This is a genomic window from Adhaeribacter swui, assembly GCF_014217805.1.
GTDB lineage: Bacteria > Bacteroidota > Bacteroidia > Cytophagales > Hymenobacteraceae > Adhaeribacter > Adhaeribacter swui.
This window is the reverse complement of the sequence record NZ_CP055156.1, coordinates 1,499,458-1,557,128: the sequence shown is the minus strand read 5'-3', so window position 1 is coordinate 1,557,128 and position 57,671 is coordinate 1,499,458. Positions and strand designations below refer to the sequence as shown.

The window sequence follows — 57,671 nt, the reverse complement described above, 5'->3', positions numbered from 1 at the left end:
AAGCCTGGCAAAAACTGCTGCGCGTGATGACGCATGAACTCATGAACTCGGTAGCGCCTATTTCGTCGCTGGCCGATACCATGCGCCGCCACTTGCAGCTAAACCGCGAACAATACGAGCAAGAGCATCAACTACAACCCAATGCCGATTTGCTGCAGGATTTAGAAGAAGGCATTGGCATTATCCAGAACCGGGGCGAAGGCTTGCTGCGTTTCGCTAAAACCTATCGCAACTTAAGCAAAGTAAACGATTTGCTGCTTACAACGGTGTACGTAGAAGAATTGCTCAACAGCATTTACACCCTCATGAACCCGCAACTGGAGGAAAAAGGCATTTTGCTGGTAACCGAAATAAACGCCATTGATTTAACCTTGCAAGCCGATCCGCGCTTACTGGAGCAGGTACTAATAAATCTGATATTGAATGCGCAACGGGCGGTTATCGATCGGCCTAATCCCACCATTAAACTGGTAGCTGGCAAGCAGGAAAACGAAAAAATTTACATCGAGGTAACGGATAACGGCAGCGGCATTCCCGAAGAAATTATTGAAAGCATTTTTATTCCTTTCTTTACCGCCCACAAAGACGGCTCCGGCATCGGCCTGAGTTTAGCCAAACAAATCATGCACCTGCACAAAGGCAATATCCAGGTAAAATCCAAGGAAGATCAAGGCACTACTTTTACCTTGCAATTTTAAATTTTTAAATTTTGCTGTTTTGGCAAACTTCTGTTGTTACGCCAATCGGGAGATTGGCTTTCCGGTAACTGCGTAGAGCGCTTTGCTAACTCTACGCAGAGCGGAAAAATAGAAAAATTTAAAAAATTGTAGTGCCTTGTAATTTGGGTGACAAAAAAGAGAGCTTTATAGCTAAAATCTACCTATTCTCTATTCTATAAGCAGCTTGGTACTAAGCACGCCCGAAGGAGCCGTGGCTTTGATGAGGTACATGCCCCGGCTAATCGGATGTTCGGGTACAAACTGCGTCGTAATATTCCCCTGACTATCGGCCGTTATATTTTTTGAAAAAATTGATTTCCCAGATAAATCATAAATGGTAACCGTTATTTGTTCTTTAGCGGCGAAGTTCTTTAGTGCTACATTTATTCTATCGCCGGGGTTCGGGTTCGGGTATAACTGCAAAGCTAGTTTAGAATCCGTATCGGTTGAGTCTGGCTCATCTGGTTCTTCCCCGAGCACATCCGGTACTTTTACGTAGGGTTTTACATGCCGTACAATAAATACCAGATCCTGGTAATCCTGATCTTCGCCGACAGCTTCCACGGCAATTAAATAAGCATCTGGTACCACTGTATTATCCGGATTTTTTAAAGGATAGGCCCGGAAATGGTGCGGAATAGCATTCGCGAAGGTATTAAGCGAATCTTTGCTGTATACCAGCCGATCCGCGAGCGAAGGCCAGCGGGTATAAAAACCAAATGGGGCGTTGTCGGTTTCAAAAGTGTGTTTCCCGGTGGCCTGCACCTGAATGGATTGACTTTGATCGTTGGCTACCGTAAATAATTCTTCGGTGGTGTTGGGGTTACTTAGGGCATACCAACCTAAAGCCGTAGCATTTCCTCCGGGGGCTTTATCGCTGAAAACAGCTAGGGGTTCCACTGTAATTGGGTCTGCTGAAGCACTTACAAACTGCTGCACCGCTACTTCATCGCCCAGCAATGCCGCCTTGGCATTAGCGCTGTGAATGATAGCCGTATTCGCATCATCGTCGCCTACATTTATATTTAAGCCATGCGCACTAACAATGGCTTGCAAGGCGGGCTCGTTACTGCCACCAGTGCCGGTAGTGCCCAATCCGTTTAATACTACTTCCTGCACCGGGTAATTGTCTAAGTAAATTTTAATGGAAGCCGTTTTAATGCCGGTAGTGATTGGGTTAAAGAGCACGTTAAAAGTAAAAGCCGTATTGGCTGCGATAATTAAAGGCGAAGCCGCGTTTATTTCGGGAATACCACTTAAGGCAAACTGACTGCTATCTACTCCTTCCAGCACGATACGGGTTACTTGTAAATTACCATTGCCGCTGTTGCCAACGGTAATGGTGTTCTTTTTCCCCGGTAATCCATCTGCTACATCATTTTGGGTGATTTTGGCTGGTGTTATGGTGGCAATGGGAGCAATGGTGGTAACTGCTTTCGGGCGAAGTAAAGTAATCTGCGATGTTTTATCCGGGATGTTATTCCAGTTAAATTCAATCACGTACAAGTTTCCGGTTTGGGGGTCTTCGGTAATATCCAAGGGGTTGGTAAAGCCCGATAAACCCTCGATGCCGAAAAGGCCCGATCCTGTTTGGGAGCTTACAATGTCATATTTCTGATCTTTGTCGGGCGTAATAGACGGATCGTTTACTTTAGTACCAGGTTCCAGAATGATAATATCGCTGCCACCACTAAACCGGCATACCAGCAATTTGCCTTTTAAAGCTCCCTCAAAAGCATCACTTTTATATTCAATGGCACCGTTCGGCGATTTGTTCAGGCCAAAATCAAAGGACGCCCCGCGGTAATTCGGGTCCGATGTGGTTCCTGCCGGGTACAAGTTATTGTCGGCATAACCCCGGTGCGCCAGAAATTCCCCTCGTAATGGGTTTGGATGACCAAAATAACCCATGGACCGTTGCGGATTAACCCGGAAAAGCCAGTCGTTTTGTACTTGTACACTGCGGGTTGCTGCTATAACGGGACCATTGTAAAAAGTGCCATCTGGACGCCGCGTGCCCACTACGGCGCGCGGCGTATTGCCACCCGCTGCCGAGCCATTAGTCGGAATATATAATTGCCCGTTGCTGTGCCATACCAAGTCGTAGGCATTCCGGATGCCGGAAGCGTAAATGGTAAGCGGCGCATTGGTAGCATAGGGGTTATATGTGCCATCAATCAACCACACCGATTCGGCCGGAGCCGTATTAATCAGGCTTTGGTCGGCGGTAGTGCGGGCGTTAATAGGCAAAATGAAATTTTTTAATTTATTTAAATCCAGGCGCAGAATAGCGCCCGCTAATAGGCTTTCTTCTTGTTGCCAGCTCCGGTCATAAGCGCCCATCGAGCTGTTACTACCCTGGCTAATATACAAAGCGCCATCGGGACCAAAAGCTACGCTGTTTACCAAGTGGTCTTTGGTAGAACGGGGGAGGCGGGTAATTATTAACTGTTCATCCGCTAATGCGGGGCCGGAAAGCCGGGATAAATTGCCGTCGAAGGTGCCGGCATTGGACAGGCCGCCGGAAGAATGAGTAACCCAGGCAATCAGGTTAGTAGCGGTAGCCGCCGGATCAAAGGTTAAGCCAATAGCGGAACGTTCGCCGTACTTTTGTTCCAGGGTTGGTATCAGTTCCATGTTGCTTAAGGTGCCATCCTGGGGGTTAATCGTAAACCGCTCAATGGTACCGCTCAAGCGCAAGGCGTAAAATTTACCATCCGGACCAATAACTACGCTGCTGTATTGTTTGCCCATGGTGGCGGGCACCGGCTCTTTGGTAAACGCAATTTTAGAAGTACCTGTTGTGCTGGAATAAGAGCCGGTGGTAAAAAGCGCTTCGTAAGGCAAAAAAGGCAAGCCGCTGTTCGACTTTACCGCTCCCGTAATTACTAGTTTATAATTAGTATTGGGCTCTAAGGCGTATGTAGGCGAAAAGCTGATGGCATCGCCGCCACCGGTGCCTTGTACTACCCCCACAACCGCCGTAGTATCGGTTTCGGTAATTTTAAACAATTTAACGGTAGAAGTATTTAAAGTAGAATTGTCAACCCCGCCGCGCAGCCCGGTAACTTCCGGTACAAAAAGGTTATTGGCCGCAATGCTAACCGTGTTGATATCTACATTGGTTGCCCCGTTTTCGGGCGTAGAGGATACCACATATGGCAGAAGGCTTTCGGCTTCCAGTACGGTAATTTTTACAATTAATAAAGCAGGCGTAAAGTCGGAGGCAGTAGCTGATACGGTGGCCGTGTACGTGCCCGGCGGCAGATTTCGGGCGGCAGAATAGTCGAAGTTAATATTGGGTTCAGTGCCGTAATGGCTCGCATTAAACTTTAGCCAACCTTTCACGCCGGAGTCGTAGGTTGCCGTTAATTTATAAGTTACTTCCGGCAAAGCCGAGGAATTATTTAACTCCAGCGAGAAAGTTTTTTCCGGGGCATAATCCTGCCGGATGGTAATCTGTTGCAAGTCCGTGGACCAATATGCGTAGGGGCCGGTGCTTACCGGTAAAATGCGGGCAGAGTTGATTTTGGTATTAACGCCGCCATCGGCGGTAATGGTTAACAGCGAATCTTTTACCGTTACCCGGGCCGTAGCCGTTTTAAAGCGGGTAAGCGCACCTGCTTTGCCGCTTGGTTCAAATTTGCTGATAGCTTTTACTCCTTCTACCGTAATGCTATGGCTTTCGGGGGTTGTAGTGTTTACTGCGGCGTCACCGGCAGTAACAGTAACATCATAAAAGCCATTGGGCACCTTAATTTCCCAGTAGCCTTCTTCTTGTACCCCGTTAAACGACCCCGGAATATCATCGGCTTGCATGTGCATGAGCGTGGCCAGGCGTACATCCGCGGGAGTGTTGCGGTTGCGGCCGTTGCCCGGAATCGTTCCGCCCACCGATAAATCCAGTGCCGTGCTATCGCTGCGTTTTTTCCAGCCATAAATAAAGTTACTGCCTTGGTTCGTGCCGGTACGCGGGCCAAAGGCTTGCCCGAAATCAACCAACCAACCGATTGGAGGCGTAGTAACCGGGTCCTGAAAGTTTACTAAAATTTCTGGAGTTGGCGGATTAACGGTTACCTGAATCAAAAGCGTATCGGGTTGGTACCCTTCGGCCTGAGCGGCTACCCAGGTTTGGTAAATTCCGGGAGTTAAGTTAGAACTGATTTGATCCGGGCCAAAGGTAAGGGTTCCGGTTTGGGTAGCTGGTAAGTTCAGCCAGGTAGCAGTAGAGTCTTTGGTAAGGCTTAGGGTAGGTACCCCAATATTAGCCGTAAGCACGGTGGTTTGTTTTTCGATAGTACCTCCCGGAACGAGCGTGTAATTTAGCTGCTTGGGTAAAAAGGTTAATGCCGGCTGCACCGGAGCGCTAATGGCCTGCACGTTAAAGTCGCCGAAAGCGTATGTAACCGGCGTAGTCCCATTTCGGTGCGATGCCAGAATACCCGTATAAACCCGGCTCGCGTTCAGGCCCATATTGGCAATACTTAAATTTTTGGTAGGGTAAGCTTCACCCACGTTAAAATAAGTAAGACTATCGGTCGAGTAAAAAGCTTCGGCGGTATTGGTAGCTGGGTCAATTACTAACCGCAAACGTACTTTCTGGGTGTCTAAACCCGGAATTACCGCAGTAGTACGGAGGTCTTCCTGGGTAGACACATCGTTTACTTCGCGGCGCAGCTCTACGCGATTACCTGAAACTACCAGTTGCACGTACATTTTATCGGATAAGCCAATCCAGACGCCGGCTTGCTGCGAGTCTAAACCGTTGTAGGGGTTAATCAGGGTAGTTTCTATTTGTAATTTATTGCGGCCGTTTACCCCAACTCCCATGGTGTTTACCTGGTTGTTTTGGGTAGTTACAGCAGAGCCTTTATAAGTAGTAACTTGTAAAGCGCTGTTGGTTAAAAGTAATTTGCTGGGTTCGTAGCCTGGCGCTTCCGGATTGCTGGCGGTGCTATCTTCTGACCAGCGGGCACCGGAATACGGCAACGCCATCGTAAAGCCCGAACCCACCCCGCTTTGCTCTAATAAAGTATTCGCCTTAGGATTATCAAATTTTAAAGAAAAAGGCAAAGCCATCGCTAACCGGGAACAAGGCAGCAGGCTAAAAGGTGGACAGGGGATGGGTGGAACCGTAACTTTAAAAGTAGCCGTTGTAAAAAGGTTGGACGGATCGATGGCGGTAATTTTAATGGTTAAGTCGGCGCCGGTGCCGGGTGTTTTGCCGCTGAGCGTTTGGGTGGTGCTGGCAAAAGAAAGCCACCCCGGTAAGGGGCTGCCATCTAGTAAGGTAGCCGTGTAGGTTAAAGGTTGCCCATCGGGATCAGTGTACTGGCCCGCCGAAAAACTGACGGTACTATCGCCCGGAAATACTTGATCTACCGGGGCTTGTACGATTAACGGGGTGCCGGGTAATTTAATTGTAAAATCATCGAAAGCGTAAGTAACCGGTGTAGCCCCATTTCGGTGTGAAGCCAGAATACCTGTGTAAACCCGGCTCGCGTTCAGGCCCATGTTGGCAATGCTTAAAGTTTTGGTAGGGTAAGTTTCGCCTACGTTAAAATAAGTAAGACTATCGGTCGAGTAAAAAGCTTCAGCGGTATTGGTAGCTGGGTCAATTACTAGCCGCAAACGTACTTTCTGGGTATCTAAACCCGGGATTACCTCCGTCATTCGGCGGTCTTCCTGGGTAGACACATCGTTTACTTCGCGGCGCAGCTCTACGCGATTACCCGAAACTACCAGTTGCACGTACATTTTATCGGATAAGCCAATCCAGACGCCGGCTTGCTGCGAGTCTAAACCGTTGTAGGGGTTAATCAGGGTAGTTTCTATTTGCAGTTTATTGCGGCTATCTACCTGCACACCTAAGGCATTAATTTGATTGTTTTGGGTAGTAACAGCCGCTCCTTTGTTGGTTGTGATTTGCAACGCGCCATTAACCAGTACTAGTTTCGTAGGCTCGTAGCCCGGTACTTTAGCCATGCTAACTGCACTATCTTCGGGTAAGCGCAGGCCAGAGTAAGGTAAGGCTAAAGTAAAGCCCGTGCCGGCTTTGTTCGGGTCGGGAAGCGTTTTAGCTACCGGCGCGTTAAAATTTAAGCTAAACGGCAAACCCACCTGCAACTTAGAGCAAGGCAAAGTACTTAGTAGCGCACAAGAATCAGCAAAGGCAACAGAATAATTGGTAGTCGCGGCTTTTTTTAAATTATTTTCATTTAAAGATACTCGTGCCTGGGCAGACTGGTACAAAAGCAGAAATCCTAGTAACCAAATAGTAAAACACTTTTGCTTCTGGAGCGATAAGGGAAGAATATAACAGGTAAAGTTTGTTTTCATTGAATTTAATGTAGGGTTGGTGGCCAAATGAAATAAGTAAAAATTTATTCCATTTAGTGGAAGTAGCAGAAAGGATTTGGTTTATTGGCTTTTACCATTAAAAAAGAGGCAAAATTAAAAAAGGCAAATTAAGCTAATAATATGGTTTATAACCTGAATTATTTAACCCAGAGGGGAGCAGGCAGCAGAATAATCCGGCTAATAGTTTTCTCATAAGTTATGGATTTAAATTAACGGAAAGATTAGATTGTTACCTGTATTCTTACTTGCTAAAGGAATTAAATGTTGCCTGTAGCGTAGTTAATTTAAGGAGTATTTGGCAGGGTCTTATTGTTGTAAAAAGCTTGTAAATAAAGAGTTAAGCTATCTGTTTTGGGGTGGTTGTGGCGGGTGCAATTTTAGATTGTAAACAAAGTTTTAGCTGTTCTAATTCTCTTAAATTTAAAAATAACTTATCTGTAAGTACAGTGCGTTTGCCTCAGGTGCGTTTTGCCCGGATAGCTGGTTCTTTAACCAGACTCATTATAAATTTGCCCCGGCAGAGTAGGTGGTGTTTTAACCCTTTAATTGGAGAAAAAACTAAAACAACGTAATTTTAAAGTAGCGGGCAAACTTGCAAGGGCCTGTTTTTCTTATCTATGAATTTTAAAAAATCTTATTTAATGCTAAAAGCCGGCTTTATTTTTCTCTGCTTGTTTCTTTTTATTTTTTCAGGTTGCCAGAACAAAACGGCGCAGGAAACCAAAACGCCGGAAAAAGTAATTGTGCCAAAAGTACCCGTTAATGTAAACCAGATGGCCGATACCACTAAAACTAAAATGGTTTGGATAGCAGGCGGTACTTTTCAAATGGGTTCGGATGAGTTGGAGTTTCCGGATGCGCAACCCGTGCATGCCGTAACGGTAGATGGGTTTTGGATGGATGAGCACGAAGTTACTTACGGGCAATACGCTGCGTTTGTAAAAGCAAGCGGCTACAAAACGGTAGCCGAAAGAGCTCTAGATCCGGCCGATTATCCGGGGGTACCTGTTGATAAGCTGGTGCCTGGTTCGGCGGTTTTTTCTGCTCCCGCGCAGGCCGTTTCTCTGGATAATCCTTTGCAGTGGTGGCAATATGTGCCGGGCGCTAACTGGTTTCAGCCCCAGGGACAGGCTACGCAACTAAAAAATTTAAAAAATTCGCCGGTGGTGCAGGTGTCTTATGAAGATGCGTTGGCTTATGCCCGCTGGGCCGGTAAACGTTTGCCCACCGAAGCCGAATGGGAATACGCGGCCCGGGGCGGCAAAGAAAAACAAAAATACTACTGGGGCAGCGAATTAAAGCCGGGTAATAGATGGGTGGCCAATATTTACCAGGGTAGTTTCCCGGATAAAAACACCGGAGAAGATGGTTTTCTGGGTGTGGCCCCGGTAAAATCGTTTCCGCCTAACGCTTATGGTTTGTACGATATGGAATGCAACGTGTGGGAATGGTGCAGCGACTTTTACCGGCCAGATTATTACAGCCAAAGTCCCGCTAAAAACCCACAAGGGCCAGCCGATAGTTACGACCCAGATGAACCTAATGTAGAGAAACGGGTGCAGCGCGGCGGTTCTTTTTTGTGCAGCGACCAGTATTGCATCCGGTACAAAGCTGGTAGCCGCGGCAAAGGCGAAGTAACCAGCAGCTCCGATAATTTAGGTTTCCGTTGTGTAAAGGATAAGGTAAATTAGGAAGCTGTTTAGTATTTATAAAATTAGAGGCGACCTTCGCTTTTGGGGTAGCTCCACCACCACCAAAACGGGATAATACCCTTCTGCCTATGGCACTTCCCTAAAAACAGGGAAGGAGATGCGGTTATTCTGGATGCTATATTCTAACACTAAAAAATCGCTGAACAACAGAACAGTTGAGTGTTAAATCCTGCACCTGGCTTGCGCTACTTGTTACCTAGTAAACCAGCAAAATTTTAAAATTCTATCCACGGTGTTATTCAGTAAAGAAGTATTTCATTACACAGCAGAATGGCTTTATTATAGTAGTATTCTACTGTGTCAGGTGCTTGATCAGTGCTATAGCAGGTTAAAAGTTGGAGTGGTTGATGGTAAAGAATGCTATGATTTAAAAGAATACCGGCTTAATAAATGACTTGGTAAAAGTAGAACCGGTTCTTGTGGTAATTAGGAACGTCTGTAGCGCTCTAATAGCATCTACTTTTTCTGCTATAAAAAAAGCACGGAAGTAACTTCCGTGCCATAGGTATAAAGCGCCTATCAGTTTTTAAAATTTTTAAAATGTAGTAAGCGTAAAATTTTAAAAAATCAGTCTTCCAGTTCGCGGCAAATAAATCCGGCTCTGTTTAAACTTTGGATAATGACAGGGGCTTGAATCCGAATAGCTTCGACCCGAAGGATGTGGTCGCAATCCTCCAAGTCAAAATTCCATTTTTCGCCGGAGTGCATCAGGTTATCCAATATTGGTTTTACCTGAATAACCCGCCACTGGTTAGTTATTGATGTTTGAAATACCAGTACCTCTCTCATACAAGTTCTTCCGGTTATCTTTGCCAAAAATAAGGCGGTTCGATGCCCAACGAACGCAAAAAAACAAAGCCCTGCGCTCGGTGGTGAATTTCATTATCGATGAAATATAAAATGGTAGACCACACTGTACCTTCGTATTGCCCGAAAGCCAGAATGGTCTCCGTAAATTTTTCTTCCGGAATCTGGGCCCACAACTGATTAATTTCTGCGGTGGCTTGATCCCAGGATTCTAGTAAATAAGCTTTGCTGTTTTGGTGTTCCAGGTGTTCGTTTAAATCTTCGGTATTTCCCCCCACAATTTCCCGGAGTCCGGGAGCAGCAATAGCCAATAATTCCTGCACCATCGCGGCAAACGGACGCATGCCACCTATCGAATATTCAAAGAATTCTTTTTCCGGAAAAGCTTCTATTACCCGGCGGGTTAAGCCCCGGTGTCCTTGCCAGTGTTCCAATAAGTTGGCGGAAGTAATAAAGGTAGCGGTCTGGTTTTTTTCTAATGTTTGCTCCATAGCTTATGTTTTTGGGGTGAAACAGATGATATAGAGCAAAGCTACACTACCTCACTGACAACCGTATGGCAGTCCTATTTTGGAGATTTTAAAAATTTTAATTTTTTTTCAGGGTACTCGCAGTACCTGGTTTTATCAAATAAGGAGGGCTTTTATTAGATAAAAAGCGCGCTGCATAAAGGCGCTACGTTTAATTTAATAAGCTGGTAAATTTAAAAATTTAAAAAATGGACAAACTAATTTAATTCTCAGCTAAATAGGATCATTCCGGGTAAGTAAACCAAACAATCAGAACAACAAACAGGAGTACTACGTAACTAGTGCAGGTTATTTGTTTAGCCCATAATTAATAACATAACGGCCTGATTTTTTTGAAAATGTTTACATGGATACCGGAGACTTAACGCATGCCATTGCGCCGGCGCATGCGCCTAAATTAAAAGAACTGCCCGCCACCGCTATTTGCGGCAACGATATTACTTCTTCTTGTTTATACGTATCGGCTTTGGCTATTATTTATGCCGGGCAATATGCCTGGATTGCTTTGTTAATGGTGGGCGCCGTGTTGTTTTTATTCCGGAAAATTTACGGCGAAGTAGTGGGCGCTTTACCCCTGAACGGCGGGGCTTACAACGCGCTGCTAAATACCACCAGTAAACGAACCGCTTCGCTGGCTGCTTGTCTTACTTTACTTTCTTATATGGCTACGGCCGTTATCTCGGCGAGCGAGGCCATGCATTACGTGCACCATCTCTGGGAACACTTTCCGGTTATGTACGCCACTATTGGGTTACTGGCTATTTTTATGGGTTTAACCATCATGGGTATCGGCGAATCTTCTATGGTGGCCATTATTATTTTTATTACCCATATCAGTACCCTTACCTTATTAATTATCGTGGGTGTGGTATTTTTATTTAACCACGGGTTCGATACGTTTCAAATTAACTTTACGCAGCCGTTGCCGGGCGGTAGTATTTGGCGGGCTTTGTTTTTTGGCTTTGCAGCGGCTATGCTGGGTATTTCGGGGTTCGAGAGTTCGGCCAATTTCGTGGAAGAACAGGAACGGGGCGTTTTTCCGAAAACCTTGCGCAATATGTGGCTGGCCGTTACCATTTTTAATCCCCTCACGGCTTTTCTGGTTTTGGCCATAATTCCCATGAGCGAAGTGCCCGAACACCGCGATGCCTTATTGGCTTACGTAGGCGATGTAGCCGGTGGTAAATGGCTGGCGATATTAATTTCAATAAATGCTGCCATGGTACTGAGTGGTGCTGTTTTAACCTCGTACGTGGGGGTAACCGGCTTGGTGCACCGCATGACCCTGGATCGTTGCTTGCCTCAGTTTCTGTTAATTACGAATAAGCGCGGTACGGCTTACTTAATTATGGTGGCTTTTTTCCTGCTCTGTGTTTCTATTTTAATAATTACCGAAGGCGATTTAGGGGCTTTGGCTGGGGTATATACCATTTCTTTTTTGTCGGTGATGACTTTGTTTGGCGTGGGGAATATCTTGCTCAAGCTGCGGCGGGGTCAGTTGCCCCGGCCAGTACGCGCCTCGGGGTGGGCTTTGTTTGTGGCTATTGGGGCGGTGCTTACAGCCTTGGTGGGCAATGCCATTTTAAACCCTTCTTACTTGTTTGTATTTTTAAAATATTTTATACCTACTGTGGCTCTTGTGTTTTTTATGTTGTACCGCACCACCTTGCTGCGCTTGTTTACTTATCTGGTAAAACAATTCGAAGGCACTTTTGCTAAATTTTTACCTTTTACCTCGTTTCGGCTAAAACGTTTAATTACCGAAATAAACTCGCAGCAATTCGTGTTTTTTACTCGTGGCGATAACATTGCCAACATTAACCAGGTAATGCGCTACATCGAAGATAACGAACACACCAACCGCATTAAAATAGTAAACGTACTCGGCGATAACGAACATCCGCCTAAAAAACTCATGCACGAAGTAGACGTGCTCGATCGGGCTTATCCGGATTTAGACGTGGATTTTATTGTGATTAAAGGCCATTTCGGGCCGCAACTCATCGATGAGCTTTCGCGGAAGTGGAATATACCCAAAAACTTTATGTTTATTGGTTCGCCTGGTCAGCGTTTTCATTATGGCCTGCAGGAACTGGGCGGGGTGCGGTTGGTCATTTAAATTTTTAAAATTTTAGCATTTCGGGCAGGCATAATTTTTAAATTCGGGAGCCGGAGCGTGCTAATTAATTAAATTAGTAATTACCTTTGTGCAAAACATGATGACCGATTTTATTTAGATACTTACTGCAAAAATAACCTGAACTTAACTTGTATCTTTCTCCTTTCTCATCATTCTAACTTGTTACAGCCAGCTCTATATTCTAACATTGCCTTTCAGAAAATTGGTTCTGAAAAAACAGCGCTTGTTAGCCAGAAAACAAAGGAGCTAAATAAGTAATGGAATTTTCTTATTTAAAATGAAACACCTTTCTCGCGCAGGCCTTAACCAAGTTGTAAACCGAGAAAGGTAGTATTATATGTTGATCGCTATTAAACATGTCAAAAGAACATAACCATTCGCATAACCGGCTTTCTACGGGCGGTTTATTGATTGCCCTGGGTATTATTTACGGCGATATTGGTACCTCGCCGTTGTACGTAATGAAAGCCATTATTTTAACTGGCGGCAGTGTAGTTAACCCGGAATTAGTATATGGGGGTGTTTCCTGCGTTTTCTGGACGATAACTTTACAAACCACCCTTAAATACGTGGTGCTTACTTTACGGGCCGATAACAACGGGGAAGGTGGTATTTTTTCGTTGTATACCCTGGTCCGACGCCGGGCCAAATGGCTCATGATTCCGGCCATTATTGGGGGGAGCGCTTTACTCGCTGATGGTATTATTACGCCACCTATATCGGTTTCGTCTGCGATAGAAGGTTTACGCATTATTAACCCCGATTTGCCCACCGTGCCTATTGTTCTGGCTATTTTAACGGTGCTGTTTATCGCGCAAAGTTTTGGTACTCAAATAGTGGGTAAAGCTTTCGGCCCGATTATGTTTATTTGGTTTACCATGCTGGCCGTATTGGGTATCACGAACATTTTGGGTCACCCGGAGGTATTAAAAGCCATTAACCCGTATTATGCGTACCGCTTGCTGGTACTGTATCCCGGCGGTTTCTGGTTGCTGGGAGCGGTATTTTTGTGTACTACCGGAGCCGAAGCCTTGTACTCCGATTTAGGCCATTGCGGCCGCGAAAACATCCGGATTAGCTGGATTTTTGTAAAAACCTGTTTACTGTTAAACTATTTTGGCCAGGCGGCCTGGTTAACGCAGCACTTTAACCAAAAACTCGACGAAAACCAGAACCCGTTCTATGGCGTGATGCCCGAATGGTTTTTGCTCATCGGGATTGTAATTGCTACTATCGCGGCCATTATTGCCAGCCAGGCTTTAATTACCGGGTCCTTTACTTTAATCGGCGAAGCTATTCGACTGAACTTGTGGCCCAAAGTACGTCTGATTTACCCCACCAACGTGAAAGGCCAGTTGTTTGTACCCAGCGTAAATAAATTGCTTTGGGCAGGCTGCGTGGCCGTGGTGTTATACTTCCAGGAGTCGACGAATATGGAAGCTGCTTACGGTTTATCCATTACGGTAACCATGCTGGCCACTACTATTTTAATGAGTTATTACCTGTACCTCCGGAAATTCTCCCGGATTGTTATTTGGTTGTTTCTGGGCGTTTACTTAACCATCGAGTTGTCTTTTCTGGTGGCTAATTTGGTTAAATTCCCGCACGGCGGTTGGGTATCAGTGGCCATTGGGTTAATGCTGATTACCGTAATGTACACCTGGATTAGGTCGTACTACATTAAACGGCGCTTAACCGAAGAAGTACGCCTGGATAAATACATCGGGCCGCTGAAAGATTTGAGCGAAGACGAAACCATTCCGAAGTACTCCACGCATTTAATTTACATGACCAGCGCCGAGCGCAAGTCCGAAATTGAATCTAAGATAATTTACTCAATTTTTCAAAAACGGCCGAAGCGGGCGGATATTTACTGGTTCCTGCACGTGAATACCACCGACGATCCGTACACCATGGAGTACCAGGTGCACCACATTGCCGAAAACGATATTATCCGGGTCGATTTTAACCTGGGGTTCCGCGTGGAACAGCGCATTAACCTCTACTTCCGGAAAGTGGTAGAAAATTTGGTAGCTAATAAAGAAGTAGATATTACCAGTCGCTACGAATCCTTAAGCCGTCAGAACGTAATCGGCGATTTCCGGTTTGTGGTACTCGAAAAATATTTATCTCTGGAAAACGATCTGCCTTGGGACGAAAAACTGATTATGCAGGCGTATTACCACATAAAAGAATTTACCGCTTCCGAAGATAAGTGGTTTGGCCTGGATACCAGTTCCGTGAAAATAGAAAAAGTGCCGTTGGTGATTAATCCCATCCATAACGTGGAACTAACCCGGGTAAAGTAAACTAGGCCATAAGAAAAAAGCTGGATTTCCAGCAAAGATTAACTGTCTTTAAGCGCTTCGATTTGTTCGTCGTTGAGCAGGATGTAACGGTTGTTGTACGGGTTAGCAAAGAATTTTTCGGCAATAATGTATTCTCCGGTTTTTAATTTATGAATGTTGTAGGAGAACAGACTATTTGATTTTTCGATAACTTTCTCGGTACTGTCGAGGTCAAATTGTTTACCGCAAGTGGTATTGATGTACTGCATTGAAGTCATAAAAAATTAAAGATAAAAAAGGTTGGTGCTGAAGTTTGTGTACGCAAAAACCGGTGGTAGGTAAAGCCAGAAAGTAAAAATTTTAAAAAAGTCTTTTCTTGATCTTATGTACAACAAAAAGACCGCTCTTTAATTGAGCGGTCTTTTTGTTTAAATCATTTCCTCAAAATACTTGCTATAGCAAGCTTTGACTTATTGCTTCGGTCTTAACCAAAATTTTTATTTTTTTGCGCTTAAATAAAGCCTAACGCCACCATTTGTGTCTTCACAAACAAGTTTTTAAAACGTATTACCTAAAACTTAAAACGCACTACTTCACCTTAAATAAAGCTGCAGATTTTTTCGCCTACTTCGCGGGTACCCAGGTTATTGGTTGGGTTAATATCTACGGTAACAAAACCGTTGTTTAACGTTTCTTCTACGGCGTTACGCAAAGCCCGGCCTTCTTCCATTAAATCAAAGGAAGTTTCCAGGAGCGTAGCCGCTGATAAAACTGCGGCCATGGGGTTCGCAATATTTTTACCGGCCGCCTGCGGATAAGAGCCATGAATAGGTTCGTACAAAGCTACTTTGCTGCCCACAGAAGCCGAAGGCAACATACCCAGCGAACCGGTAATTACCGAAGCTTCGTCGGTAAGAATATCGCCGAACATGTTTTCGGTTAAAATTACATCAAAACGGCGCGGGTTCTGAATTAAAGCCATGGCCGCATTGTCCACAAACATTAATTCCAGCTCAATATCCGGGAAATTACTGGCGTATTGCTGTACTACTTCGCGCCATAACCGGGAGGTTTCCATTACGTTGGCTTTATCTACTAGCGTTACTTTTTTGCGGCGTTTGGCAGCTGCCGTAAAAGCCAGTTCAGTTATCCGGGAAATTTCGTCGCGGGTGTAGGTGCAAGTATCGTAGGCACTATTTCTGTCTTCGGAGCGGCCTTTGGCGCCAAAATAAGAACCACCGGTTAACTCCCGGAACACCACAAAGTCTACGCCTTCTACTATTTCGCGCTTTAAAGGAGAGGCATCAGCCAACACTTTAAAAGTATTTACCGGCCGGATATTAGCAAATAAGCCTAAGGCTTTGCGCATGGCCAACAGGCCTTGTTCCGGACGAACCGGGGCAGTAGGGTCGTTGTCGTATTTCGGGTGGCCAATGGCACCAAATAAAATAGCATCCGCGGATTGGCACAGTTGCAATGTCTCATCCGGGAACGGATTACCGGTAGCATCAATGGCGCAAGCCCCTACCAGCCCTTCTTCAAACGTAAAAGTATGATTAAATTTTTCGGCAACTTTTTGCAGAGCGTTAACCGCTACGGCAGTTACTTCGGGACCAATCCCATCGCCGGGCAAAACGGCTATTTTCTTATTCATGTAACAGGCAAATTTTGTGGAGGCCAAAAGTAAAAAGTTTCTGGAAGGATGTTATAGTTTTTTAAAAATTTATGCTTGTTACCCTGCTGTAACTTAACTCTTACAACCTGATTACGAATGACCCAAATCATTTCTCCGGTTTTTAATGAGAAATAACCTTACCTGATGCGGAAAGTAATTTGTATTAAGTAAAAGGCTGTTAGCCAGATTAAATCAAAATAATGTATTTTACATCTATTAAATAAGATTATATAGGGTCGTATTTAAAAAATTATATTTTAAAATTTGGTTTTTTTACCTGAATAAAGTAACCTTTTTTGAATTTAAGTAAAAGTTGCTACTAAATACGGTAAATACGGCCAAAAATACGTGTTTATATTTTTAGTATAACTTGCCCTTCTCCTTTTTTAGCCCGTAAATGGAACTATTGTTTTTGAGTACGGAATAAAAAAAGTATTATTTATGAAAAAGAATTGGTTAACTGTTACAGTTGCAGCTACGTTGCTTTCAGGGATGACTATTGTGGCATGTAATGATGATGATGATGGAAAGTTTGACGGTGTGCCAGCAGATACCACATCCGGAACTACAACTACTGGTGGTACAACTACAGGTGGAACGACCACCGGCGGTACAACTACAGGTACCACTACTGCCGGTACAACCACAACTGGCACAACTACAGGAACAACCGGTACTACTGCAGGAACCACAACTGGCACTACAACCGGCGGCACTACTGCAGGAACTACGACTAGCGGAACTACTGCGGGAACAACCACCGGCACTACTGCTGGTACAACAACGGGAGGTACAACTGGAACAACAGCCGGAACTACTGGCGGTACCACAGGCACTACAGGTGGAACCACTGGTACTACCACAGGCGGAACAACTACAGGTGGCACAACAGGTACAACGGGTGGTAGTACCACAGGAACCACTGGTGGTACAACTACTGGCGGAACGACCGGTACAACAACGGGCGGCTCAACGACAGGCGGAACTACTGGTGGTACTACAACAGGAGGGTCAACAACAGGTGGAACTACTGGAACTACCGGAGGCACAACTACGGGCGGTACTACCGGAACCACAACTGGTGGATCCACTACCGGAGGTACGACTGGAACTACTGGGGGAACAACTACTGGAGGAACAACCGCGGGAACTACTACGGGAGGATCTACTGGTGGCGGAACGACTGGCGGTGGAGGTGGCTCCACAGGTGGGGGAGCTTAAATATAAAAATTTTAAAAAAGGCAGCTTATCACCAGGCTGCCTTTTTATTTCAAATAACATCAGTTGATTATAGCGCAGAAGTTATTACCAGAACCCAATGACTTGGCAGCGGAGAGTGAAATTTTTGCACACCATTATTAGCGAACTTCCTTGGGGATACAAGTCAGAAATTTAATTTTTTTAAAATTTCTAAACTTAATAAAGTAAGAGACACTCGTATCAAGGTTTTAGATTTCTGGGTAATTCTATAATTGTACATCAACAATAGATTACAATAAAATCAACCTGTGGTGTAGTAAGTTGATTTTGTTCTGATACTTTTAAGGGTACTGCACCAATCTATTGCGGCTAGCAGATACGGAGATTAAATTCTACTGCTTCGGCGTAAACTTATATATTTTACCGCTTGAGTAACCTAAAACGTAAAGTCGCTGCTGACTATCTTGGCCAAACGAAGAAATATTATCGTTGGATAACTTCGTTATTAATTCGTTTTTTACCGCCTGGGTGCCGTTAAAAGTTAAAGCCCAAACGTTGCCCGAAATGTAATCGCCGAAAATATACTTACCTTCCAGCCCCGGCAGATTTTTATCGTGGCAAACATAACCACCCGTTACTGACCGGCCGTTCTCGGCATTCAGCGGATACGTCCAGATGGGTTCTTCCAGGCCAGTTACATCGCAATTAGCTGCCCCGTAACACGTGTTTCCTTCCCGGATTTTCCAGCCGTAATTACCGCCTTTTTTAATAATAGAAATTTCTTCTACGTTGCCCTGACCCACGTCGCCGGCCCACAAGGTGCCCGTTGGCCGATCGAAGCTAAAGCGCCAGGGATTTCGCAAGCCATAGGCATAAATTTCTTCCCGGAAACCCTCGGTGTTGTTTTTGTAAGGATTATCTGCCGGGATTGTATAAGGCAAATTACCCGATGGAGCATTTACGTCGATGCGCAGGATTTTACCCAATAGTTTTTGTCGGTTCTGGGCGTTGTTTTGCGGGTCGCCGCCGCTGCCACCGTCGCCGGAGGAGATGTACAAATATCCATCGTTGCCAAAATCCAGCTTGCCGCCATTATGGTTGCTATACGGTTGGGCGTAGGTTAGCAATACCTGCTCGCTGTTGGGGTCGGCTACATTTGCATCGGCAGCGCTTACTTTAAACCGCGAAATAACCGTTGTTAACGGATTACCTCGGGTGTAGTTCACGTAAAAATAACCGTTGGTTTTATAATTCGGATGAAAAGCTAAACCCAATAAGCCCAGTTCACCACCCGTAGCCACTTTGGAACTTAAGTCCAGAAATACCGGCGCCTCTGATGCCGCAGTTAAGTTCGGAAATACGTGAATTTTACCGTTCTGCGATACCACAAAAATCCGGTTAGTACCATCGTTCGGGCTGGTTAGCTCTACTGGTTTATCAAATTTTAAAGCAGGAAAAGCTTCGGTAAGCGTATAATCGGTAACAGCCGGAGGGTTTACGTTCGGGTCAGGAGTGGGAGTAGTGTTATCATCTAATTTTTGTTTGTCGCAACCAGTTATAAATATAAATAAAACCAAGCTGAAAAGTAGACGCAACTGCTTCATGGCATTTGGGTGAAAATTTAAAAATTTTGTTCAAGCACAGTCATTTTGAAACGCAGGTAACGCTAGGTTATTTGGCCCAAGGTAGCCGCCGTTCCTGTGGCGGCACGTTTAAAATAAAGGCGTATTCTTTGATTTTAAATCTAGTCGCACAGATAAATGCTAGTAATAGAATAAACGAATTAGCTAAAGAGATGGTTTGCCGGTGTTAGCATGTACCAAGGCCATATAATTATCTGGTCACAGTGGCGGGTCCGCGTTAGCCGATTACGTGCGGTTTGATGACCAAAAACTTACTTTTATTGTGCTCACCAACTAACGTGGTTTCCATCCTTATCTGGCAAAAACTTTAGCTACTTTTTACATGCCTGACCTGAACAATCCGGAACTGCCACCTAATTACCCGATATCTTTGTGTAAGAAGTAAACCCAAGAGCCCGGTTATCTAAACCGGGCTTTTGGGTTTACTTCCGGCTTCTGAATCTAAAGTTTTAAGATGTTCAATTTGTGATTGGCCAGAGTTATAGCCAACATCTAATTATTTATAAATAATGACATGATGATGTAGTTAGGGTTGACTCTGGTAAATTAACTTACTACCTCTTAATTTTTCTTTAACTCTGGAGTGCTGAATATCATGAATTTCTAAATGATGTACTCGTGATTTAAGGTATTCAAAAACTTCTACACGTGGGTAGCCTAAATACTGAGAATAGTTTGAAAAATTCCTTTTAACATTTCGACTTCTTTCATGTAGTAATTCTATATACCTATCCCGATTTTTCTCTTTTGCCTCTAAGTTTACAATCAACTTTATGGAGTGTAATGTTGCTAAAGAATTATTTAGATAATTGCCGAACACATGCACATCTAAAACTTTGTATAAATAATATGGGTCGGAATTTACTTTGATAACCCGCTCTAGAAGTGCTTCAATTATTTTGTTAACCTTGCCTCGTGAGATAGGGCGTGAAAGGGTAGTACTAGCTAATACTTCACCTCTTATTGAATTACGCCATACATTTAACTCTTCTACTTTTTCCAAGTAACCTTCCTGTACCAGCCGTTTAAGAATATTTGTAGCTTCAGTATTTTGTATTTTCAAAATACTTCTAACTGTAGATTTACTGACAAAACGTTTTTGACCAACTTTGAATATCTTTCGGATTTCCTGAATTGGGTAACCTACTATCTGATTATTTATGTCGTACATAACTTTATTACTATATAAATAATGCTCGCAATTTGCTATATTTACTTTAGTACTAAACCATTATATCATGCAAGAATTACTTAACCTTTTGTCCTCTGTTGCAGAAGATTTAATTGAAACAGCTATTTGTGCAGGAAGTATTTGGCTTCTCAAAAAAATTAAGGATAAGTTAACAATTTTAAAAAATACAATAGAGGTTCGAATACATTTAAAAATTGTTTATTAATTTTATTAATTTGACTTACAGCTACTTGAAATGATTTATAATTTTAAGCTTACTAAATTGCTGCCGTTAAAAGTATTGTAGAGTTTATGCGTCTTTTATAAGTTGCTAATTATAAACGTATTATATAATAAAAAACATGTAGAAAGGTGGGCGCAGCTAATACAGAGGTTATAGATTATTTTCATCTTAGAATTCGAGGGCTAATTAGGTATAAACACCTAATTAGAGATATAAAAATATTTATAGAAAGAGTCGAGTATTATGGATACGATAGTTTTAGGATTCATTTTAATGTAATTCTTAATGAAGAAAATTTTGATTTGATGCCCGTAGATGATTTAGTACAAATTGATAAATACTTTGTAGATAAGTATGTTTCTTTTCTTATAAAGGAAGGTGGATATAAGTCTTATAGAGACCATCTAAAGCGATTAAAAGAATTTTATGATTTGTACAATACTTTAACTACTTTCTTAATTAAATTCTTAGATGCTACCTTTTCGGATACGATTTCTATCCAAATTGAAAGTCCTGATAATTTCCCGGAATTAAATTATGTACACAGATTTTGGAATGATAATGATTTCTCGCCAAGTGCTTATGAGCAGCTGTACAAAACAGATTTAAATGTTGATTCTTATCAATTCCTTTCACTTCATAAACTTGCTCAAGATTCAAAAGAGTTTATTAAGACTTTAAGCAAAAGCTGTTGGTTAACAGATAAACAAATACATCGTTACTTTAAAGGAAGTAGAGCTGATGTAAGAAGTTTTGTAATCCAACACCAAGTTCCTATAAAGATAAAAGGTTATAGAACCATTAATAAAGTTTTGATAGAAGGAAATACCTTAAAAAGTATCATCGGCAAATTACCTGAACTAGTAGAGAGCAATATCTGAAAACATAATTCAGTACTTAATAGATGTGAAGATTGGGTACTTTGAGGAAGTAAGCAGTAAACAAAAGCAGCTTTTAGAAAGTTATCCAATACAAATAGGAGATATCGTTCTTACTCCTGATAAGAAAATAGTTAAGATAAATGTTGTGCAAATTAGAAATAAGGCTATTGTTTTCCTCTATTCAGTAATGAATTCAAACTTAGATTTTGGTAAAAGACGAGGAGAACTTAAAGTTGAAGAAGAGCTTGTGTTAAAGAAATTAAGTTCTCAACAATATCAAGAGTATAGAGAGAAATTTAATTGGAGAAGTCGGCAACAGGTAATAAACATGTTTATTAAAACAGAAAAAAAATTAAAGATTTCTAAGATAGTCAGGTAAATGATAAAACCGGGATAAACTCCTAACTCTGTAGCTTACTAATTAGCCTATGCCTTATGTAAAAGTTTGAATTCATTTTGTATGATCTACTAAAAACCGGGAGCCCTACTTAACAAAAGAAATCAGGACCCAGGTATTTCGGCATATCAGAGAAAACGCCCAAGAAAAAGGTATTTACGTTTACATGATCAATGGGCATATTGATCATGTCCATTGTTTGGTTTCCTTGGGGTTGAATCAAAATGTAGCTAAAGTGATGCAGCTCATCAAAGGCGAATCTGCTTTTTGGATTAATCAGAATAATCTTTGCCCCGGTAAATTCGAATGGCAGGATGAATATTTTGCAGTATCCGTCAGTGAATCAATGGTAAACAAGGTGCGGGAGTATATCAAAAGTCAGGAGGCTCATCATCAGTTAAAATCTTACCAAGAAGAGCAAGAAGATTTTAAACGCTTGTATGGTTTTTAAAGCCGCTATCTAAAGATAGCGGCAATGCATATAAATCCTCCATCTGAAGATGGAGGCAATTCAGAGAGCATTGGATGCAGGATTAAATTATTTTTAAAATAGATTTTTTTGAATTGCCACTAGCTTCAGCTAGTGAACAAAAAAGCCAGTTCATTTGAACTGGCTTTTCACTATTGAATAATTTAAATTACGCTTCTACTTCTTGCTTTAAATCTACCAGGCTCAAGTATTTGCTGGTTTTCTCGTAAGCTTCGATTTTGTCTTTCAGGCTGAGTAAGTAATCAATATCGTCGTAGCCGTTGATTAAGCAGGTTTTTTTGTATTGGTTAATATCAAACTTTTCTACTAAGTCGGTGCCGGTAATGCGTACGGTTTGTTCTTCCAGGTTAACTTCCAACTCAGTGTTTCTATCAGCAAAAATATGCGCAAAAACGGTAGCTAAAAATTCTTCCGAAACCTGCACCGGTAACAAGCCATTATTTAGGGCGTTTCCTTTAAATATATCGGCAAAGAAGCTCGAAATAACTACTTTAAAGCCATAGTCGTTAATCGCCCAAGCGGCATGTTCGCGACTGGAACCGCAACCAAAGTTTTTACCGGCTACCAAAACCTGACCGCTGTATTGCGGATTGTTCAGTACAAACTCCGGTTTTGGGTTATTCTGGTTATTGTAACGCCAATCGCGGAATAAGTTGTCGCCAAAACCTTCGCGGGTAGTTGCTTTCAGGAAACGGGCCGGAATAATCTGATCGGTATCAATGTCTTCAATCGGTAAAGGAACCGCAGTAGATGTTATTTTTTTAAATTTTTCCATTTTGGTACACTTAGATTAACTCCCGAACATCCGTTATTTTACCCGCAATAGCGGTAGCTGCCGCAGTTAACGGACTAGCCAACAAAGTACGGGCACCAGGTCCCTGGCGGCCTTCAAAATTCCGGTTAGACGTAGAGATGCAGTATTCGCCTTTCGGTACTTTATCTTCGTTCATGCCCAGGCAAGCGGAGCAACCGGGTTCCCGTAATTCAAATCCGGCTTCGCGGAAAATCTGGTCGATGCCTTCTTCACGGGCTTGTTGTTCTACTTGTTTAGAACCCGGTACAATTAAAGCGTTAATGTTTGGTGCTTTGTGTTTGCCTTTTACAAATTGAGCTACCAAGCGTAAGTCCTCGATGCGGGAGTTAGTGCAGGAACCAATAAACACGTAATTGATTTCTTTCCCTAATAATTGTTCACCCGGATGCAGACCCATATAGGCCAATGATTTATCGAAAGAAGCTTTGTTGCTTTCTTCTTTGATATCGGCTAAGCTTGGTACCGTTTCATCGATTTTAATGCCCATGCCTGGATTGGTGCCATAAGTAATCATGGGAGCAATATCAGCGGCATCAAAAGTATATTCTACATCAAAAGCAGCGCCTTCGTCGGTGAAGAGTGTACGCCAGTAGGCAACTGCTTCCTCAAATTTTTCGCCTTGTGGCGCAAACCGACGGCCTTGGATGTATTCAAACGTAATATCATCGGGAGCAATTAAGCCACCGCGGGCACCCATCTCAATACTCATATTGCAGATAGTCATGCGGGCTTCCATACTTAAGCTGCGAATAGCCGAACCAGCATATTCTACAAAATAACCAGTAGCGCCACCCATCGTGAGTTTAGAGATGATGTACAGAATAATGTCTTTCGACAATACGCCGTTCGCCAGTTCTCCTTCGATGTTAATGCGCATGGTTTTAGGCTTGTTCTGCATGAGGCATTGCGTTGCCAGTACTTGTTCTACCTCGCTGGTACCAATACCAAAAGCAATAGTACCAAATGCACCGTGCGTAGAAGTATGGCTGTCGCCGCATACCATGGTCATGCCGGGTAAGGTAATGCCTAACTCGGGCCCGATTACGTGCACAATGCCCTGGAAAGGATGGCCTAAACCGTACAGATTCACGCCAAATTTTCGGCAATTTTCGGTGAGTTTATCTACTTGGAACCGGCTCAGCGGCTCCGAAATAGGTAAATGCTGATTAATAGTAGGTACGTTATGGTCAGCAGTAGCCACGGTATTCTGTGTCCGGAATACCCCAATACCTCTTTTTTCGAGACCGGCAAAAGCTTGTGGGCTAGTTACTTCGTGCACCAGGTGCCGATCTATATATAACACATCCGGGCCGTCCGGAATGCTGGTTACCACGTGGGCATCCCAGATTTTTTGAAATAATGTTTTTTTATCGGAACTACTCATTTGTAAAATTAGCTGTTGGTTTTAACAGCGGCTTGCTCCCGTTTAGTTTCTAATTTTTGAAAAAGCACCGTTAAATGCTCGTCTTGAATAACTTTTAGCTCATCGGCCATTACCAGATATTCCGGGTAAATTTCGTCGATATCTTCTTTGGTAACAAAGTAGCCTAAGCTTTCCAGGCGGTGTTTCAAAGCCGCCCGGCCGCTACGGGCCGTTAACACAATCGAAGAATCAGCCACCCCTACATCGTGCGGATCAATTACTTCGTACGTTTCGCGGTGTTTCAGGAAGCCGTCCTGGTGAATACCAGAAGAGTGCGCAAAAGCATTATCGCCCACAATGGCTTTGTTGGGCTGCACGCGCATGCGCATTAACCGCGATACCAAACGGCTGGTAGGATAAATCCGTGGCGTGTTAATCCGGTTTAATAATTCTAATTCTTTGTGGCTTTTCATAATCATCACCACTTCCTCTAAGGAGGTATTACCAGCGCGTTCGCCAATACCGTTAATGGTACACTCAATTTGGCGGGCACCGTTAATAACGCCGGCAATGGAGTTAGCGGTAGCCAAGCCTAAATCGTTGTGGCAATGCACCGAGATAATGGCCTTATCTATATTCTTAACGTTTTCTTTTAAATATTTAATTTTGGCGCCGTACTCCCAAGGCAAGCAGTAGCCGGTAGTATCGGGGATGTTTACGACGGTGGCACCAGCCGCAATTACTTCTTCAATCATTTTAGCCAGGAAAGGCAAATCGGCCCGGCCGGCATCTTCGGCGTAAAACTCAATATCTTCTACAAATTGCTTCGCATATTTTACGGCATAAACGCCTCGTGCCAGTACATCTTCGCGGGTAGAATTAAATTTGTACTGAATGTGCATATCCGAAGCGCCAATACCCGTATGGATGCGTTTGCGTTTGGCGTGCTTCAACGATTCTACGGCGCAATCAATATCTTCTTTTTTAGCCCGGGTTAGCGCGCAGATTACCGGCTCCGAAACTGCCTTTGATATTTCAATGATAGAAGTAAAATCGCCGGGACTGGAGATTGGAAAACCCGCTTCGATGATATCTACGCCTAGTTCTTCCAGGGCTTTGGCTACTTCAATTTTTTCTTTGGTGTTTAATTGGCAGCCGGGCACCTGCTCGCCGTCGCGTAACGTCGTGTCAAAAATATGGACCTTGTCGCTCATGGTAGAAAATGATTAAATATATTCAAATAACAGAAACCGGCACGTTGCCAGTTTCTACCCTTCGATCCGGAAAACCCGGCTACGTCAGGAATTTACTTCACAGAAAACAAAATAAAATCTACTTTAAGTTTTCCGCCAAATTTAATTACGCTACTTTATTCTTCTAAAATCGCAGAAATTTAAAAAATAAAGCCGTTCAATAAAGATGCAGAAATTATTTAAAAATATCCAAGCCTAAGTATTAAAAATAATTTTGAGCCCGTTTACCGTTGAAAATTTTAAATCTAAGGTCTTGTTTATTGCGATATTTTCAAAAGGTAAACAAGTCCTATAACACAACAACTATAATCAAAATGGGCAAACGTTTTAATACTTAGGTGCTATAACAAGCAATTTTATAATAAGGTGCAAAGGTTTTAAGATCTGTGCAGCTAAGTTTTGGCAAGTTGGTTTAGAAAAAAGCCAGTGTCAGGTTAAGACACTGGCCAGGTTATTTGTAACGCCAAATCAAATAAAGACTTAGCAATAAGTTTAAAAAAAACTAAGCGCGGGCTAATAGCCAGGCCTTTAAATCATCGTAGTTATGGCTCATGCGAATGGATTGCTTGGTTTTTTGCATTACCATTTGCAGGTTTTCCGGAATATTTACTTTTTGGCCGATAACGTCTTCTACCACATCCATAAATTTGGCCGGATGAGCCGTTTCCAGAAATATACCAATGGCTTCCGGATCGGTAGCCAAATAATCGCGGATAGCCCCGTAGCCAATCGCGCCGTGCGGGTCCAGAATATAGCCGTGGTTTTCGTAAACTTCGCGCATCAACATTTTAGTTTGCTCATCGGTAAACCGGTAGCCAATTACATCTTCGCGTAAAGCATCGCCCGATTGTTTATATAAATCCATGAGCCGCACAAAATTGCTGGGGTTACCCACATCCATGGCGTTGGAAATGGTTTGTGTAGATGCCCGGGGGTTAAAAATGCCGCTCGTTAAAAACTCCGGTACAATGTCGTTAATATTAGTAGCAGCAATAAACTTAGCTACCGGTAAACCCATACGTTTGGCCAATAAACCACCGGTTAAGTTGCCAAAATTGCCGCTGGGCGTAGCAAATACTACCCGCTCACTTAAATGTTTTACCTGGGCATACGCATGAAAATAATAGAACGATTGCGGAATAAGCCGGGCAATGTTTATGGAGTTAGCCGAAGTTAATTGCATGCGCTGGTTCAGTTCCTGATCCAGGAAAGCTTGTTTTACCAGCCATTGGCAATCGTCGAAAGTACCATCAATTTCTAAAGCCGTGATGTTCTCGCCCAGCGTAGTTAATTGCTTTTCCTGGATGTCGCTTACTTTGCCATGTGGGTATAAAATAACAACGTTAATGCCGGGCACGCCTAAAAATCCATTAGCTACCGCGCTACCAGTATCGCCGGAAGTGGCTACCAGAATGGTTAATTCTTTATCGTTACCTTTTACAAAATGCGCCAGCAAACGGGCCATGAAGCGGGCACCTACATCTTTAAATGCCGAGGTTGGCCCGTGAAATAATTCCAGGGTATGGATACGGCCATGTACCGGCACTACCGGAATAGGAAAGTTTAAGCTTTCCTCCACAATCTCCTGCAAAACGCCTCTTTCAATCTGACCCCGTAACAGGGTAGAAGCTACATCAAGGGCAATTTCGGGTAAAGATTTTTCCTGAATAATCTCGAAATAACTGTGCGGTAACTCCGGAATTTCTAAAGGCATAAACAAGCCGTTATCATCGGCTAAGCCTTTGGTTACGGCCTCGCGCAAACTTACGTGCGGGGTTTGCTGATTGGTACTGTAAAACGACATTTATGTAAATTGTTAAATTACTAATTATTAAAAGGCTACCAGAATAATGGATGCTTTAAAGGTTATCACTTACATGCCACTTAACCTGAATTTTTTAAAAATTTAAAAATTACAAACACGAAATAACAAGCTCCTGATTATCCTGATGGGAGTTTAGCTTAGTTGTGTAGTAATGTTTAAATCACTTTTGGCCCTTGATTATTTACCCGGGATACGTAATCAATATTATCAATTTCGTAGTGGGTAAAAGCTTTTTTCATGGCGGCGGCAATTTGGGTAGCTTCTTCCTGCGAGCGGCTTAAGGCAAACATGCTGGGGCCGGAGCCAGAAATACAGCAACCCAGGGCACCGGCTTCTAAGGCGGCTTCTTTTACGGCATCGTACCCCGGAATCAGAATAGAGCGGATAGGTTCGATAATGGCATCTTCCAGCGACCGGCCAATAAGTCCATAATCGCCTTTCATTAAACCAGCAATTAAACCGCCTACGTTGCCCCATTGTTTCACGGCGTCTTTCAGCGAAATGCCTTGGCGTAAAATTTTGCGGGCATCTTCGGTTTTTACCTCAATCTGCGGGTGAATAATGGTACAGTATAATTCTTCGGGGTAGGGAATAGAGATAATATCCAGTGGATCGTAAGACCGAACCAAAACAAAACCACCTAAGAGGGCAGGCGCTACATTGTCGGCATGGGCTACGCCACAAGCGGCTTTTTCGCCCTGCATGGCAAATTGTACCAGATTCTCTTTGCTGATGGGATTACCTAATAATTCGTTAGCGGCAAAAACACTGGCAGCCGCACTTGCCGAACTGGACCCAATACCGCTGCCGGGTTTAATTTTTTTAGTAAAAGTTATTTCAAACCCTTGGTCGGAACCCAGGTGCGATAAATATGCCTGCAACGAAACCACAGCGGTATTTTTGTTTACATCCGCTGGAAAAACGGTGTCTTGGGTTTGATTCAGGACCGAAATACCCGGGCTGTCTTTTAAACTTACTTGGATTTCATCGCCCGGATTGTCTAGCGCAAACCCTAATATATCGAACCCGCAGGCCACGTTTGCAACGGTAGCCGGCGAGAATATTTTTATACTGTTACTATCTTTCATTTTTTTAGTCGATAGCCCATAGACGATAGTCCATGGTAATATCTTTTCTTTAAATCCTTGATGATGTCCAGCGACTATGGACCATGGACTATTTTTTAATTCGCAATCCGGATAATATCGGCGAATACGCCAGCCGCGGTTACTTCTGCTCCGGCACCGGACCCTTTCACAATAAGCGGTTGCACCTTGTAACGCTCCGTAGTGAACAAAATAATATTATCGGAACCGGAAACCGAATAAAACGGATGGCTTTTCTCTACTTCGCGTAATTCAATGCGTGCTTTGCCATCTTCCCAGGATGCTACTAAACGGTAGCCTTTGCCTTGTTTTTCTACTTCGGCGCGCTGGGCTTCAAACGTATCTTCGTAAGTCCGCAGGTTTTGCCAGAACTCATCCATCGGGGAATCCTGTAAGCAGTTGGCCGGTAAAAACGGCTTAATATGCACATCTTCTAGTTCCAGATTGTCACCGGTTTCGCGGGCCAGAATCATAATTTTTCGGGCTACGTCTTTGCCGCTCAAGTCAATGCGGGGATCTGGTTCGGCGTAACCTAAATCCATGGCTTCCTGCACTACGGTACTTAGTTTTTTATCGGCGCTTACGGTGTTAAACAAGTAATTCATAGTGCCCGAGAAAATACCTTCAATCTTCAATACGGTATCGCCGCTCCGGATTAAATCAGTTAAGGTACTAATTATAGGTAAGCCGGCACCTACGTTGGTTTCGTATAAGTATTTTACGCCCCGCTTGGCAGCCAGGCTTTTTAATTCTTTGTACGTGTGGTAGTTGCTGGAAGCCGCAATTTTGTTAGGTGTTACAATGGAAATGCTTCTTTCCAGCAAAAACTTATAAGTAGCAGCTACTTCGGAGTTAGCGGTACAATCTACGAAAATGGCATTCGCTAAATTTAACTCGGCTATCCGGTCTACAAATACCTCAATGTTCGATTCCTGTCCATCATTCTCCAAAGCTTCTTCCCAACTTTGCCACGGAATACCAGTTTCGTTAAATACCGCTTTTTTGCTGTTAGTTATGCCAATCAGCTTTATATCAATCGCTAAAGTTTTGTACAGATTAGGCGCCTGGTTTTTAATCTGCTTTAATAAAGTAGCGCCTACCGTACCGGTACCTACCACAAATAAATGCAGGGTTTTTACATCCGAAAGGAAGAACGCTTCGTGAATGGTATTTAAAGCTTTTTCTTCGTCTTTCTTCTGGATAACGCAGGAAATATTGAGCTCCGAAGTACCCTGGGCTATGGCTATTATGTTTATACCGTTGCGGCCTAACGAACTGAACAGTTTCCCGGCAATACCCGGTGTATTACGCATATTCGAACCAACCAAGGCCACAATGGCCAAATCGTTTTGAATATTTACTTTATCTACAATGCCTGCCTGAATTTCCAGTTGAAACTCTTGCTCAATAGCGCGTTGTGCCCGGATAGAATCGCGTTGATTAATACCTACGCTAATGGAGTGCTCCGAAGAGGCTTGGGTAATTAAAATAACGTTTACTTTTTGAGTAGCTAAAGCGCCAAAAAAGCGCATGGCAATACCGCTGGCACCTACCATGCCGCTGCCCGAAATAGTAAGTAAAGCTATGTTTTCGATGGACGCAATACCTTTCACCGGCGCTTCGCTTTGGCGCGGATTATGGGTTATTTGGGTGCCAGGTGCATCTGGCTCGAAAGTGTTTTTTAACCTAATCGGAATTTTCTTACTCAGTGCTGGCTGAATGGTAGGCGGATAAATAATCTTGGCTCCGAAATAAGAAAGCTCCAGGGCCTCTTCGTACGATAATTCTTCAATTGGAATAGCATTTTTTACCCGGCGCGGGTCGGCGGTCATCATACCACTTACATCCGTCCAGATTTCCAAACTAGCCGAATCTAAAGCAGCAGCCACAATAGCCGCCGTATAATCGGAGCCACCCCGGCCCAAAGTGGTAGTTTCGCCGTGTTCGGTGGTGGCCACAAAGCCCGGAACTACCGGTAACTCCTCGGTTCCGCTTAAGTATTGTTTAATACGGGTATTAGTTAACTCAAAATTTACTTTCGCATTGCCGTAGGTCCGGTCGCTTACAATAAGCTGGCGGTAATCGGCGGCAAAAGCAGGCAAACCGTTTTCTTTAAAAGCTTCGGCTACCAGGTACGACGATAAACGCTCCCCAAAGCTTTGAATGAAATCCAGGGTTTTCAGGCTAAGTTCTTTCACCAGAAAAACGCCCTGTAATATATCTTCGAGTTCGTTGAGTAAGAATTTTACGTTGGCAATAATAGCACTTTGGCGCGTAGCATGAATGAGTTCTTTAACCGTGGCCAGGTGGCGCTCTTCAATCTTTTTAAGCTCTTGCTTATAAGTCAGGTCGCCTTTTTCGGCTAACCGGCTAATATTAATTAAGCTGTCCGTAACTCCACCAAACGCCGAAACTACTACTGCTAACTCATGCACCGAGGAGTGTGATTTTACCACTCCCAGCACTTTTAAGATATTCTCCGGGGTACTCACCGAAGAACCGCCAAATTTTAAAACTATCATGCGAACGTTTATAAAAACTAAAAAAAACTTTAGCGATGCTCTCTACATCGTTAAAGTACAATAGAATAATGTTGATTTTACCAGATTTAAAAACCTGAATTTTTTTGCGAGGCGAAAGAAACTCGATAATTTTCAAAATCTCAAAACAAAGTAAACAAAACTTTCAGTCAGTTACTTAATTTATTACGTTGTGTCTAACAACAAAAAGTGATTTGTTATAAAATGCCCCTGGCTAAAAGCAAAAAAGGGAATATGCCGGACTAATTTACTGCAGTAGTTTAATTGTTTCCGTTAATAAATAATTGGAATAAATGGGGCAGCTAAAATCCGGGAAATACAAATTTTTAAAAATTTGCTGAAGTAAAGCAGCGTGCTACAATAGAGATAATAAATTGATTAGGCCAAACTAAGAAATTCTTTTATGAGGCAGGACTTTAAATAAATTAGATAAAGCTGACTTTCTTATGGATGGAGAAATGTAGGGGCATTGAAGAAAAATAAATAGTGAAAACTTAATGTTTTTGCTTGATTATCAGGGAGTAGTTGTTTGGTTTAAAAGATGATTTTTGTAATTTTCATCATTTTATAAAAATGAGAGCATAAAATTTTAAAATTTCATAACGTACTCCTTTAAATGATTTTTCTGTTGTAAAATTTTAAATAAAACTAAATTTAGAGTTGATGAATATCGGACTGAAATCAAAAAAATAGAATAAAAATTAAAATCTTAATTTTTGGTTTTTAAAAATTGTTTTTACATTAGCGACGCTTTAACAAACAAAATAAGCAAAACAAGATTTCATGCTGTTTACTTCATCTGTCCTGAACCGAATTATTCTTAGCGTCATTATCGACGCTAAACGATGGATGGTGTAATCTATTTTGATAAAATATAATCGGCGCCATTCCTTCAACAGAGTGGCGCTTTTTTTTACCATAATAGTTTTAATTAAAGGCATGACAAGCTAATAAGTTTTAGTTATAGCAGAGTCTAAGATTTAAAAATAAGGCAATTAAATAACCTTAAAAGCTTTAAAATAAAGGAACAAAAATGAGTACTACATTAAACCGTTACAGTTACCTCGTTACCCAGGAAGAAACCAATCCGGCCGCCCAGGCTATGTTGCACGCTATTGGCTTAAGCAACGACGACCTGAAAAAAGCACAGGTAGGAGTGGTGAGTACCGGGTTCGATGGCAACCCCTGCAACATGCACCTGAATGATTTAGCTAAACTGGTTAAAAATGGGGTGAATACCACAGAGGATGTACTTGGTTTAGTGTTCCATACCATTGGAGTAAGTGATGGTATTTCGATGGGAACGCCGGGTATGCGTTATTCCTTGCCCTCGCGCGATCTAATTGCAGATTCAATTGAAACAGTGGTAAATGCCCAAAGCTACGATGGCGTAGTAGCGGTGGTAGGTTGCGACAAGAATATGCCAGGAGCTCTTATCAGCTTTGCCCGTTTAAACCGGCCTGCAATTATGGTATACGGGGGGACTATTGAGCCCGGTAACTACTGCGATGCGGCCGGAAAATTTACTGGTAAAAAATTAGATATTGTTTCGGCGTTTGAAGCGTTGGGTGAAAAATACGCCGGTACTATTTCACCGGAAGATTTTAAAGGGGTAATAGAACATGCTTGCCCCGGGGCTGGTGCCTGCGGTGGGATGTATACTGCCAATACTATGGCGTCTGCCGCCGAAGCCATGGGAATGACCTTACCTTATAATTCTTCTAACCCGGCTATTAGCCCGGAAAAAGCCGAAGAATCGGTACAGGCTGGTATTGCCATCCGGGAGCTTCTGGCTAAAGATATTAAGCCTTTGGATATCATGACCAAAAAGGCTTTTGAAAATGCCATGGTGGTGCTGACCGTTTTAGGTGGTTCTACCAATGCAGTATTACACTTATTAGCGATTGCCAAAACTGCCGGAGTAGATTTAACCATCGATGATTTCCAACGCATTAGCGATAAAACCCCGCTTCTAGCCGATATGAAGCCTAGTGGCAAATACCACATGGAAGCCGTTCATAAAATTGGTGGTATTCCGGCTGTTATGAAAATGTTACTGAAAGCTGGTTTGTTACACGGTGATTGTTTAACCGTTACCGGTAAAACCGTTGCCGAAAATTTAGAGAATGTACCCGACTTGGCCGAAGGGCAAGATGTAATTATGCCACTGGATCAGCCGATAAAAGAAACGGGCCACATCCGCATTCTGTATGGTAATTTAGCCGAGCAAGGTGGGGTTGCTAAAATAACCGGTAAAGAAGGTGAGTTATTCACCGGTACTGCGGTGGTATTCGACGGCGAGTTTGAAGCCAACGAGGGTATTTTGTCGGGTAAGGTAAAAGAAGGCGATGTGTTGGTAATCCGGTACGAAGGTCCGCAAGGAGGACCGGGTATGCCTGAAATGCTGAAACCTACTTCTTTAATTATGGGAGCGGGCTTAGGTAAATCGGTAGCTTTAATTACCGATGGCCGTTTCTCGGGTGGTACGCACGGTTTTGTGGTAGGCCACATTACCCCGGAAGCGCATATAGGCGGAATGATTGGTCTACTCCAGAATGGCGATAAAATTACCATTGATGCCGTGAACAACCGCTTAGAAGTAGACCTGAGCGAAGAAGAAATTGCGAAACGCCGTGCTGCCTGGCAGCCCCGGCCATTGCGCAAAAATTCGGGTATTTTATATAAGTACGCTAAATCGGTTTCCTCAGCCTCCGAAGGCTGTGTAACAGATAGATAACTTTAAATAAACAGACCTAAGTTGCTTTTATTAAGGAACCTAAGTTGTAAAGAAAACAGGTAAATAGCCGGTTTTACTCCTTATAAATAATAAGAGCAGTTCAGAAAAATAAAATTTTAAAAAATAAGCAAAGAGCCAGTACAAATGACCGAAGAAATAAACCAACCTTTGCCGACCTATTACGCGGCAATAAACGAAGCTACGCAGGCTTCGGGTTTTACCATGGCTTCGGATGTACTCACTTGTTCTTTGCTGCGCACCTTGGCGGCTACTAAACCGGCGGCTAAGTTTCTGGAACTCGGAACCGGAACCGGTCTTTCTACTGCCTGGATTCTGGACGGGATGGACAAAGATTCTACCTTGGTTTCGGTGGATAACAGTGCCGATTTTTTAAAAATTACGCAAGATTTTCTGGGCCACGACGAACGCCTACAGCTTATTTGCTCCGACGGCGGCGATTGGGTAGCACAGAATAAGAATCAAAAGTTCGATTATATTTTTGCCGATACCTGGCACGGGAAATACTTGTTGTTAGATGAAGTGCTGGAAATGCTGAATACCAGCGGGTTGTATATTATTGATGATATGCTGCCCCAGCCTAATTGGCCGGATGGTCATGCCCAAAAAGCAACCAAGCTTCTTCAGGTTTTAGACCAGCGAAACGATTTAGTACTGACAAAGCAAGTCTGGGCAACCGGCATTGTAATAGCAGTAAAAAAATAAAAATACTTAAATAGATGAATTCTACTGAGATATAATTAGTTAATATCTAAGGAGTGTTTCTAATTAATTTAAAAAATAATTAAATATCTCTACTCCGCAAACGGGCCAGGAGTGGAACAAATACAAAATGTTATGAACGCAGCAGTAGCAGAAATCACCGAAAAGGAAGAGCAAGCAATAACAGAAACAAGAATGGTAACAGGCGCTCAGGGGCTCTTGCTAGCATTACTGGAAGAAGGCGTCGACACTATTTTTGGCTATCCGGGAGGAGCTATTATGCCCATTTACGATGCCTTGTATGATTTCAAAGATCAGCTAAACCACTATCTGGTACGCCACGAGCAAGGCGGGGCGCATGCGGCTCAGGGTTATGCCCGTATCACCGGTAAACCAGGGGTTTGTTTTGCTACTTCCGGACCAGGCGCTACTAATTTAATTACGGGTATTGCCGATGCCCAGATTGATTCTACTCCTTTAGTATGCATTACAGGGCAGGTGTTTTCGCATTTGCTGGGTACCGACGCTTTTCAGGAAACAGATGTATTAGGCGTTACCATGCCGGTAACCAAATGGAACATACAGGTAACCCGCGCCGAAGATATTCCGGATGCGGTTGCTAAAGCCTTTTACATTGCTACTTCTGGCCGTCCGGGTCCGGTTTTGGTGGATATAACCAAGGATGCCCAAAACGCTACCTTTGAGTATAGTTATAAAAAATGCAAACGCATTTCTAGCTATTACCCGGTGCCCAAGTTAAACGAAAAGGCTATTGCGGAAGCCGCTGAATTAATTAATAATGCCCAGAAACCTTATGTATTATGGGGGCAAGGCGTTATATTATCTCACGCCCAGGAAGATTTAAAAGCTTTTATCGAAAAAGCAGGTATACCGGCAGCCTGGACCATTATGGGCTTAGCGGGTTTGCCCACCGATCATCCCTTAAATGTGGGTATGCTGGGCATGCACGGTAATTATGGGCCTAACTTATTAACTAACGAGTGCGATGTAATGATTGCCATTGGGATGCGCTTCGATGACCGGGTAACCGGCGATTTAAAACGATATGCCCGGCAAGCTAAAATTATTCATATTGAAATAGACCCGGCCGAAATTAATAAGAACGTACGGGTAGATGTAGCCGTTAACGCCGATGCGAAAGCTGCTTTGCAAGCCTTATTGCCTTTAATTAACGAGAACAAGCACGAAGCCTGGTTACAAAAATTTAATGAGTGTGCCCAAATTGAGTACACCAAAGTAATGGCACCTGAGATTGCGCCAACAACCGGAAAAGTAAAAATGGCGGAAGTTATTCATCAGGTTTCGGAGTTATCAGAAGGTAAAGCGGTAATTGTTACTGACGTAGGGCAGCACCAGATGACAGCAATGCGGTACTATAGATTTAAAGATATGCGCCGCAGTAACATTACTTCTGGAGGTTTAGGCACCATGGGTTTTTGCTTACCCGCAGCCATGGGCGCGAAGGTGGGTGCCCCAGATCGTCAGGTAATTGCCGTAATTGGGGATGGTGGCTTCCAGATGACGTTGCAGGAACTAGGCTGTATTTTTCAATATCAGATTGGTGTGAAAGTGTTGATCCTGAACAACAACTTCCTGGGAATGGTACGGCAGTGGCAGCAATTATTTCATCAGAAACGCTACTCATTTACCGAGATGGTAAACCCGGATTTCGTTGGCATTGCCAAAGCTTATGGTATTTCTGGCAATAAAGTAACCGAGCGGGACAACCTGCAAGAAGCTATCCAAACTATGCTCGATCACCAAGGACCTTACGTGTTAGAAGTAGTAGTAGAGAAAGAAGACAACGTGTTCCCGATGGTACCAGCCGGGGATTCTGTAGCTAACATTCGGTTATCTTAAAATACTATAAATAAGGTTCCTTCTTCTTAGGAGAGGAAGGAACCCTAACAAAATTTTAAAATTTTCCTTTTAAGAAGGAAATTTGGGTCGGCGTTTATACCACCAGTTAATAATAAATTTAAAAAAAGCACATCGTATTTATAAAAAGCCATGGCGATTGATGATTATCAGATAGATTCGGGCGAGGAAAAAACTTACACCATATTTGCGTTTACCGAAAACAAAGTTGGTCTGCTTAACCGCATTACCATCGTATTTACCCGGCGGCACATTAACATCGAAAGTATTACGGTCTCCGAGTCGGAAGTACAAAATGTATATCGCTATACTATTATTGTTAAAACTACCTATGCCCAGGTAGAAAAACTGGTAAAACAAATTGCCAAGCAAGTGGATGTCCTGCGGGCTTCTTTTTATCCCGAAGAAGAAACTATCTTTCAGGAAATTGCGATGTATAAAATTCCGATGAGCTCTATGATTAATGGCAGCCAGGTAGAACAAATTGTACGCGACAGCTACGCCCGTATTTTAACGGTAGATCCGCAATACATCATTATCGAGAAAACGGGGCACATCGAAGAAACCCGCGAATTATTCGAGAAGTTATCACCGTTTGGTATTCTACAATTTGTGCGCAGCGGCCGGGTGGCTATTACCAAGCACATGAAAGATTTAAGCACGTACCTGCGCGAACAGGAAGAAGCTTATTTGTAATTTAGATGTTCGATTGTTTGATTTTCTATTTTTTAAAATTATTCGGTTAAAATTCGAACATCCAATATCCAAAAAGAAACCTATTATAATAATCTATAAACTATTTAAAAACAATGGCAAAAATCAACTTTGGCGGAACTGAAGAAAGTGTTGTAACCCGGGAAGAATTCCCTTTGGAGCAAGCAAGAGAAGTTTTAAAAAATGAAACAATTGCGGTACTCGGTTACGGCGTGCAAGGTCCCGGCCAGGCATTAAACCTGCGCGACAATGGCTTTAATGTAATTGTTGGGCAGCGGAAAGATTCAAAAACCTGGGAGAAAGCCGTAAACGATGGCTGGGTACCCGGTGAAACTTTATTTGAATTAGAAGAAGCCTGCGAGCGCGGTACTATTTTGCAATTCTTACTATCAGACGCTGGCCAGATTGCAGCTTGGCCGATGGTAAAAAGCCATTTAAAACCAGGCAAAACCTTGTATTTCTCGCATGGTTTCGGCGTTACCTTTAAAGAGCGTACCGGTATTGTTCCTCCGGCCGATGTAGATGTAATTCTGGTAGCTCCTAAAGGTTCTGGTACCAGCTTGCGCCGCATGTTCCTGGAAGGTAAAGGTTTGAACTCTAGCTTTGCTATTTTCCAGGATGCTTCTGGTAAAGCTCGTGAAAAAGTAATTGCCTTGGGTATTGGCGTAGGTTCTGGTTACTTATTCGAAACTGATTTCAAAAAAGAAGTATATTCTGACTTAACCGGTGAGCGCGGTACTTTAATGGGCGCTTTAGCGGGTATTTTGGAAGCACAGTACAATCTGTTACGCAAAAAAGGCCATTCTCCTTCGGAGTCGTTCAACGAGACCGTAGAAGAATTAACTGAAAGCTTAATTTTGTTAGTAGCCGAAAATGGCATGGATTGGATGTACGCTAACTGCTCTACCACTGCGCAACGTGGTGCTTTAGACTGGAAAAACAAATTCCGGGATGCAGTTGCTCCGGTGTTTGAAGACTTATACGAAAGCGTAGCAACCGGTAACGAAGCACAACGCTCTATTGATACCAACAGCCAACCCGATTACCGCGAAAAACTAGATGCAGAATTAGCAGAACTGCGCAATTCAGAAATGTGGCAAGCCGGCGCTCAGGTGCGCAAGCTACGCCCTCAAAATAATTAATATTAGTTGTTAGTTACTCGTTGTTCGTTATTCGAGCGAGCAAAGAAAAACTTTAATTCAGATTATACTTTGAGTTTTAGTTCAATCAGTTTCGCATCCGGATTTTTAGCGAACAACGAGCAACTAACAACGAATAACGAAATAATATCATGTCGGAAGAAGAAGTTGCGGTGGAAAAGGCCACGCTGGTGCGAGCCGAAGATGTAAAACTTGCCGCTACCCGTTTGCAACAGGTAGTAAACCATACCCCCTTACTGCGCAGTGTTAACCTCTCAGAAAAGTACCAGGCCAATATTTACCTGAAACGGGAAGATTTACAGGTAGTGCGGTCGTATAAATTGCGTGGAGCTTACAATAAAATTAGCAGTTTAGCTCCTGAACAATTAAAAAACGGGATCGTTTGCGCCAGTGCGGGAAATCACGCTCAAGGCGTGGCTTACTCTTGCCATAAGCTCGGGATTAAAGGCCACATTTTTATGCCTGTAACTACCCCGCAGCAAAAACTAAAGCAAGTACAATTATTCGGCAAAGAGCACGTAGAAATAGTACTTACCGGCGATACCTTCGACGATTCGTACTTCCAGGCTTTAACCTTCTCGAATCAAAATAATAAAGTTTTTATTCACCCCTTTGATGATCCGCAGGTAATTGCGGGCCAGGGTACGGTTGGCTTAGAGATATTAGATTCTATTCCGGAGCCAGTAGATTTACTGTTATTACCCGTTGGGGGAGGTGGTTTAGCGGCTGGAGTTTCTAGTTATTTCCGGGAAGAAAGCCCGCAAACTGCCATTATTGGTGTGGAGCCGGAAGGTGCCCCGGCCATGAAAAACTCCATTGAAGCCGGCGAAAAAATAACACTGGACCACATTGATAAGTTTGTGGATGGGGCCGCGGTAAAATCTGTGGGCGAATTAACCTTACAGATCTGCCGGGAAAACCTGGATGAAGTAATTACTGTGCCCGAAGGTAAAGTGTGCTCTACTATTCTGCAGCTTTACAACGAAGAAGCTATGGTGGTAGAACCCGCCGGCGCCCTTAGTATTGCGGCTTTAGATTTTGTACAAGACCAAATTGTTGGTAAAACCGTAGTGTGCGTAGTTAGCGGCGGCAACAACGATATTACCCGCACCGAAGAAATAAAAGAGCGTTCGCTACTTTACGAGGGCTTGAAGCACTATTTTATCGTTAATTTCCCGCAACGGGCCGGCGCTTTAAAAGAATTTGTAAATGATATTTTAGGGCCCACTGACGATATCACGCATTTTGAGTATACCAAAAAGAATAGCCGCGAAAAAGGTCCGGCCTTGGTAGGTATAGAATTAAAAAACCGCGCCGATTTTGACGGATTAGTACAACGGATGGCCGAACGTAATTTTAATTGCCAATACATTAACAACCGGCCAGAGTTTTACCACTTTATTATTTGATAGTACTGCGTAAAAACTACAGCGTAAGAAATTAAAAAATTTAAAAAAGCTTTAGTGCCGGCAGCGCTAAAGCTTTTTTATTGAAGCTGTTTCGTGTTTGGCTTAAAAACAAAGTCAGTTGCTGGGGTACTAGGTTTACCATTCACGGAGAAGCAAGCTTGCTAACCGAAAGCTTGCTGGTGAAAATACTGAAGTTGTCCGAAGCAGGAATAATGTATAAAACTTACCGGACTTGCATATCCACCAGCTTAAGCTGGCGGATACTCGTAATAATTTAAAATTTTAAAAATTTAGATTAAGCGCATAACGCCCCGGGTATAACCTACTGATTCGGCTAAACCAGGTACCGGATCGGTGGCATTTTTCTCGTATTCCATGGAAACACTGCCGGTATATTTAATTTTTAACAAAGCCTTCAAAAAACCAGGAATATCAATTACGCCGCGACCAATTTCGGTGGGAGTATCTTTTTCGGTATTACCGGTTACATCTTTAATATGCACATCATAAAGGCGATCGGCAAAGCGCAAGGTATCTTTTACCGGGTCTAAACCAATCCGTTGCGTGTGACCAATATCAATGCACAGGCCAATGCGTTTATCTAAATTTTTAATTTTTTCATAAACTGTTTCGGGGCTGGGGTATACTTTATCGCCGGGGCCATGGTTATGGATGGCTAAGCGCATATTATATTCTTTTACCTTTTTTTCGGTGTAGGGCAACAGTTCATGATTGGGTACGCCCACAATCATACTTACGCCGGCGTTTTTGGCGTAAGCAAAAGCCCGGTCTACCTCCTGCTCTGATTTCATGTAAATTACCCCAACACCATATAAATTAATGCCCGCTTTCCGTACTTTATCGGTCATGGCCTGTAACTCGGCGGGGCTTGCCATCATGGGCAAATGCATATCCTTCAGCGATACTTGCTTTAACTCCAGGCGTTGTAAAATGCTAATGGTTTCGTCTAAGTTAAACTTATGTAAAGTGTAAGATGCCAGGCCTAGTTTCAGGCGTTCAGGTTTAGACGTAGCCGGCGTTTGAGCCGCCAAATTTGTTATATTAAAAGGAGTTAAACTAGCGGCAAAACCAATGCCGGCCGTTTTCAGGAAATCATTACGGGTATACTTCATGGTATAAAATTACTGGATTAAAGGCTTTTTAAACGCTTGTAAGTTACCTAAAGTAAGAGGTTGTTTAATTAGTTGCAAGGTATTCTAAATCAAATATTGCCGGTAACGTTGCCAAAGTAAAAAGGCACTAGAAACCAGTGGGCGTTCGTAGAAGGGCTTATTTTTGAATTTTTTGGATATTTACTAGATAATAATTGGATGCAATTTTTAAGAGTCTTTATATTTATTTAATTCAAAATCAGCGATTAATTAATTATTTATCTTTACAATCAATTACAATATAAGATAGAAAAAATTAGTACTGATGGGAGAATTACAAATTCTTTTAGCTGAAGATAATAAGCTTAACCAATTGATGATCAAGAAGGTGTTAGAGGATTTTGGCTTTGCTTTAGATATAGTGGAGACTGGCAAAGCAGCAGTAGAGAAACTCGCTAACCAACATTATGATCTTATTTTAATGGATGTGCACATGCCCGAAATGGATGGATATACTGCCACCAAATACATCCGGGAAAATATGGGCGCAAAAAGTAATATTCCAATAATTGTGGTTACAAGCCCCAGCGACCGGCTCGAGCATATTAATTCGTTGTTATTGGGAGCAAATACTTTTATTTCTAAACCTATTGATCCGGAAGAATTATTTACCGAGATAACGACGTTGGTTATAAAAAATCCGGTCTGGAATTAATTTAAAAATTAAGCTATTTCGCTCCGTAAAACCTCTAAAGGGGGACGATTTAGTATGCTCCGGCTGTTAAATAAACCAATTACCACGGTTAATAAGGTAACCAGTAAAAATAACACAACAATAGGCGTCCAGTTGGGGGTAAAAGCAATTTCGAACGAAAAATGAGCAAGAGCCCAACTGCCTCCTAAAGCCAGAATTAAACCGGTTGCTGCTGCTAAAGCACCTAAAAAAAAGTACTCCAGAGCAGTAATAATAAGTATTTGCCGGCGGCTGGCCCCTAAGGTTCGGAGGAGTACGCTTTCTTGCACCCGTTGAAATTTGCTGATTAACACGGAGCCAATAAGCACTAAAATACCAGTGGCAATGCTAAACCCAGCCATAAACCGGATAACAAACGCAATTTTACTTAAAATCTCGTCCAGGGTTGTTAAAATAAGCGCTAAATCAATAACCGAAACGTTCGGGAACCGGGTAACTAAAGCTCGCTGAAAATCAGCAGAATTTTTATTAGAACTTACTTGGGTGGCAATTACGTGAAACTGGGGTGCTTCTTCCAGAATACCTTTTGGGAAAAGTACCAGAAAATTGCTTTGAATGCGGTTCCAATCTACCTTCCGGAAGCTTCCCACTATAGTTTGAACCGGAGCTCCCTGCACATTAAATAATAACGTATCGCCTAATTTTACTTTCATTCTTTCGGCAAAACTCTCATCTAGCGATACGTAAATTGTATCATCTAAACCGGTGGCGGTACCGTGCCATTTCCCTTGGGTAATTTTTTCTGAGCTAATCAGGCTATCGCGGTAAGTAACCCGGTATTCGCGGGTAAAGGCCCAGTCCGGTACTCCGAGTGTGCTGTCTTTTCGGTATTCGGCATCAGTTAAGTTATTTATTTTTTCGAGGCGCATGGTAACAATGGGCACTTGCTGCATTAAGGGCAATTTATACTGCTGCGCTAAGGACGCCACTTGTTCTTTCTGCGCGGTTTGGATATCAAATAATACCATATTGGGTTGGTTGCCGCTCGCCGATAAAGTTACCCGCCCAATAAGTAAACTCTGAATAAAAAACAGAGTAGCAATTAAACCGGTACCCAAGCCAATGGCCACAATTAAAATAAGGGTTTGGTTATTGGGCCGGTACAGGTTGGCGATACTTTGCCGCCATAAATAACTCCAGGATACCGGAAAGAATTTCCGGACCAGCCACACCAGTAAAGTAGCCATACCCGCTAACACCAGAAATGCCAAAATTAGAGCGCCGGTAAAATAGACAGCTTGTAACAAAGTATCCATCTGCAAGGCGGCAAAGCCCAATACAAATAGAATAATTAAGCCATACACTCCCCAGCGCCAGGAATCCGGCCGTAGATTTTCGGTTTCGAAGGAAGCGCGTAGCGTATTAAGCGGCGATATATTTCTGATGGAAACTAAGGGCAGCAAGGCGAACAAAAAAGAAATAAAAATGCCGGTACTAATGCCCAGCAATACCGCTTTCCAGGAAACACTTACTGTAATGGCTACCGGTAAAAAGTCGGCTAAAATTACGGGCAAAACCCGTTGTACTAAAGTGCCTAAGCCTGCCCCAATTACCGAGCCTATAAACCCCATTACTAGGATTTGAATTAAATAAATAAAAAAAGCTTGTTTGCTTTGCGTGCCCAAGCAACGGAGAATAGCAATAGTCTGAATTTTTTCTTTAATGTAAATATGTACCGCGCTAGCTACTCCCACGCAGCCCAACAATAAGGCAATAAAGCCAACTAAAGTTAAAAATCGCGTTAAATCGCCAAATGCTTTTCCGGTATTCTCTTTTTTAGATTTTACCGTTTCGTAATTAAGCCCATCTTTTTCGAGCTTTGGCTCTATTTGTTTTACCAGTTTTTCTACGTTGGTGCCAGGCGGAAACTGGTAGTAAAACCGATAGTTAATCCGGCTGCCTTTTTGCATTAAACCCGTTTGGTCTAAATATTCCATCGGGATGTAAACGGCCGGAGCCATGGTAGTAGTAATACCCGCCTGGCCGGGTATTTTGTTTAATTCCCCAACAATCTTAAAAGTAAGATTACCGATTTTTACAGAGTCGCCGGGCCGGGCATTGAATTGCAATAGCACCGTTTTATCTACCAAAGCGTTCTGGCCATTCCGGAAAGTACGACTGGCGGTAGCTGGGGTAGTTTCAATAGCGCCATAAAAGGGATAATTACCCTGAAGAGCCCGGATTTGTACCAATCGGCTACCGCCATTTTTTGGAAACAAAATCATGGAAGCAAAATAATTTTCCTGAGCTTGTTTGCCTCCTAAATCGCGCAGGAGCTTCTGCATGGGTTTCTCGACGGCCTTGTTTGTGTAAATGCCTAAATCTGCCCCCAGTAAAGTTTTAGCCTGGTCATCAATGTCGTCGCGTAGGTTATCGCTAAAAGATTGAATGGCAACCAAAGCCGCAATTCCTAAGATGATGGAAGAAACAAACAGCAGCAAGCGCGAACGATTTCGGCGGCTATCGCGCCAAGCCATTTTTAAAAGCCAGGCTGGTTGTAATGTTGGTTTAATTAATATTCTATCCATTTCTTTTTAGACATAAGTATCAAGACACAAGTAAGCAGGACTTGCCTTAATACTAAAATAGAGGAAATTAAGCGGAAGTCTTTTACTATTAGGTTGCACCTGTTTTATTAAAGAACGAGTGATTAAACCCTGTCCTGATTCCTGATACTTACTACTTGCTACCATTTTAAGCCATTACCGAATCCGAAATAACTTGACCGCCTTTTACCCGGATGAGTCGTTGCGTTTTGCCGGCCAGTTCCATGTCGTGGGTAACTAAAACCAAGGTTGTGCCTTGCTCGCGGTTTAGTTCAAAAAGCAGATTTACTACTTTTTCGCTGGTTTCGGCATCCAGGTTTCCGGTAGGCTCATCGGCAAATAAAATTTTGGGCTGGTTAGAAAAAGCACGGGCTAAAGCTACCCGCTGTTGCTCGCCACCAGAAAGTTGCGTAGGGTAATGATGATGGCGGTTGTGCAAACCTACCCGTTCGAGTAACTCCAAAGCTCTTTTTCCAACATTTTTTTCGCCGCGTAATTCCAACGGCACCATTACATTTTCTAAGGCCGTAAGCGTGGGTATTAATTGAAAATTCTGAAAAATAAAACCTACGTGTTGGTTCCGGACCTGGGCCCGTTCATCTTCCGAGAGCTGTTCTAATCGGATGCCGTTTAATTCCACGGAACCGGTAGTGGCGGCATCTAAACCGGCGCATAAACCAAGTAAAGTCGTTTTGCCGCTTCCGGATGGGCCTACAATAGCAAAGGTATCGCCGGCGTTCAGGGAAAAAGAAATATTTTGTAAAACAGGAAGCTCTTTGCCGCCGCTCCGGTACGATTTACCGAGCTGCTCCACGCGTAGTATTGCCACAGTGCTGAATTTCTGGTTAGGTAATTATATCTTCAAACGTTTTAGAAATCTGTTTGCATATAGATTTCCGGAATTAATTAAAATTGGTACTTACGCGTATCTCGGAAATAAAGCTAACCGGTAAAATATTTTGCGCGTACTAAAACAAAGTTTAAACTTTAAACTTGCAGCTAGAAAACCAACAGGTTGTTCTACATGTTTTTGTATTTTAATAAAAATTTAAAAATTAATACCTGTGCGTACTTATTTAAACCTTCTTTTTGCGTCTTTTTTCGTACTACTGGCTTCTGGCTGTAATAACGGCAACTCCGAAGAAAAAAGTGCTGTGGCCGGGCAGTCGGTACCTGCTGAAAAGAAGAAACCTGTAGTTATGAAAAGTATTTTATTTTTTGGTAATAGTTTAACAGCTGGTTACGGCTTGCAGCCTTCCGAAGCTTTCCCGGCCTTGATTCAAAAAAAAATAGATTCATTAAACCTGCCTTATAAGGTAATAAATGCGGGCTTAAGCGGCGAAACCTCGGCGGGTGGTAAGAGCCGGATTGATTGGCTTTTAAAACAACCTGTAGACGTATTTGTGCTGGAATTGGGTGCTAACGATGGTTTACGGGGTATTCCGCCTCAATCTACGAAAGATAATTTGCAGGCCATTATTGATAAAGTTAAAGCCAAGTACCCGGAGGTTAAAATTGTGCTCGCGGGCATGGAGATTCCACCCAGTATGGGCGGTGCTTACGCCGCGCAGTTCCGGGTAGTATTTAGGCAACTAGCCGAAAAAAATAACATAGCTTTTATTCCGTTTTTGCTCGAAGGAGTAGCCGGAGAACGTAGTTTAAACCAAGGCGACGGCGTGCATCCAACGGCTAAAGGTCAGGAAATATTGGCGAAAAACACCTGGGAAGTTTTAAAAGAGGTATTGTAAAAAGCAGCTAAAGTATTTGCTTTAAACATTATAATTGTAAATTGCTGCTTGTTGCGCTAAACACGTAAGTATGGGTCAAGGGTTGCGGCTTACCGGTCGTTTTTATTCTTATATTTCATCCGAGGTTGATTTTCTGGCGGCTATTCCGCAATTAGCCAACGCACCGGAACTGGCATTGGATTTAGAATTTGACGATAACCGGTACACTTACGGGTTAAATTTATGTTTAGTGCAGGTGGCTACCCGTCAGCAATGCTTCCTGATAGATCCGTTTACGATTAAAAACCTGGAACCACTTTGGGAGTTAATTGATAATCCGGCTATAATTAAAATTATTCATTCGTCTACGAATGATATTCTTCTTTTAAAAAAATTAGGTTGTCGCCCGCGGGGTGTTTTTGATACCGAAATTGCGGCTCGCTTGTTAAATTACCAGCGTACCTCTTACGCTAATATTCTGCAAGTCCTTTTTAACATTGAAGTAGATAAAACCAACCAGGTAAGTAACTGGAATACCCGCCCCTTATCTGATGCCCAACTGGCTTATGCCGCTACAGATGTGTTGCATTTGCACGAGTTAAAAGACGTGCTTTGGCAAGAACTTTTAAACTTAGAGCGCCAGGAATGGCTCGCCGAAGAATGCCGGCTATTAGAAGATTTAGAAATAAAAGAACAGTCTGACCGGCATTTAAAATTAAAAGGTTCGGAGCGGCTAACGTACTTCCAGCAACACTTATTAAAGCAACTTTTCCTTTTCCGTAACCAACTGGCTCAGAAAACGAACCGCCCCCCGGCCATGGTAATTGCCAACGAAACGCTGGTGGCATTGGCTCTGCAGCCAGTTTCGGATTTTAGAAGTTGGCAGGCTACTAAAGGCTTAATGGGGCAGTTAAAAGAGAATCAAACCTTCCGGGAGTACCGGCAGGTATTAGATGCTGCCGAACAAGAAGCCGAAGACCTGCAATTAACCCATCAGCGACCTTTCCGGCCCCGCCGGCCGGAGCCACTAATAAGCAACGACGAATCAGTGGTGCGGCGGCAGAAAATCCAGGTTGTGCAAAGTCATATTGCACAAGCAGTAGGAGATAATGTAGTAAATATGATTTTGCCCGCTGCCATGATTAACGAGTATGCCGAAGGTAAGCCCCTGGAATATAAGAAAGAGTATGCCCGCCAAGTAATTGAGCAAACCGCCGCAGACTTACATATCACTTTATAAGGTTATTTTTTAAGATTGCCGCAAAATGTAACAAAGAGCGGCCTGTTTGAGCTTTCTTAGTTTTTGCCGCCCGGCTGCAAATTTGCTGGATAAACATCTTTTACTTAACTACTTACTTCTGTCTATATATTGACGGATTGTAAATCTGTAATTTTTTAAAAAAGTTCTTACTGGAGTTGAGGTGTAAATCAATAACAAAATGAAGCTGTATAGCCTTTATAGAAATAGAGGTAATATTCGCCTTTGGGGGTGTCTGCACTACCAAAACGGGATAGTTCCACAAAATACTATTTGCCTCTAGCTGGTAGCTTTAATTGTTCAATTTTAGAATGCTAAACAACTTCAAATTTTAAAATTTCTGCCTTTCTGCAAACTATTATGCACGTGCTAAAATTTTTTTAGCATTTAATACGTACTACTAATCGGGATATTGTTATAAATTAATGGGATTGTTTAGTTTAATATTTAAATAATTATATTATGTCTATCTTTTAGCTTTAGCTGGCTTAAGTTTTTACTGGTTGTATTATGCAGGTGAGATTGATAATTCGGATATTAAGATTTATAAATGGTATAATGGTCTGGTTTTAGAGTTTAATGCCTATATTGTATTAATAGCCAGTTTTTTTATTAAGAACTTGTTAGTAATAAATAAACTATTTAAATAAATTTGCTTAGATGTAAATTGCATTTATTATTGCTTCTAAATTTTTAACTGATGCGGATTAAATTATACTGCGTAGTGGGTTAAATGAAAAAAATTATACTTCTGGTTGTTGCGTTTGTTGGTTTTTCAATTGGTGGGTTTAGTCAAGTAAGGCCATCTTTAGGTACTGCTGCCGATTTTACTATTTTGGCGGCTACCGGTATTTATAACAAAGATGTTACCAGAGTAAGTGGCAATTTAGGGGTTTGGCCAGGTAACGTGCTGCAAGGATTTACAGCCGGTATGATTAATGGAACTACTTACCTGGGAGATGCTGCGGCGCAAAAAGCCCAAGCCGATTTAGAAGCAGCTTATAATTCTATTAACGGTTTAACAACTACTCCGGGCAAAAACTTAACCGGTACTTCTATTAATGGCCAGATTTTAGGGCCGGGAATTTATACTTTTGATAATACTACCACACTAAGCGGCACCATTAGCCTGGATGCGGCCAACGATCCTAATGCTATTTTTATTTTTCAGGTAAAAGGAGGTTTAATTACGGCGGCCAATACTACCATCCGTTTGTTAAATAACGCCCGGCGAATGAATATTTTCTGGCAGGTAACCGATACTGTAAATATTGGTGCTCGCGCCAATATGGCTGGTAGCATTCTGGCAAAAAATTCTATTCGATTGGGTAAAGAAGCCGTAATAAACGGAGGACGTTTGTTATCGTTGAGTAATAAAGTAGTATTAAATAAAAATAATCCGGTTACTACCTCTACCGATCTGGGAATTACTAAAACCAAAAGTTTAGGGGCTAATGGCGTAAACCCGTACTCTGTAGGCGAAGAAGTTACTTTTACGATTGTTGCCCGCAATTACGGCCCCATTAACGACTATAATGTTAAAATTGTAGACCAGTTAGATATCGATTTGGAGTACCTGGGAGCTACTGCCCAAAGTTCTATTCCGGGTAAACAGGTAAATACGTTTTCGTACAATAGAGATTCCCGCGTTTTTCAATGGATCGGTGCCGAGTTCCGGAATGGGGAAACAGTTACTCTTACCATAAAAGTTAAAATTAAAAACTCGGGTGGGATAGGCAATACGGCTACTATTCTGGGTACTGTTACCGACGATAATTTCGATAATAACTCGGCCAGTATAGTACCGGCTATTTGCGCTAAAATTCCGGATCCGGGAACACTTACTGGTCCAACGGCGGTTTGTTTCGGAAGCAATACCAACGTGTTTAGTGTAGCTGCAATTTCGGGAGTGCAATCATACACTTGGGTTGTGCCAAGTGGCTGGAGAATAATTCCGAACGTTAACGGAGAACCGCCGAGTAATACCATTACCGTAGAAGTGCCTGAGAGTACGTCGGGGGAACCAGTAGCCGCCGAAGGCATTGTTTCTGTTACGGTAAACAATGGCTGCGGCGATAGCGATCCTGCCGTTCTGGAGGTTACCGCTTCTAATCTAATTACAGCGCCTCCCGGCCCTATTACTACTACCGACCCAGACGGGTTAAACCCCTGTATCCGGACGAGCGATACTTATTTTACTTATCGAATAGACGAGGTGCCAAATGTAACCGGCTACGAGTGGGTGATCGGAACGCCCGCCGATTCAACAGATAAAGGTGGCTGGCAAATAGTTTCGGGGCAAAATACCACACAAATTAGAGTAAAAGCCGGCCAAAAAGAAGTGTTTATTTGGGTAAAAGCAATCAATATTTGCGGGCCAAGTCCTGCCAGTTTTATTCGTGTTACTCCTTCCGTGACCAATCCAACCAAACCTACTGCTATAACCGGGCCTACTGCCGTGTGCGTGGGCTCTCCAAGCGGAGTGTTTACGGTAACTAACCAACCGGGTACCCGCTACATCTGGACAGTACCATCCGGTTGGTCTTTAACCGGGCAAGGAACAAACCAAATTAGCGTAACGGCGCCTGTTTCGGCGGCTAATACTACGGGTACTATAACTGTAGCTGCAGCTAATAATTGCGGCACATCCGAAGCAGTAGCCATTTCGGTAACGGCAGTTAATACTATTACGGCTGTATCTATTTCTTCGGGTTCCGTTACTCCGTGCGTTAACGCTACTGTTGTTTACCGGGTTCAGGCATTAGGGGCAACATCTTTTACCTGGCAGGCATCAGGTAATTTAGAATTGGTTGGAAGCACAACCGCTGATTCTGTTTCGGTGATAATAAAGCCGGGAGGAGGAACCTTAAGTGTAATTTTAAAAAATGATTGTGGCGCTAACCAGAAGCAATCGGTAGTAATTACGCCCCCGGTACCAATAAGTACCCCGGCAAGCATTCAGGCAGCTACGGCTGTATTTTGCACCGGCACAACTGGGCTGGTGTACTCGGTAGCCGAAGTAAGCGGCGCCAGTGGCTATGCCTGGAAAATTACCGGAGCTGACGGTAAACCGGCGGCCGGCTGGCGAATAACGGCTACCAGCCCCGATCAGAGAACAATTACTGTAACTGCCGGCAGCGAACCCGCCATTATTTCGGTTTCGGCATTAAGCAACTGCGGCGCCAGTACCGCGCAAACATTAACGGCAACTCCCGTTAAATCGCCACCACCAGTGCCAGGTACTATTACGGGCAATGCCAATGTTTGCGCGGGCAATACCAATCTGCGGTATTCTATTAAGCCGGTGCCAGGGGCAACTTCTTATACCTGGACAATACCAACCGGCAGTGGCTGGGCCATTGTTTCGGGCCAGGGAACAACCCAGATTTTAGTGAAAGCGGGTGCTACCGAAGGCTTCATTACCGTGCGATCTAAAAATATTTGCGGCGAAAGTGCCGTGGCCAGTCAAAAAGCCATTGTTCCTTCTACTGCCAAGCCACCAACTCCCGGAGCTATTGTGGCGAGTAAAACTTCGGTTTGTATCAATGAGCCAAATGTAACTTTTACTGTTCCGGCTATACCTGGGGTTTCCTTGTACGCTTGGACTGTACCCGAAGGCTGGGCCATTACTTCCGGACAAACTACTAACAGCATTACTGTTACTGCCGGCAGTACCGGCGGATCGGTGTATGTGGTAGCTTATAACAATTGCGGACCCGGAAAAAGTAGTACCCCTCTGGCAGTTGCGGTTAATGATAAACCAACTGCTCCGGTGGCCATTTCGGGCGAAACTATTGCTTGCAGCGGCAGCGTAGGTAATAAGTATAAAGTACCGAATATGCCAGGAGCCACCAGCTATGTATGGAGCTTGCCCACCGGCTGGACGATTACGGCTGGGGCAGGAACTTCAGAAATTACCGTTGCGGCTACCGATGCTGCCGGCACTATTTCGGTAAGAGCCAAAAATGCTTGTTTTGAGAGTGATGCTACTACTTTAGCGGTGAAAACCAGCACCACCGAACCCGCCACTTTAGGGCCGATTACCGGTAGCAGCATCGTATGCCGCAGCCAATCCGAGATTACGTATCAAGTAACTCCTAATGCAGATGTATCCAACTATACCTGGTCCGTACCTCCGGGCTGGTCTATTACTTCGGGGCAAGGCACTCCGAGTATTAAAGTATTGGCCGCTAATAATGCCGGTATTATTTCAGTATTAGCAAAAAATGGCTGTGGAGTAGCTGCTAGCCCCAGCAGTTTACCGGTAAGTGTTTCGGAAGAAGTAGCGTTAACGCCTGGCGCTATTACCGGTAAAAACCAGGTTTGTGGCAGCGAAACCAATTTAACGTATACTATTGCCGAGGTAAATGGCGCTTCCGGTTATCTATGGGAAGTTCCGGAAGCAACTGGTTGGCAGATTGTTTCGGGGCAGGGTACTACTTCCATTACTGTACGGGCCGGAGTTCAAAACGGGGCTGTTCGTGTAAAAGCTATTGGGGATTGTGGGCCCGGGCCGGCAAGTACCTTCGCTGTAAATGTATCGGTGTTACCAACCGGGCCAATTCAGATTATAGGTACTAAAGAACAATGCGCTGGCAGTACCGAGCAAGTATACCAGATTGCCGCTATACCGGGTGCTGTAACCTATACCTGGCAAGTACCCCCGGATTGGGTAATCGAAGGAGGGCAGGGAACTCCCGCCATTCGGGTAACAGTCGGAGAAACGCTGGGTACAGTACAAGTAATAGCTACTGCGGCTTGTTCCGCTAGTATTACGGGTACTTTAGCCGTAGTATCGTCGGTAGATGCCATTACTACGCCAGGACCTATTGGCGGCGATAGTAATTCGTTGATTTGCAGTAATCAAACCGGTATAACGTATTCGATTGAACCAGTACCCGGGGCGACAGCTTACTGCTGGGAATTAACACCATCAGCGGGTTGGGTTATTACTTCGGGTCAAGGTACTACTCAAATTCAGGTAACAGCCGGATCGCAACCGGCTACTATTTCGGTGCGTGCCATTAGTGGCTGTGGTATCAGCGATGTTTCTACTGTAGATGCAGTTCCCGGCAGTGCTGCCGAGATTAATATTGGCGCTATCACCGGACCAGGCAATACTTGTTCGAACCAAACAGAACTAACTTATTCCATTGCACCGGTGGGAGGCGCTACCGGATACAAATGGAGTTTGCCGCCTACCTGGAAAATTACTTCCGGCGAGAACACTAATAAAATTATCGTAACTGCGGGTTCCCAATCCGGTGAAATATCCGTGGTTGCCTTTAATTCTTGTATTACCAGCAATCCGGCAACTTTATCTGTAACACTTAATCCGGCGCCGGTAGCTCCTTTGCAAATAAAAGACGAAAGCTCCGCTTGTATTGGCCTGGTTTACACCGTAGATGCCGTACCGGGCGCAGCGAGTTACAACTGGTTGGTACCAAAAGGATGGCGGATAATTGATGGACAAGGATCAACCTTAATTCGGGTGGCTGCTCCGGAAAACAGTAGAGAAGGAATAATCCGGGTAACTACGCAAACGGGCAGTTGCAGCAGCGCCGCCACTTCGTTAACCGTAGATCCGAGTATTGGTTCTGGCAACCTGCAGGTAGCCAATGTGTTTTCGCCAAACGGCGATGGCGTGAACGATACCTGGACGATTACAAATATTCAGAATTATCCGGATAACGAAGTGGTGCTGATAAACCGTTGGGGAAGTGAAGTGTACAAAGCTAAGTCGTATAAAAACAACTGGACGGGCAACAACCTGACCGATGGCACTTATTACTACGTATTACGGGTAAAAGTTTGCGACGGAACGTACAGAACCCAGAAGGGCTATGTTATGATAATGCGGTAAAATAAAGGGCAACAGTTACCTCTAAATTTTAAAAATTTAAAAAATTACCTAACAGCTATCATGCGGTTAGTGCAAAATACCGGATATATGCAAAAAGTTTTACTGGTAATAATGGGTGCGTTGCTGAGCCTGAATGGCTGGGCGCAGCAAAATGCGCAGTACACGCAATATATATTCAATGGTTTAGGCATTAACCCGGCCTATGCCGGTAGTAAAGGTATTATTAACGTAAACGGGATTTACCGCACGCAATGGGTAGGTTTAGAAGGGGCTCCTACTACGCAAACCATTAGTGTAGATGGTGCCATAGCGAAACAGAAAATAGGTTTGGGCTTGCTGATAATTAACGATCGGATTGGTGCCCAAGGACAAAAAAGTGTACTAACCAATACCGCTTTCCGGATAAATGTAGCCGAAAATGCCCGGCTTGCCCTAGGAATTGCAGCAGGCATTTCGCAGTACTACACCGATGGTACTTTGTTAAATACCAACAACCCAACCTACGACCCAACCATACCTACTACCAAAATAAGCACCTTATTACCTGATACAAAAGCAGGGTTGTTTTTTAATACCGAACGTTTGTACGTGGGCCTGTCGGCTTCTAATTTAATAAATTTTAAAAATAAGTTTGTGGCAACCCCGGCCCGCCATTTTTATCTGACATCGGGGTATATTATTCCGTTAAACGATTGGCTCACCTTTAAGCCTAGTTTTTTAATTAAAGAAGATTTTAAAAGTCCCACGAATATTGATGTAAACGCTTTTATGCTGATCGGTGACCGGGTTTGGTTGGGTGGCTCTTACCGGACCGGCACGAAAACTTTTAAAAACAATGATCAGGATTTAGATGTATCGAATGCCTGGGCGTTGGCCACCGAAATTTACCTGAGCGAAAAAGTAAAGGTAGGTTACGCTCACGATTTTACCTTAACCAGCCTGCGGGAATATGCCGGGCATGAACTATCTTTAGGCTTTTACTTTTTTCGGAAAGAAGAAAGCCGGACGTTAAGTATTCGTTATTTTTAAAAAAAACCAGCTTCCGGGGCTGCTAAACTTTATGAAGTTTAAGTTCAAATTTATTGTTTTTGCTCTTATCCTGCTGGCTTTGGCCAGCAAACCCGTGATAGCGCAAAAAATAACTTTGAAAGAAGCCGATGCTTTATTTAAGCGTTTTCAGTACGCCTTGGCTTTGCCCGCCTACCAGCAATTATTAAAAAATCAAAAACCAACTTTATACCTAACCCGGCAAATTGCCGAATGTTACCGCCAATTAAATCAGGCCAAAGAAACCGAGATCTGGTATAACCGGGTGCTGCAATTTCCGGATGCTGCCCCGGAAGCTTTAAAATACGCCGCCGATGCCGCCCGGAAAAACAGCCATTACGAAAAAGCTAAGCAGCAATACCTCCAATACGGGCAGCGCGTGCCGGATCAGGCTGGGCTTGCCAACCAATTGGCCGCTATCTGCGACAGTGCCCAGCTATGGCTGGCGCAACCGCAACCCTATGAGCTGCAAAAGCCCAAAGGCATTAACTCTACCAATGCCGATTTTAGCCCAGTTATTTTTCAAAACAATCTGGTATTTACTTCCGACCGGCCGTTTGGTACCAGTAAAAAGAAAAATACTTCCGGCTGGACGGGCAAACCGTTTCCGAAGCTTTACCTGTCCATTAAAAAAAACGACGGGCAGTACGAAGCGCCAGTGCCTTTCGATAAAAATATTAATAACAAATACCACAATGGTTCGGCTACGTTTTCGCCGGATAGCCAAACCATGTATTTCACCCGCATTGATCAGCAAAAAGGGGGCGCCGTAAAAACCAACACCGACCCGTTTAGCTGGGTAAAGTTTGAAGCCAATGAAGATACGTATATAAACCGCTTAGAAATTTTTGTTTCCCGGAAAACTAATCAAGGTTGGAGCGAGCCGGAACCTTTTCCTTATAATAATCCGGAAGTTTATTCGGTGGGGCACCCGGCGCTTTCGCCGGATGGCGAAACGCTTTATTTTGTTTCGGATATGCCGGGAGGATTTGGCCAGACGGATATTTATTATTGCACGCGCCAGGCTGGTAATAGGTGGAGCAAGCCGGTAAATGCCGGTAAAGTAATTAACACCAGCGGCAAAGAATCTTTTCCGGTAGTTAGCCCCACGGGCAAATTATACTTTGCGTCTGAAGGGCACCCGGGCATGGGTGGGCTGGATATTTTTGAGGCCGAAGGAGCAAAGGCAAATTGGAAAAATTTAAAAAATTTAAAATTTCCGTTAAACTCACCCGCCGATGATTTTGGAATAACTTTCGACGAAACCAGTGAAGGCGGCTTTCTAGTTTCGAACCGCAACAGCGCCGAGGGTACCGACGATATTTACGCTTTTAAACTGGTTCAAACGCGGTGTACTTTGGCTGGCAAGGTAGTAGAACACATTCCGGGAACTAAAGGAACCTTTACTGATAAACCAGTAACTCAGGTTTTAATCCGGTTTTATGCTGCCGGCGACACTACTGCATTAACTACCTATTCCGATGCGCAGGGTAATTTCACGTTCCCGGTTAAATCCGGCGCTACCTACACCATTAAAGCAAGTAAACAAGGTTATCTGCTTAACTCCACTGAAATTACTCCCACATGTGGCGGCGAAGTAGAGGTATTTCCGGTAAGTATTGTTTTAAACCGGAATGCGCTGAATAATACCATTGTGCTCGAAAATATTTATTACGATTTCGATAAATTTGATATTCGCCCCGAGGCTATGCCGGAATTAGATAAACTCGTCCGGATTTTACAAGATAATCCTACTATCCGGATTGAATTAGGTTCGCACACCGATAGTCGCCAGACCGCAGCTTACAACCAAAGATTATCGCAGTTACGAGCCGAAGCAGCGGTTAATTATATCATCTCGCGGGGCATTGCCCCCGAGCGGTTAATTGCGAAAGGCTACGGCGAAACCCAGTTGCTGAACGATTGCAAAGATGGGGTTACTTGCTCCGAATTAGAGCACCAAATCAATCGCCGCACGGTAGTTAGAATTTTAAGCCAGTAAGGGAAAGTTAACGAACTTTTTGCATTACAACCGATTGTAAAAATTTAAAAATAAATTTTCCAGCTCAGCGGCTTTTTGCGTTTGGTTCAGGTTTTGGGCCGTTAGCGTTAATTGCTGCAGCGTAAGTAAGTTTAACTGAATTTCGCGGGTAAATAAAGCATTGTTGCCGGCCAGGTAATACTGCAGCGCCTGGTTTGCCCGGGCAGTTATCTTATTCCGGATAGCTTCGCTTTGCTGCTGGTCTCCGGTTTTTGCCAGCAGCTCCGCTAAGGGTACCGTTTGATAATCGTAAGGCAAAGACTTATCCGGTAATACTTTTAAACAGTAATTAATAATTTCGCGGGCTTTTTGGGTATTCCCGGCCTGGTAAAAAGATTCGGCTAAAACATAAAACTGCTGCCGGTAATTTGTAACAAGCGTGTTCAGGTAGGTCTCGTCGTAATAAATAGCGGGGTTTTGTAAGTTTCGCCACCGGAATTGTTGCATCAGGTTTTGGTACATAATTTCTTTAGCCACGTAAGGCTCCGGTCCGGTTTTTAATTCTTTAACCGGTAGCAAACGGTAAGCCATGCCCTCGTTCTGCAAATAAGGTTTAAAGTACATAAAATCGTTTTGGTTTAACGTGGACGAAAAATAAACCGGACGTTGCCAGTTGTTGGTAGCTAGAATGTCGAAGAGAATAAGCTGCTTTCTTTCCATGCCTTTTTGCGGAATCTCCCAGGTTAGCTGGTCAACAATTTGATTTTGCCGGTCGGCGGGTACGCTTTGGCTGCGCAAAACCGCGGCTTTATCAACCGGTAAAAAGAATTTCTTAGTCGGAAAAGATAAAAACATCCGCCCATCTTGCGCTTGTACCTGTAATACCGGATGGTTTTGCTTAACCAGCGAGATAAACTGGGTTACATCCATGCCCGTTGCTACCTGGGGTTGCGCTACGTAAGGCAGATAGCTGTTGGTGCTAAATTGGTAATGTTCCGGCGACAACGAGATAGGCAGCGGGGCCGATTCGTAAGCCGGACGCTTCATTTGATTGATGTACCAATCCGTATTTAAAAAAGTAGATACAATCACGCGTACATCCCTGCGAAAACCTTCTACTTCCTGCGCATACCACAACGGGAAGGTATCGTTGTCGCCGTTGGTAAACAAAATAGCATTAGGAGCGCAAGAAGCCAGCATGTTATGCGCCATATCGGTAGCAAAGTACCTTTCCGAACGGTCATGGTCGTCCCAGTTTTGCTGCAGCATAATTGCTATTACCAGCAAGCCAAAACTTGTAGCTGTTATTACCGGGAACCACCATTTTTTTAAAATTTTCTGTAATCCCAAAGCCAAGGCGGGTATTCCTAAGCCAATCCAGATGGCAAAAGCATAAAACGACCCTACAAACGCGTAATCCCGTTCCCGCGGTTCAATGGGCGGTTGATTGAGGTAAAACGCAATGGCTACGCCGGTAAATACAAACAATAAACCAATTACTATGGCATCTTTCTGTTGGCGCCGGTATTGATAAAATAAACCCATTAAGCCCAATAATAGTGGCAAAGCAAAGTAGGCATTACGGG

General features: G+C 43.4%; 37 protein-coding genes and 1 pseudogene (2 of these 38 only partly in view). 21 read left to right on the top strand and 17 right to left on the bottom strand.

Annotated features, from left to right (window positions below; all coding sequences use genetic code 11):
* Positions 1-698 carry the 3' portion of a sensor histidine kinase gene (locus HUW51_RS07210; protein WP_185273300.1) on the top strand. 664 nt of this gene lie to the left of the window's left edge, so 698 of the gene's 1,362 nt are visible here — the last part of the coding sequence; its start codon lies off the left edge, out of view; its stop codon occupies positions 696-698.
* Between the two features lie 189 nt (positions 699-887).
* On the opposite strand, the gene HUW51_RS07205 is transcribed toward HUW51_RS07210, so the two are convergent.
* Complete coding sequence (locus HUW51_RS07205; protein ID WP_185273299.1) at positions 888-7,058, bottom strand: T9SS type A sorting domain-containing protein; 6,171 nt, start codon at positions 7,056-7,058, stop codon at positions 888-890.
* A 794-nt stretch (positions 7,059-7,852) separates the two neighbouring features.
* Between HUW51_RS07205 and HUW51_RS07200 the strand changes: the two genes are divergently transcribed.
* Positions 7,853-8,770, top strand: a complete 918-nt coding sequence (locus tag HUW51_RS07200; RefSeq protein ID WP_228467038.1) for a formylglycine-generating enzyme family protein — start codon at positions 7,853-7,855, stop codon at positions 8,768-8,770.
* A gap of 588 nt (positions 8,771-9,358) precedes the next feature.
* Here HUW51_RS07200 and HUW51_RS07195 read toward each other — a convergent pair.
* Together HUW51_RS07195 and HUW51_RS07190 are read right to left on the bottom strand one after the other, a co-directional pair.
* The gene (locus HUW51_RS07195; RefSeq protein WP_185273298.1) at positions 9,359-9,580 is read right to left on the bottom strand and encodes a hypothetical protein; all 222 of its coding nucleotides are present in this window, start codon (positions 9,578-9,580) and stop codon (positions 9,359-9,361) included.
* Positions 9,581-9,594: 14 nt separating this feature from the next.
* Positions 9,595-10,089: a DinB family protein gene (locus HUW51_RS07190; RefSeq protein ID WP_185273297.1), complete on the bottom strand. Its 495-nt coding sequence runs from the start codon at positions 10,087-10,089 to the stop codon at positions 9,595-9,597.
* 385 nt (positions 10,090-10,474) lie between these two features.
* On the opposite strand from HUW51_RS07190, the gene HUW51_RS07185 reads away from it, so the two are divergent.
* Together HUW51_RS07185 and HUW51_RS07180 are read left to right on the top strand one after the other, a co-directional pair.
* A complete protein-coding gene (locus HUW51_RS07185) occupies positions 10,475-12,247 on the top strand; it encodes an APC family permease (protein ID WP_185273296.1) in 1,773 nt (590 codons plus the stop codon).
* 377 nt (positions 12,248-12,624) lie between these two features.
* Positions 12,625-14,577, top strand: coding sequence for a KUP/HAK/KT family potassium transporter (locus tag HUW51_RS07180; RefSeq protein ID WP_185273295.1), 1,953 nt, complete (start codon positions 12,625-12,627; stop codon positions 14,575-14,577).
* A gap of 38 nt (positions 14,578-14,615) precedes the next feature.
* Here HUW51_RS07180 and HUW51_RS07175 read toward each other — a convergent pair whose 3' ends face one another.
* Positions 14,616-14,834 (bottom strand): hypothetical protein, encoded by a 219-nt coding sequence (locus HUW51_RS07175; protein WP_185273294.1) that lies wholly within the window; start codon positions 14,832-14,834, stop codon positions 14,616-14,618.
* A gap of 320 nt (positions 14,835-15,154) precedes the next feature.
* A complete protein-coding gene (leuB, locus tag HUW51_RS07170) occupies positions 15,155-16,210 on the bottom strand; it encodes a 3-isopropylmalate dehydrogenase (RefSeq protein WP_185273293.1) in 1,056 nt (351 codons plus the stop codon).
* 462 nt (positions 16,211-16,672) lie between these two features.
* Here leuB and HUW51_RS07165 point away from each other — a divergent pair, with 462 nt between their 5' ends.
* The gene (locus HUW51_RS07165; RefSeq protein ID WP_185273292.1) at positions 16,673-17,452 is read left to right on the top strand and encodes a hypothetical protein; all 780 of its coding nucleotides are present in this window, start codon (positions 16,673-16,675) and stop codon (positions 17,450-17,452) included.
* A gap of 371 nt (positions 17,453-17,823) precedes the next feature.
* Here HUW51_RS07165 and HUW51_RS07160 read toward each other — a convergent pair whose 3' ends face one another.
* A complete protein-coding gene (locus tag HUW51_RS07160) occupies positions 17,824-19,035 on the bottom strand; it encodes a PQQ-dependent sugar dehydrogenase (protein WP_185273291.1) in 1,212 nt (403 codons plus the stop codon).
* Between the two features lie 565 nt (positions 19,036-19,600).
* Positions 19,601-20,245: a hypothetical protein gene (locus tag HUW51_RS07155; protein WP_185273290.1), complete on the bottom strand. Its 645-nt coding sequence runs from the start codon at positions 20,243-20,245 to the stop codon at positions 19,601-19,603.
* Between the two features lie 67 nt (positions 20,246-20,312).
* Between HUW51_RS07155 and HUW51_RS07150 the strand changes: the two genes are divergently transcribed.
* The 4 genes and pseudogenes from HUW51_RS07150 to tnpA all read left to right on the top strand — a co-directional run bounded on the left by HUW51_RS07150 (position 20,313) and on the right by tnpA (position 22,218).
* A complete protein-coding gene (locus tag HUW51_RS07150; RefSeq protein ID WP_185273289.1) occupies positions 20,313-20,471 on the top strand; it encodes a hypothetical protein in 159 nt (52 codons plus the stop codon).
* 146 nt (positions 20,472-20,617) lie between these two features.
* Positions 20,618-21,370 carry a hypothetical protein gene (locus HUW51_RS07145; protein WP_185273288.1) on the top strand — a complete coding sequence of 251 codons (753 nt, stop codon included), beginning with the start codon at positions 20,618-20,620 and terminating at the stop codon, positions 21,368-21,370.
* Positions 21,371-21,395: 25 nt separating this feature from the next.
* Positions 21,396-21,749: a hypothetical protein gene (locus tag HUW51_RS07140; protein ID WP_185273287.1), complete on the top strand. Its 354-nt coding sequence runs from the start codon at positions 21,396-21,398 to the stop codon at positions 21,747-21,749.
* 70 nt (positions 21,750-21,819) lie between these two features.
* Positions 21,820-22,218, top strand: a pseudogene (gene tnpA / locus HUW51_RS07135) (IS200/IS605 family transposase).
* Positions 22,219-22,405: 187 nt separating this feature from the next.
* On the opposite strand, the gene leuD reads toward tnpA, so the two are convergent.
* The 6 genes from leuD to thrA form a co-directional block, all read right to left on the bottom strand.
* Positions 22,406-23,032 (bottom strand): 3-isopropylmalate dehydratase small subunit, encoded by a 627-nt coding sequence (gene leuD, locus HUW51_RS07130; protein WP_185273286.1) that lies wholly within the window; start codon positions 23,030-23,032, stop codon positions 22,406-22,408.
* A gap of 10 nt (positions 23,033-23,042) precedes the next feature.
* On the bottom strand, positions 23,043-24,455 hold the full coding sequence (leuC, locus tag HUW51_RS07125) for a 3-isopropylmalate dehydratase large subunit (RefSeq protein ID WP_185273285.1): 1,413 nt from the start codon (positions 24,453-24,455) through the stop codon (positions 23,043-23,045).
* Between the two features lie 8 nt (positions 24,456-24,463).
* Positions 24,464-25,648, bottom strand: a complete 1,185-nt coding sequence (locus tag HUW51_RS07120) for a 2-isopropylmalate synthase (protein WP_185273284.1) — start codon at positions 25,646-25,648, stop codon at positions 24,464-24,466.
* Positions 25,649-26,189: 541 nt separating this feature from the next.
* Positions 26,190-27,491: a threonine synthase gene (gene thrC / locus HUW51_RS07115; protein WP_185273283.1), complete on the bottom strand. Its 1,302-nt coding sequence runs from the start codon at positions 27,489-27,491 to the stop codon at positions 26,190-26,192.
* A 176-nt stretch (positions 27,492-27,667) separates the two neighbouring features.
* Complete coding sequence (locus HUW51_RS07110) at positions 27,668-28,600, bottom strand: homoserine kinase (RefSeq protein ID WP_185273282.1); 933 nt, start codon at positions 28,598-28,600, stop codon at positions 27,668-27,670.
* A 95-nt stretch (positions 28,601-28,695) separates the two neighbouring features.
* Positions 28,696-31,140: a bifunctional aspartate kinase/homoserine dehydrogenase I gene (gene thrA / locus HUW51_RS07105; protein ID WP_185273281.1), complete on the bottom strand. Its 2,445-nt coding sequence runs from the start codon at positions 31,138-31,140 to the stop codon at positions 28,696-28,698.
* Positions 31,141-32,191: 1,051 nt separating this feature from the next.
* On the opposite strand from thrA, the gene ilvD reads away from it, so the two are divergent.
* The 6 genes from ilvD (at position 32,192) to ilvA (ending at position 39,797) form a co-directional block, all read left to right on the top strand.
* A complete protein-coding gene (gene ilvD, locus HUW51_RS07100; RefSeq protein WP_185273280.1) occupies positions 32,192-33,895 on the top strand; it encodes a dihydroxy-acid dehydratase in 1,704 nt (567 codons plus the stop codon).
* A 144-nt stretch (positions 33,896-34,039) separates the two neighbouring features.
* Entirely contained in the window at positions 34,040-34,618 is a 579-nt protein-coding gene (locus HUW51_RS07095; RefSeq protein ID WP_185273279.1) for an O-methyltransferase, read from the top strand.
* A gap of 132 nt (positions 34,619-34,750) precedes the next feature.
* Positions 34,751-36,496, top strand: a complete 1,746-nt coding sequence (gene ilvB / locus HUW51_RS07090) for a biosynthetic-type acetolactate synthase large subunit (protein WP_228466959.1) — start codon at positions 34,751-34,753, stop codon at positions 36,494-36,496.
* A gap of 150 nt (positions 36,497-36,646) precedes the next feature.
* Positions 36,647-37,210 (top strand): acetolactate synthase small subunit, encoded by a 564-nt coding sequence (gene ilvN, locus HUW51_RS07085; RefSeq protein WP_185273278.1) that lies wholly within the window; start codon positions 36,647-36,649, stop codon positions 37,208-37,210.
* Positions 37,211-37,323: 113 nt separating this feature from the next.
* Entirely contained in the window at positions 37,324-38,370 is a 1,047-nt protein-coding gene (ilvC, locus tag HUW51_RS07080; protein ID WP_185273277.1) for a ketol-acid reductoisomerase, read from the top strand.
* 149 nt (positions 38,371-38,519) lie between these two features.
* Positions 38,520-39,797, top strand: coding sequence for a threonine ammonia-lyase (gene ilvA, locus HUW51_RS07075; RefSeq protein WP_185273276.1), 1,278 nt, complete (start codon positions 38,520-38,522; stop codon positions 39,795-39,797).
* A 290-nt stretch (positions 39,798-40,087) separates the two neighbouring features.
* Here ilvA and HUW51_RS07070 read toward each other — a convergent pair whose 3' ends face one another.
* Positions 40,088-40,930, bottom strand: coding sequence for a sugar phosphate isomerase/epimerase family protein (locus HUW51_RS07070; RefSeq protein ID WP_185273275.1), 843 nt, complete (start codon positions 40,928-40,930; stop codon positions 40,088-40,090).
* Between the two features lie 304 nt (positions 40,931-41,234).
* Between HUW51_RS07070 and HUW51_RS07065 the strand changes: the two genes are divergently transcribed.
* Positions 41,235-41,624, top strand: coding sequence for a response regulator (locus tag HUW51_RS07065; RefSeq protein WP_228466958.1), 390 nt, complete (start codon positions 41,235-41,237; stop codon positions 41,622-41,624).
* A gap of 8 nt (positions 41,625-41,632) precedes the next feature.
* Here the strand turns inward: HUW51_RS07065 and HUW51_RS07060 are convergent, their stop codons facing one another.
* Together HUW51_RS07060 and HUW51_RS07055 are read right to left on the bottom strand one after the other, a co-directional pair.
* Positions 41,633-44,191 (bottom strand): ABC transporter permease, encoded by a 2,559-nt coding sequence (locus HUW51_RS07060; protein ID WP_228466957.1) that lies wholly within the window; start codon positions 44,189-44,191, stop codon positions 41,633-41,635.
* 166 nt (positions 44,192-44,357) lie between these two features.
* Positions 44,358-45,038, bottom strand: coding sequence for an ABC transporter ATP-binding protein (locus HUW51_RS07055; RefSeq protein ID WP_185273273.1), 681 nt, complete (start codon positions 45,036-45,038; stop codon positions 44,358-44,360).
* Positions 45,039-45,273: 235 nt separating this feature from the next.
* On the opposite strand from HUW51_RS07055, the gene HUW51_RS07050 reads away from it, so the two are divergent.
* From HUW51_RS07050 to HUW51_RS07030, 5 genes are all read left to right on the top strand, one after another.
* Positions 45,274-45,957: an arylesterase gene (locus HUW51_RS07050; protein ID WP_228466956.1), complete on the top strand. Its 684-nt coding sequence runs from the start codon at positions 45,274-45,276 to the stop codon at positions 45,955-45,957.
* Positions 45,958-46,027: 70 nt separating this feature from the next.
* Positions 46,028-47,176, top strand: a complete 1,149-nt coding sequence (locus tag HUW51_RS07045; RefSeq protein ID WP_185273272.1) for a ribonuclease D — start codon at positions 46,028-46,030, stop codon at positions 47,174-47,176.
* Positions 47,177-47,927: 751 nt separating this feature from the next.
* On the top strand, positions 47,928-53,057 hold the full coding sequence (locus tag HUW51_RS07040) for an ice-binding family protein (RefSeq protein ID WP_185273271.1): 5,130 nt from the start codon (positions 47,928-47,930) through the stop codon (positions 53,055-53,057).
* 60 nt (positions 53,058-53,117) lie between these two features.
* Positions 53,118-54,086, top strand: coding sequence for a PorP/SprF family type IX secretion system membrane protein (locus HUW51_RS07035; RefSeq protein ID WP_228466955.1), 969 nt, complete (start codon positions 53,118-53,120; stop codon positions 54,084-54,086).
* Positions 54,087-54,117: 31 nt separating this feature from the next.
* Positions 54,118-56,106 carry an OmpA family protein gene (locus HUW51_RS07030; RefSeq protein WP_228466954.1) on the top strand — a complete coding sequence of 663 codons (1,989 nt, stop codon included), beginning with the start codon at positions 54,118-54,120 and terminating at the stop codon, positions 56,104-56,106.
* 24 nt (positions 56,107-56,130) lie between these two features.
* On the opposite strand, the gene HUW51_RS07025 is transcribed toward HUW51_RS07030, so the two are convergent.
* A protein-coding gene (locus HUW51_RS07025; protein ID WP_228466953.1) for a protein O-mannosyl-transferase family crosses the window boundary here: on the bottom strand, positions 56,131-57,671 show its 3' portion. It continues 1,639 nt past the right edge of the window; 1,541 of the gene's 3,180 nt are visible here — the last part of the coding sequence; its start codon lies beyond the right edge, outside the window; its stop codon occupies positions 56,131-56,133.

Bases quoted from the DNA above. Each gene is read 5' to 3' on its own strand.
- HUW51_RS07150 (WP_185273289.1), top strand. From the start codon at position 20,313: ATGCAAGAATTACTTAACCTTTTGTCCTCTGTTGCAGAAGATTTAATT.
- HUW51_RS07185 (WP_185273296.1), top strand. From the start codon at position 10,475: ATGGATACCGGAGACTTAACGCATGCCATTGCGCCGGCGCATGCGCCT.
- ilvN (WP_185273278.1), top strand. From the start codon at position 36,647: ATGGCGATTGATGATTATCAGATAGATTCGGGCGAGGAAAAAACTTAC.
- HUW51_RS07065 (WP_228466958.1), top strand. From the start codon at position 41,235: ATGGGAGAATTACAAATTCTTTTAGCTGAAGATAATAAGCTTAACCAA.
- thrA (WP_185273281.1), bottom strand. From the start codon at position 31,140: ATGATAGTTTTAAAATTTGGCGGTTCTTCGGTGAGTACCCCGGAGAAT.
- leuB (WP_185273293.1), bottom strand. From the start codon at position 16,210: ATGAATAAGAAAATAGCCGTTTTGCCCGGCGATGGGATTGGTCCCGAA.
- leuD (WP_185273286.1), bottom strand. From the start codon at position 23,032: ATGGAAAAATTTAAAAAAATAACATCTACTGCGGTTCCTTTACCGATT.
- HUW51_RS07155 (WP_185273290.1), bottom strand. From the start codon at position 20,245: ATGTACGACATAAATAATCAGATAGTAGGTTACCCAATTCAGGAAATC.
- HUW51_RS07045 (WP_185273272.1), top strand. From the start codon at position 46,028: ATGGGTCAAGGGTTGCGGCTTACCGGTCGTTTTTATTCTTATATTTCA.
- HUW51_RS07110 (WP_185273282.1), bottom strand. From the start codon at position 28,600: ATGAAAGATAGTAACAGTATAAAAATATTCTCGCCGGCTACCGTTGCA.
- HUW51_RS07035 (WP_228466955.1), top strand. From the start codon at position 53,118: ATGCGGTTAGTGCAAAATACCGGATATATGCAAAAAGTTTTACTGGTA.
- ilvD (WP_185273280.1), top strand. From the start codon at position 32,192: ATGAGTACTACATTAAACCGTTACAGTTACCTCGTTACCCAGGAAGAA.
- HUW51_RS07205 (WP_185273299.1), bottom strand. From the start codon at position 7,058: ATGAAAACAAACTTTACCTGTTATATTCTTCCCTTATCGCTCCAGAAG.
- HUW51_RS07180 (WP_185273295.1), top strand. From the start codon at position 12,625: ATGTCAAAAGAACATAACCATTCGCATAACCGGCTTTCTACGGGCGGT.
- leuC (WP_185273285.1), bottom strand. From the start codon at position 24,455: ATGAGTAGTTCCGATAAAAAAACATTATTTCAAAAAATCTGGGATGCC.
- thrC (WP_185273283.1), bottom strand. From the start codon at position 27,491: ATGTCGTTTTACAGTACCAATCAGCAAACCCCGCACGTAAGTTTGCGC.
- HUW51_RS07160 (WP_185273291.1), bottom strand. From the start codon at position 19,035: ATGAAGCAGTTGCGTCTACTTTTCAGCTTGGTTTTATTTATATTTATA.
- ilvC (WP_185273277.1), top strand. From the start codon at position 37,324: ATGGCAAAAATCAACTTTGGCGGAACTGAAGAAAGTGTTGTAACCCGG.
- ilvA (WP_185273276.1), top strand. From the start codon at position 38,520: ATGTCGGAAGAAGAAGTTGCGGTGGAAAAGGCCACGCTGGTGCGAGCC.
- HUW51_RS07070 (WP_185273275.1), bottom strand. From the start codon at position 40,930: ATGAAGTATACCCGTAATGATTTCCTGAAAACGGCCGGCATTGGTTTT.
- HUW51_RS07060 (WP_228466957.1), bottom strand. From the start codon at position 44,191: ATGGATAGAATATTAATTAAACCAACATTACAACCAGCCTGGCTTTTA.
- HUW51_RS07040 (WP_185273271.1), top strand. From the start codon at position 47,928: ATGAAAAAAATTATACTTCTGGTTGTTGCGTTTGTTGGTTTTTCAATT.
- HUW51_RS07190 (WP_185273297.1), bottom strand. From the start codon at position 10,089: ATGGAGCAAACATTAGAAAAAAACCAGACCGCTACCTTTATTACTTCC.
- HUW51_RS07120 (WP_185273284.1), bottom strand. From the start codon at position 25,648: ATGAGCGACAAGGTCCATATTTTTGACACGACGTTACGCGACGGCGAG.
- HUW51_RS07030 (WP_228466954.1), top strand. From the start codon at position 54,118: ATGAAGTTTAAGTTCAAATTTATTGTTTTTGCTCTTATCCTGCTGGCT.
- HUW51_RS07195 (WP_185273298.1), bottom strand. From the start codon at position 9,580: ATGAGAGAGGTACTGGTATTTCAAACATCAATAACTAACCAGTGGCGG.
- HUW51_RS07095 (WP_185273279.1), top strand. From the start codon at position 34,040: ATGACCGAAGAAATAAACCAACCTTTGCCGACCTATTACGCGGCAATA.
- HUW51_RS07175 (WP_185273294.1), bottom strand. From the start codon at position 14,834: ATGACTTCAATGCAGTACATCAATACCACTTGCGGTAAACAATTTGAC.
- HUW51_RS07200 (WP_228467038.1), top strand. From the start codon at position 7,853: ATGGCCGATACCACTAAAACTAAAATGGTTTGGATAGCAGGCGGTACT.
- ilvB (WP_228466959.1), top strand. From the start codon at position 34,751: ATGAACGCAGCAGTAGCAGAAATCACCGAAAAGGAAGAGCAAGCAATA.
- HUW51_RS07165 (WP_185273292.1), top strand. From the start codon at position 16,673: ATGAAAAAGAATTGGTTAACTGTTACAGTTGCAGCTACGTTGCTTTCA.